The organism is Aliiglaciecola sp. NS0011-25 (genome assembly GCF_040370605.1).
GTDB classification, from domain to species: Bacteria; Pseudomonadota; Gammaproteobacteria; order Enterobacterales; family Alteromonadaceae; genus Aliiglaciecola; species Aliiglaciecola lipolytica_A.
The window spans coordinates 1-57,671 of the sequence record NZ_BAABWR010000019.1; the positions used below are offsets into that span (position 1 = coordinate 1).

The following is a 57,671-nucleotide window of genomic DNA, read 5'->3' on the forward strand; positions in this document are numbered from 1 at the left end:
CAGCACTCTGTTGTTTAAGCTCTTAACCTTTTGTGTTGGTTATTCTGTTCATATATTTCGACTTTATTAAGTTCGCTTAACATATCACTTGTTACCAACACAACTCCTCCCTGACTTATTCGAAATCCTCTGGCTTTGTCTAACTTAGTGTCAATGCCTATTTCAAAACCATCAGGTATCTCACAATCTGCGTCGATAACAGCTCTGTGAATTTTAACATTTTTACCAATTTTCACATGGGGAAGAATTACCGAATCTTCCACAAAGCTGTTATTTTCTATGTGCACATCAGAAAACAATAGAGATTGTTTGACAATAGCGCCCGATATTATGCATCCACCTGAAACATTGGAATTAACGGCATAACCACTTTGTTTTTCTTCATCGTAAATAAATTTAGCAGGGGGAGATTGTTTCTGATAAGTCCATATTGGCCAATCTTTATCGTATAAATCAATATCTGGCGTTGCTGTAACTAAATCCATATTTGCCTGCCAAAATGAATCTAAAGTGCCCACATCTCGCCAATAAGTTGCCTCATTTGGGTTTTCTGAGCGGAATACAAACGCTTCTACGTGATTATTTTTTATCACATTCGGTATAATATCATGACCAAAGTCGTGCTGAGACTCGTTATTTTTTGCATCTTCAATTAGCTTTTCAATCAAAAACTCAGTGCTAAATACGTAATTTCCCATAGAGGCTAAAGTTGAACCTGGTTTATTTTTCATAACCCAAGGATTAATTGGTTTTTCTTGAAACTCAGTAATTCTGCTATTTTGATCAACGGACATTACGCCGAATTTACCTGCGGCTTCTTCAATTGGCATTTCAATACAAGATATGGTCATATCTGCTCCACTTTGTGCGTGTTGAGCAAGCATGTCTCCGTAATCCATTTTGTAAATATGATCACCAGATAATACAACCACATATTTTGGGGCGTTTTCACGGATAAACCGAATATTTTGATAAAGTGCATCAGCGGTACCGGCATACCAACTTGATGAGTATTGTTGAGACGCAGGAAGTAATTCTACAAATTCCCCCAACTCTCTATTCAAATGTCCCCAACCTCTGGCCAGATGTCGTAATAAGCTATAGGCCTTATATTGTGTCATTACACCTATTTTTCTAATTCCTGAATTAACACAATTCGACAACGGGAAATCTATAATTCTAAACTTACCGCCAAAATGAACAGCCGGTTTTGCCTGATGTTGTGTCAATTCACATAAACGACTTCCCTTCCCTCCAGCTAAAACCAGAGCTAACGTATCCCGTGTTAAATGACTTACATACCGACTATTTGAAATTACCATCTGCCTTCCTTTATTTCTAAAAATATAGTTAACGCTCGGATTTTGAAAAATGTTGTTAACATCTGTAGAAGATATAGTGTTAATTTTTTAAGGGTGTGTCGTAACGCCAATAAAACTAAGTTTACGGTTCACATCAGGATTGGGTTATTGGAGATTTCTCGTAATTAATTGTGGGAAATACGTACTTTTGAATCATGTTTTTGTGGGTATTATTTTTTACCAACCGTTTTTTGTCAAAAAACGGCTTATTAAAGCCAAAACATCCGAAAATTAAAGACAATTTGCGCAATTGGGAATTTATCTAATGTAATCATGTAATTAAAAACGACAGCTAAATAGTTGATTTAGTTTTACGATATCTATTAGGGATTTCCACAGGTTAGTCTCGCGCATTTAGCGGTAACCCCCAATATTCTGATTAAGCGATAGTAGTTAAGCTATTCCTGTGTAGACATATACACAGCAACTACCTGAAACAAAGGTTTCAGTTCCTCTTTGGAGTTCATCACATCCAACCATAGATGGACTCCATTTTTTTATTTACTGTTCCGACAGTATTTTTATTCGCACTAGTTGCGCCAAGGTTTTTGCGCCAAGTTTTTCCATAACGTGGGAGCGATGAACCTCAACGGTTCGCTCACTGATATTTAACTCAGACGCAATCATTTTATTCATTGCCCCTTCGGTAACTAAATTGAATACTTCCTTTTCCCGATTAGACAGAAGACTGATTTTTCTGACTTCCTTCTGCTTATTATCAATACAGGCATTTTGTTTGGAGTTTAACGCTAGGGCTTCATTGATTCGGTCAATTAAATTTTGATCATTGAAGGGTTTTCGGATGAAGTCAATAGCACCGTTTCGCATAGCTTCAACTGCCATCGGTATATCACCATGGCCTGTGATAAAAATGATAGGTAACAAACTATTTAGTTCTTTAAGCTTTAATTGTAATTCTAAACCACTCATTTTCGGCATTCTAATATCGAGTACGATGCACCCTTTCATGTCGTCATTGAACTCTTTCAAAAACTCCTGGCCATTCACAAAGCTTTTAGCATTAAGTCCAATCGATGCAAGCAACATTTCCATTCCATCACGGATAGCTTCGTCATCGTCGATGATATATACCGTTTGCTGATCAGTCATGTGTTTTTCCTCCTGAAATGGGTAGCGTAAAATAAAAAACGGTCCCGTATGGTTTATTATCTTTGAACATTAAGTGTCCACCATGTTCTTCAATAATTGATTTGGAAATTGACAACCCAATCCCCATTCCATTCTTTTTGGTTGTGCTAAATGGCGTATAAAGTTCGTCTTTTAACTTTTGAGATAAACCACAACCTGTATCTTCTATCGAAATCTGAAACGTGTTTGCTTCGCTTTGAGACGCTCTAATTGTTAATACATTACCATTTTTAAAGTCAATTGCTTGCATTGATTCCATGGCGTTTCGCAATAAATTCAGTATCACTTGTTGGATCTGTACTCGGTCAACAAAGACAGCTACATGCTGATCACCCGTTTCTACCTGAATCAATATTTCATGTAAGCGTGAAATAGGTTCAATTAATTTTATGACCTCTTCGATTAATATATCGCTATCAACCGCTTCTTTTTGACTATCGCCTTTTCTAGTCATTATTTGCACACGCTCCAAAACACTGCCAGCACGAAGTGATTGTTGAGTTAATTTATCTAATAACTCAGGGAGCATTTCGAAATTTTGTTTTTCGCACATATTTTTAGCAGTTGCTGAAAATAATGCTATTGCGGTCAGTGGTTGATTAATTTCATGGGCAACTGCAACGGCCATTTCCCCTAACGCATTTAAGCGATCAAAGTGAGCTAATTGTTCGGTTAATCGACGAGTTTTATTTTCTGAAGCTATTTGCTCGGTAATATCTCGAATTAAACCAACAAATACTCTGCCCTCGGGATTAACAATTTCACTGACCGATAAATGAATAGGAAACATTGAACCATCTTTGCGCTTGGCCGTTAACACACGTCCAGTTCCAATAATATGAGTTTCATTTGTTTCTAAGTACTTAGCTAAGTACTGATCATGTTGCTCACTTTGACGCTGAGGCATTAAAATTTTTACGTTTTTGTCTTTGATTTCTTTAAAAGAGTAGCCAAACATCTTGAGGGCAGCTTTGTTGAAACTTTTTATATTGCCCTTTTGGTCGATGGTAATAACCGCCTCAACCACTGAATTAACAATTGCCTCAGAAAATGCGTGGCTATGTATCAAGTCAGCTTGTGCTTGTTTAATAGAAGTTATATCGGTTATGAACCCCTCTAATATCAAGTCTTCAGTTAAATGGGAACGTACCGGCTCTCCTCTTTCCCAAACATACTTAATTTCATTGTTTTTTGTCACTATCCGATATTCAAATTCAAAGCGTCGTTGTTGCTTTACTGCCTTGTCGACTAATTTCACAATCCGTTCATAGTCATCGGGATGAATGATTTGTCCCCAAATAATGCTATCTCTTGCGAATTCATCTTTAGAATATCCAGTTAATTCTTCACATTCCTCGTTTACCAATATTATTGGCCATCCTTTTTCGTTAAAGGATTGATATGCCATCCCTGGTAACATCTTTAGAAAATGCTCTGTCTTTTTACGATCATCCTTTATGTATTTATCTTTTCTGCGTGACAGCAAAACAGCATAAAAAGCAAGTGCCACAAAAAAGCTGAGCAGTACACCGAGCAAGGTTAAAATTTTGATTATTCGATAATGTTTGTGGGCTAAAAACTCATTGGTAGGTGCAATATTGATTTGCCAATTTTGGCCTTCAAGTGTAAATGCTGCGTGTTTATTCCATCGAGTATCAATTAAATTACTAGTGAGTGTATTTGGATAGATACGTAGACCATCTACAGTCAACAGTATTTGATGGTCAGACAATAAATAAGAAGGCAGTACTTCTTTAAAATAGGTGTTAAAAAGAAACACGCTGCCGATAAAACCTTGTAATTGTTTTGTGCTGCCAAGACCTTTAAAAACCGGTGCGTATATTCCGAAACCGGATTTTCCATCCACTGAAGAAATAGGAATTGTGAATGCTGAATGAGTGCTATTTTGAGCATTAATGGCTGCAGATAACGACGCTGAAATAGCATTTAAATCAATATTTAATGCTATTTCGTTCTGTTCAACGGGCAACACTTTTTTTACTTGAAAAGCACTGTCAACCCAGCTAATTGCTTGATAACCTTGTTGCGAATCATACAAAGTTTGTGCAATTAAATTCCAATCGGCATCGGATAAATTATTCGATATTTTGGATAGTTGAGCAAATTCCGTCAATGACACAATTCGTGTGTTTATATCTTCCTCTAACAATATTTTAATTTTGTTAGCGGTAGTTTGAGTTACATTGTCGATATAAGCACGTTCTTGCGTCTCAATGTACAAAATTAGAAAAGCGATTAGTGCCGAAGTAACTGCGCCAGCGATAACCGCATAAATAAGAATAGCGATCTGTGGAGAAAAACTAATACGCCATTTGTTGGTGTTTATTTTCTTTTCCATTTAAACATTGGCCTATAAATACACTTACGAGTAAAAATTTAAAAACTTGTTATTGCTCCTTGCATGAGACCAGTTAAAGGAATGCAAATTAGCGTTTAGATATATTGATTGTAATACCTTGTGTTGAATATTTTTCTTAGCCTTAAATGAGCGTAAAGCAAATTGTATTTTATCACTAATCCATTAAAGTGTGTTTTTTTACCGATTCAGAACTAGGCACTTTCAACCCAAGATTTTCTAAATAAGACAAGGCATCGTTAAGATCATCAAATCGTTGCGGGGTAAATGATACGTCTTCGAAAAAGGGCATCAACTCTTGTCCTTGGGTTGAAGATTTAGTAACCCAACTTTCACCGATTTGATTTCTTCGTTTCAAGGATATTTTACTTTTAAATGGAGATTCAAACACTTCTTGTGGCATCGTCCAATTAGTCATGTCGACGCATATCCCCCAATCACGGCCTTTTTTCTTTCCTGTTAATAGTGACAATTCACTAATATAAGAAAGATCAGCCTGAACGGTCCAAAGCCCTTTTAAAACAATAAAAAGAATATCTCCCATGGGAGTGATTTTAAAAGCGGCTGCATCATCACTCATATAATTACCTTAAAAGTCGTAAACCATTTGTGCAAATGTATATCTAAGCAGATGCTTAGTTTGAATACATTATAACGCTAATTAAGGTAAGTGATTGAAGTTTTTATAAAACTTTCTAATAAATGTAAGATTTCACCTTAATCAAATTTGTGCTCTAATATATTCAACTTAAATGACGTGCACCTAAAGATGCCAAACAATAGCAAATAGTTGGGCCCAACTGGTATAACGAGCTTTTCGCCCAAAAAAAATAAACATTGGGATCACTACATTTATACAAAATCCATCTAAATAATGTATCCAATTTGATAGAGATAAAAATAGTTAAGGGTTAACACAAACATAACCCATCTGAACAATGTCTAAGTTATTACAATTAATTTATTTAATGCATCTTTATCTCTGAGTATATTATTTAATTAAATCTATCTATTACATATCTATTGTCGGAGTATTATGGAATTCGCTTTCATCCTAGTAGCATTTTTATGCGGTTTAATTATGAAAATCATAGGTTTACCGCCATTGATTGGATTTTTGGTTGCTGGATTTAGCTTAAATTTTATGGGTTATGAACCTGATGCATCTCTAGATACATTAGCAAGCCTTGGCATTACCCTAATGCTGTTTACTATAGGTCTTAAACTCAATATTAGAGATCTGATTAAATCAGAAGTATGGATGGGCAGCAGTTTACACATGATGCTTTGGGTACTCATCGTCGCTTCGAGTTTTGTTTTCCTCACCGCATTAGGAATTGGATATTTTGCGGATATAAATATTGTAACCGGTGCTCTCATTGCTTTTTCACTTAGTTTTAGCAGCACGGTTTGTATTGTAAAAATACTAGAAGAAAGTGGTGAAATTCGGACAAGGCATGGAAAAGTCGCGATTGGTATTTTGGTTATGCAGGATATTTTTGCGGTGATTTTCCTGGTAATTGCCACCGGTAAAATCCCTTCAATATGGGCAGTGTTATTGCTTCTATTATTATTAGCAAAACCAATTTGGTCATTGTTATTAGATAAAGCCGGTCACGGTGAGTTATTACCGTTAATGGGGTTTCTGATTGCAATTGGTGGTTATGAATTATTTGAATTAGTGGGACTTAAAGGCGATCTTGGTGCGCTTATTCTTGGTATGTTGTTAGCTAATCAAGCAAAAGCCTCTGAATTATCTAAATCACTAATGAGTTTCAAAGATCTTTTTCTTATCGGCTTTTTCTTGTCAATCGGTTTCACCGCGTTACCCACATTAGAAATGTTGCTTACTGCATTATTACTATGCTGCCTCATTCCACTTAAATTCGGACTATTCTTCAGTATATTTACTCGTTTACGTCTACGAGCAAGAACTTCGTATTTAGCGAGTTTGGTATTGGCCAATTACAGTGAATTTGGACTTATCGTTGTTGCCTTATTAGTAAATGAAAATTTAGTCGAAAAGCACTGGTTGGTTGTACTGGCTTTGGCGGTGTCTATCTCTTTCCTTTTCACCGGTTTTGGTTATCGTTCTTCGCATCAACAGTACAACCGAATCAAACACAAACTTAAAAATTATGAACATCCGCAACGCTTAAAAGAAGATATTTATAACTTACCAGATAATGCACGTGTGCTTATCATTGGAATGGGCCGAGTCGGTAAAGGTGCGTATAAGGCATTGGAAAGCGTTATGAAAGAACAAGTTTGGGGAATGGACGCTGATCCAAACCGAATACGCAAAATGCAAAAACAAGACATGCAAGTGTTTGTTGGTGACGGTGAAGATGTAGATTTTTGGGAAAATTTCGATTTACGTCAAACCGATATCGTCATGTTGGCGGTCCCATCAGTAGAAGATATTAGTAATATCACTCAACAACTTAGGAACGCTGATTATCAAGGAACAGTGGCATCCATTGCGCGCTATGAAGATGAAATCGAATTACTCCAAAAAGCGGGGGCAGACAAGGTATTCAACTTCTTCACAGAGGCAGGTACGGGTTTCGCTGAAGAGAGCTTACAAATGTTATCCCTTTCCAGTAAGTAATAAGGGAATCAAAAATGATAATTGTTAGCATTGGGTATCCATTTGTTTTTTAAGGAAAATATTACATTTCATGGATTGTTGGTCTATACTTGCCACATACTGTTTTAGGAGAATTTTGAAATGAAAGGTCAAGCCAATATATTAGCAGCTCTGAATGAGGTGCTAACCACTGAGCTTACGTCGATCAACCAATATTTTTTGCATGCGAGGATGTATAAAAATTGGGGATTAGAAAAACTGAATTCAGTTTGTTATAAAAAGTCTATAAAAGACATGAAACAAGCCGACGAGTTAATTGAACGTATTTTGTTTCTAGAAGGTCTGCCCAACTTGCAAATGCTTGGAAAGCTATATATTGGTGAAGAAACCGTTGAAATGTTGCAGTGCGACAGTAAGTTTCAATTAGAACAAATTCCCAAGCTGAAAAATGTGATTGCTCTTTGCGAATCTGAACAAGATTACGTATCTCGCGATTTATTAGAAGAAATATTGGAATATGAAGAAGCGCATTTGGATTGGTTGGAAACACAAGAATACCAAATTTCAGCGTTAGGTTTGGAAAATTACTTGCAAACGCAAGTGGGCTCGGGAGATTAAGTTATGAAAGGTAATCAAATAATAATAGATTCATTAAATGGCTTGCTAGCCTATGAATTGGCAGCAATGGATCAATACTTCATCCATTCTCAAATGTATGACGATTGGGGATTAACTAAACTTCATGAGCGTATTGCCCATGAATTTGATGATGAAAAGGGTCACGCCACTAAGCTAATTGAACGTATGTTATTTTTAGAAGGCACTCCCGACATGACAGTGCGTTCAGGATTCAAAGTCGGTAAAGACGTGCTTGAAATGTTGGAAAGTGATTTGCGCGTTGAATACACGGTTACAGACGAACTAAAGAAAACAATCGCCCTGTGTGAAGCGGAAAAAGATTATGTGACCAGAGATATGCTAATGGTCTTATTAGAAGACACCGAAATGGATCATGCACATTGGTTAGAACAACAAATAGGCCTAATCAAACGTCTTGGCTTACCTAACTACTTGCAGTCACAAATGTAATTAGATCTCTACTTAAGCATGGGTTTGGAAGAATACTGAAACCGTTTTTAAATCAGTGGTTTGTATATCTTCCAACTCTATGGTTAATTTCCATCTCATATTCGACTCACTACAAGCACCAATAAACAACTCTGCATCTAAGTTCACTTGATTATTTAACTTGTCTATTCGACTTGTTTTCAAAAACAATGGGGTTTTACCCATATACATATTAGTACCTTCAAGCCACCCTCGCCTAACCACGTAATGCGTATCGTAAATTATCGATAAATTAAGCATCTCTTCAATCTGAATAGGAAAGTCAGAAAAACTCACCTGCATTATTGAATCGTCTAATTCAATTCGACAGGACTGCGCTTCGAGATAACAAAGATTTTTAGTTAAAATTGAGTCTTTTTGATTATTTAATGAATAAACAACGGAAAGAATCAAAATCACAACTATAATAGGAAAGGTGCGTTTAATCAGAGTGTTGTGCCTATTAACTGTCTGTTTATGAGTTTTATTGAAAGTCAGTTTGAATGATCACTACTATAAAAACAAGAAATGCTGAAAATCTATTGATTAAGATCAAGCTAATGGTGTTTATGCTATCTTTTTCAAAGCAAAAACTTTATGATCCCGTCTGCAAAATCTAAGTTCCGAAGTGAATTCAGGGACTTAGTTAATGAAATGTAAAAACCGTGACAATAGTGTCACATACACATAACAAAACAATACAAAAATAGTTAATTATTTTTGTCATAAATAATGATGTGGAAGATCCATTGATATGAGCGTAGCCAGCCAAGTACATCCGGAATACAACTATAAAGTCGTTAGGCAGTTTGCCATAATGACTGTCGTATGGGGAATTATTGGGATGGCAGTAGGTGTGTTTATCGCAGCACAACTCTACTGGCCAGCCTTAAATTTTGACATTCCTTACCTCACCTTTTCTCGATTGCGTCCTTTACACACTAATGCAGTTATATTTGCATTTGGTGGATGTGCGCTGTTTGCCACTTCTTATTATGTAGTGCAGCGAACATCACAAGCTAGGATATTCAGTGATAAGTTGGCCTCATTTACGTTTTGGGGATGGCAAGCGGTTATTGTTTCAGCGGCAATCACTCTTCCACTAGGTTTAACGACTACCAAAGAATACGCAGAATTAGAGTGGCCAATCGATATTTTAATCACTTTGGTTTGGGTGGCGTACATTATCAACTTCTTCGGTACTATTGTTATCCGAAAAGTTTCGCATATATATGTAGCTAACTGGTTCTTCGGCGCATTCATGTTAACCGTTGCGGTATTGCACATCGGTAACAGTATGGCTATACCAGTATCACTGTTTAAATCCTACTCGATTTACGCTGGTGCTGTAGATGCTATGATGCAGTGGTGGTATGGACATAACGCCGTAGGTTTCTTCTTAACCGCAGGTTTCTTGGGTATGATGTACTACTTCGTACCGAAACAAGCCGGCAGACCAGTATACTCTTATCGTCTGTCTGTTGTTCACTTCTGGGCACTTACCTCACTTTATATTTGGGCCGGTCCTCACCACTTACACTACACAGCATTGCCAGACTGGACACAGTCTCTTGGAATGGTAATGTCAATCATCCTATTTGTACCTTCTTGGGGTGGCATGATCAACGGTATTATGACGTTGTCAGGCGCTTGGCATAAGTTGCGTACCGATCCAATTTTACGCTTCTTAATTGTTTCCCTTTCATTCTACGGCATGTCGACTTTCGAAGGTCCGATGATGGCTATTAAAACAGTTAATGCCCTATCACATTATACGGATTGGACAATAGGACATGTTCACTCTGGTGCGTTAGGCTGGGTAGCAATGGTTTCAATCGGTTCGATTTATCACCTTATCCCTGTGTTGTTTAATAAACCTGCTATGTATAGCGTTAAATGGATTAACGTGCATTTTTGGTTAGCAACAATTGGCGTGGTGTTATACATAGTCGCTATGTGGATGTCAGGCGTATTGCAAGGTTTGATGTGGCGCGCGGTAAACCCAGACGGCACTCTAACTTACAGTTTTGTTGAATCTCTACAAGCATCTAAGCCTTTCTATTTTGTTCGCTTTATTGGTGGTGTGTTCGTAGTAGCCGGTATGTTATTGATGGCATACAACGTTTACAAAACCGTACGTACACCTAATGAAGAGTTTTCTAAAGATCCTGAAAACTCACCTCAACCTCAAGCAGCATAAGGAGATTTGAGATGAAGAACGTTCACGAGCTGGTTGAGAAGAATATTGGATTGATGGCGATATTTATTCTAATCGCGATTAGTTTTGGTGCCATGGTTGAAATTACACCACTAATGTTCCAACAACAAACAATGGAAAAAGTAGAAGGTCTTAAGCCTTACACTGCTTTGCAAATGGAAGGGCGAGATATTTATATTCGCGAGGGTTGTGTTGGTTGTCATAGCCAGATGATTCGTCCATTTAGAGCAGAAACAGAACGCTACGGACACTACTCTGTCGCAGGTGAATCAGTTTGGGAACACCCATTTTTATGGGGTTCAAAACGAACTGGTCCTGACTTGGCAAGAGTCGGCGGTCGTTACAGTGATGATTGGCACCGCGTTCACCTTCTTAATCCTAGAGACGTAGTACCTGAATCCAATATGCCTGGTTTCCCTTGGTTAGCTGAAAATACACTTGACGGCAAATTAATTGAGAAAAAACTTCGTGTATTTAAAGACTTTGGTGTGCCTTATAGCGAGGAAGAAATCGCTGGCGCAAAAGAAGCAGTACAAGGTAAAACAGAGATGGAGGCTTTAATTGCCTACCTACAATCTCTTGGAACGGCGCTGAAATAGTATGGATTACGGTGCAGCGGGTAGCATATTTACAGTTGTGGTTTTTGTTTGCTTTATCGGCATAGTGGTATGGGCTTTTAGCAGCCGCGCTAAAAAACGCTTTGATGAAGCAGAAAATTTGGTTTTTGATGATGAGCCAACCCAACAATCAGAAAAAAAAGAGCGGGAGTCTTCGATAAATGAGTAGCTTTTGGAGTATTTGGGTCTCAGTAATCTCATTGGGAACAATTCTAGGGTGTTACCTAATCTTACGCTGGTGTCTGTTGAATAAAACAGGCGTTGAAGAAGGTGACGATATGCATCATTCGTTTGATGGTATTATCGAAATCAATAACCCTCTACCTAAATGGTGGACAATCATGTTCTACATGACCATGATTTGGGGGATTTTGTATTTATTACTTTATCCGGGTTTAGGGAATTGGAAAGGTTTGTTAGGTTGGAAAAGTTCAAACCAAGATATTCAAACCCTGCAAGAATCGAAAGATGCAGTTTTAGCGTCTCGAGAAGAAGCGAAAAACGCCCTCTTCGGTTTAGGTGGTGTTGGTGTTGAATATGATCGTGAACTTGAAAAGGCCGAAGAAAAATTTGCGCCAATTTTCAACCAATACGCCGAACAGCCAATTGAAGTGTTAGTTAATAACGAAGAAGCCCTAAAAATTGGTCAGCGTTTGTTTATGCAAAACTGTTCTCAGTGTCACGGTTCTGATGCTCGTGGTCAACGAGGCTTCCCTAACCTGACTGACCATGACTGGTTATACGGTGGAACACCAGAGAAGATTGTTGAAACCTTAACAAATGGTCGCCAAGCCAATATGGCCGCATGGTTACCTTCTTTTGGTGAGCAAGGTGTTAAAGAAGTCGTTGCATATGCGCTTAGCTTAAGTGGCAGACAAGTTGACCCTGACTTAAAAGAAGCAGGTAAAGTACGCTTTGCAGTATGCTCTGCTTGTCACGGAGCAGATGGTAAAGGTAATCAAGCGCTAGGCGCTCCGAACTTAACAGATAATATTTGGTTATATGGTGGCAGCACCGACGTAGTCACTGAAACTGTTAACTACGGACGAGCTGGTGTTATGCCCTCTTTCAAAAACACTTTGGGAGAGAAGAAGATACACCTAGTGGCTACCTATGTTTATAGTTTATCTAAAGATAAATAAACATTGAGTTGTTACCTAACAAAGCCTCGTTTAACGAGGCTTTGTGTTCTTAAATAAGAAGTAAATATTAATGAATCGCTCAGATAAAACACCTTGGTACAAACAATTTTGGCCTTGGTTTTTAATCACCATACCCGTTGTTTCCATATGTCTTAGTGTCACCATGTTAAATCTTGCCTTAAATACTGAGGATAGTCTGGTCATAGATGACTATTACAAGGAAGGCAAAGGCATCAATTTAGAACTAACTAAAATTCAAGAAGCCAAAGCTCAAGGTATCACCACACTTTTGACAATTGATGGTAGTCGAGTACAACTTGAGTTTTTATCAGGCAAACCCACTTCTGGTGAAGCGTTAAAACTGCATTTTTATCATGCAACGCTCCAAGATAATGATTTTTCGTTATTGTTGACCCAAGATGCAAATGGCAATTACAAAGCTAATGCAGAGAAACCTATTACTGGTAAATGGAAGTTAACTCTTTCACCTTTGAATGAGCAATGGAAGATAATGCAGGATACAGGTTTACCACAAAAAGCCCCTTTCAACTTTAATCCTTAATGCAAAATAGTAACTCACAAAATTGCTATCATTGTGGGCTTCCAATAATAAATGGAGAAGTCTTCTGGGCAGATATCTTAGGTGAGCCTCGCAAAATGTGTTGCCCTGGCTGCCAAGCTGTGGCTGAAGCAATTGTCAGCAACGGACTAGAAGATTATTACCGCTTCAGAACCGAATTTGCCGATAAGGGAGATGAATTACTAACCGAAACACTCGATACCTTAAAAGCATACGATCATGAAGAGATTCAGCAAGAATTTGTGGTCGATGACGGCAGCCAAAAACAAATCCAATTAACCATCGAAGGAATAAGCTGCGCTGCCTGTGGTTGGCTGATTGAAAAACAACTTTTAAAAACGCCCGGAATTAAACGAATTGCAGTCAACGTATCTGCACGTCGAGCAACGATTAATTGGATAGATTCAGAACTAAAACTTAGTGAAATCATCGGACAACTAGAATCTATCGGCTATCACGCACTTCCCTTCCAAGCAGACGAACATGAAGCCTCTTATCAGAAAGAATCCAAGAACTATTTAAAACGAATTGGATTGGCTGGCTTAATGAGCATGCAAGTTATGATGTTAGCCATTGGTCTTTATTTCGGCATTTTCGGTTCAATAGATGATGCGACCAAAGAGTTTCTTCATTGGGTTAGTTTTTTATTGACCACCCCGGTTGTGCTGTATTCTGGATTTACTTTTTATAAAAGTGCTTTTAGTTCGCTGCGGATGGGATCTGTAAATATGGATTTTTCGGTTTCAATCGCAATTATTGGCACTTTTGTGGCTAGTGCCTGGGCAACCATTTCCCATACGGGGGAAATCTATTTTGAATCCGTATGTATGTTTATCTTTTTATTACTGATTAGCCGATTTTTGGAACATCGTTCACGACATCAGGCCAGCCTAATATCGGCAAATATGTTTAAGTATATTCCATTAACGGCGATGCAAATTGATGATGATAATAAGCAAACTTCGGTATTAGCCAAACATCTTAAAAAAGGACAAAAAATAGTAGTCCGTCCTGGAGAAACTTTTCCAGTAGACGGGGTAATAATCAACGGAAATGGCAACGTGGATGAATCTATGTTGACCGGTGAATCAGAAAAAATCAGAAAAAGCACCGGCGCTCATGTCTATGGCGGAACCATTAATTTATCAGGTTCTTTTGAAATTGAAGTTGAAAACGAGCTTAAATTGTCCCTGGTGAACAAAATTTTACGCCTTCAAGAGTTAGCTCTTTCAGATAAACCCAAGGCAGCTGTATATGCAGATATTGCCTCCAAGTACTTTATTGTAATTGTTCTAGGTATCACCTTAATAAGTTACGTTGGCTGGCTGGCTTATCAACCAGAACGCGCTTTTTGGGTTGCCATATCAATCCTAGTTGCGACCTGCCCTTGCGCCCTTAGCTTGGCAACGCCGACGGCTTTAACCAGTGCAATAGCAAAATTAAATCAATATGGCTTATTAGTTAAAAGAGCAAATATTATCGATGTTATGCCTGATGTCGACACCGTGATTTTTGATAAAACAGGCACGCTAACCAATGGACATTTCAGTGTAAGTGACGTCGAGCTCTTTAACGCAGCAGATGAAACTTTTGTTTATAATTTAGCTGCTGGATTAGAACTCTATTCAAAACATCCGATATCTCACGCGTTTCAATCTCAGACCCCCTGCGCAGTTTCCCAAGTAGTTACTGTGGCGGGAAAAGGTTTACAAGGAACCTACCAATCTCAAGTCGTTAAGATAGGTAACATAAGTATTCTTGATAACAGTGATGGTTTACGACCCACTGAGGATGACTCTCGAGTTTATCTGCAATTGGGCAATCAGTTAATTGCTGCATTTAGCGTAAAAGATGTAGTTAAAAAAGACGCAAAACAACTCGTCGATGACTTACGCAGCAAACAATTGGTGATGTTAAGTGGTGACTCAGAAATAAACGCGTCTTTGGTCGCTGATTCTTTAGGTATCCCAAACGTTTATTTTAGACAAACGCCAATACAAAAACTGACATACATTCAAAACTTACAAGCCAAAGGACACAAAGTTTTGATGATTGGTGATGGCATCAATGACGCCCCAGTTTTGGCCGCTGCTGATGTATCAATTGCGGTAGGTGACGCCAGTGACATGGCGAAACGTTCTGCCGATATCATTTTATTAAATTCAAAATTAAGTAATGTTAAGTTTGCTGTTAGTATGGCGATTAAAGTGCGTACCAAAATCAAACAGAACATGGTTTGGGCCATTGGCTATAACGCGTTAATTCTTCCCCTAGCAGTAGCCGGATATTTAAGCCCGTGGATGGCCGTAATTGGCATGTCGTTAAGTTCAATTATTGTGGTCGCAAACTCTATTCGTTTACTACGTTAACCAGCGCTAATAGGAAATTAAAGTGAGTATCATTTATGTGCTAATCCCCATCGCTATTGTGCTAGTACTGTTAGCCATAGGGATCTTTTTTTGGGCGGTCAAATCCAATCAGTTTGAAGATTTAGAGCGTCAAGGATACAACATTCTATTCGATGATGACGTGGATAAAAAAGTACAAGTAAAAAAGCCAAAAACTAACGACAAATGAACGACTTAAGCTGGTTTTCTGCAATATTAATCGGACTTGCTGGAAGTGTGCATTGCGCTGGGATGTGCGGTGGAATTGTGACCTCATTTACCTTTGCATTACCAAAGAATAAGTCACAATGGCCGTATTTAATTGCCTATAATTCAGGCCGCATTTTATCTTATAGTTTCGCTGGCGCAATCGCTGGGCTGTTGGGTCAGATCGTCACCACAAAATCCTTTATCAATCCTCAAGCACTGACCCTTTTTGGCGGAGTATTTATGGTTCTGCTTGGATTATATGTGGGACAGTGGTCAAAACTACTGGTTAAAGTAGAAAAAGTTGGCGCTATTTTTTGGCGTAAAATTAGTCCCATATCAAAGCGTTTCATTCCCTTTAAACACCCAATCTATGCTGTACCCTATGGCCTAATCTGGGGCTGGTTGCCCTGTGGATTGGTTTATTCGACGTTAACATGGAGTGTTTCCACCGGCAGTGTGGTACAAGGTGCTATCACCATGTTTTGCTTTGGCTTGGGCACTTTGCCCATCATGTTAGCAATGGGAGCCAGCGCCAGCCAAATAAGAGGATGGTTGACCCAACCAGTGGTAAAACGAAGCGTTGCAGTCTTATTATGCTTATTTGGCTTGATTTTATGTTACCAAGGGATTCATAATTGGTAACTAATGAATTAATTGGAATTAACTAATGTCAGATCCGAACAAGTTCAGTATTCGCTGCCAAAACTGCAGTTTTAATCACCTATGTATACCGGTGGCTCTGAATCAGACTGAAATGGAGAGTTTGGACGAAATCATAGAACGCAAGCGCCCTTTGCATAAAAATGATCAATTAACTATTCCTGGGCAAAAATTTACGTCGCTGTTTGCAGTAAGAACGGGCTCATTTAAATCTTACATAACCTCTCCCGATGGCGAACAACAAATTACAGGGTTTCATTTTCCCGGTGATATTGTCGGCTTTGATGGACTATTTTCTGAAAAATATCAAAGTTATAATCAAGCGATGGAAACCTCCATGGTTTGTGAGTTACCTTACGACAAGTTAGATATTATGAGCGCACAACTTCCTACACTGCGCAAAGAAATGCTTAAAATTATGAGCACAGAAATAAACCAAGATCACAGTCTCATGATGTTATTAAACAAGCGCACAGCAGAAGAACGTCTTGCCCACTTCCTAATTAATCTATCAGATCGTTTTCGCTCCCGCGGTTTTTCTGAATTAGAATTTAATTTAACCATGACCCGAAACGAAATTGGTAATCACCTTGGTTTAACTGTTGAAACCGTGAGTCGTTTACTCACCCGTTTTCAAAAAGAAAATATCATCAAAGTTGATGGGAAATTTATACAAATTCTCAATTTGGCGGTACTTAGAGAAAAACTTGGTGAACACGTTTTAAATAAACAAGCCTGCGGTTAAGTCTTTTAATTTAAATTGATTCAGGTCAAAACAATTAGTCTGTTAATTGGCAAACTAGCTAAAGTAGCCATACACTTAATATACGTAGTGTAAACGTTTGAAGGGAATTAATTTATGTCCGTATTTAACAAAATACTAGCTGTTGTAGACCCAACTACAGAAGATCAAAAAGCGTTTAAAAGAGCGCTTTTATTGGCAGAAAAGACCGGCGCCAGTATTACTGCGTTTCTGTCCATATATGATTTCTCTTATGAAATGACCACTATGCTCACCGTGGATGAAAGAGAAACGATGCGCCAAGCTGTGGTGGATGACAAAACCGATTGGCTTGCCAATATAGTTGAACCCCTAGCGGCTAACTCATCTATTTCAGTAGATATAAAAGTGGTCTGGCATAATCGGCCATATGAAAGTGTATTGTTCGAAGTGATTGATCACAGCTATGATTTAATCGTCAAAGGAACCCACGAGCATGACACCCTAAAGTCAGTGATATTCACCCCTACTGATTGGCATATCCTACGTAAATCACCGGTTCCAGTTTTACTTGTCAAAGAACATGATTGGCCTATTAATGGCAATATTTTAGCTGCGGTAGATGTGGGCAGTGAAGATGAAGAACATCATAGCTTAAACAAGTTAATCACTAAAACCGCTGGATTGATGGCTGATTTACTGGAAGGACATGTAAACTTGGTTAATTCTTACCCAGGTACACCGGTTAATATTGCCATCGAAATACCAGAGTTCGATCCGGTTGGCTATACAGAGTCAGTTAAACAACACCACGCCAAATGTATGCTTGAGCACGCTCAAGAATTCAATATCCCACAAGAAAATCAGCATCTTAGTGAAGGTTTGCCTGAGGATGTCATTCCTTCAGTGGCAAAAGCTATCGACGCAGAGTTAGTGGTTATCGGTACTGTAGGTCGCACCGGTATTACAGCCGCCCTTATCGGTAACACGGCTGAACATACAATAGATTCACTCAATTGTGACGTTTTAGCAATTAAACCAGAAGGCTTTGAGTGTCCTCTTAAACATTAACCTTACATAACCTTGTGATTCTTAGAAAATGACTGCAAACATTTAAATTTAGGGTGTTTATGTCCTTTATGAGGACAGGTATAATCCGCGCTGATAGCAATGTTTTTCTAGGAATAAGATGAGTAAGGTCGAGTCTCTGTCTGAGAGTAAAAAATACAGTTTTAATAAACTTCAAAAGCGCCTAAGACGAAATGTAGGCAAAGCAATTGCCGATTTTAATATGATCGAAGATGGCGATAAGGTAATGGTCTGCCTGTCTGGCGGAAAAGACAGTTACACCATGCTTGATATTTTAATGTTTCTGCAAAAGATTGCGCCAATTAAATTTGAAATTATTGCGGTTAATTTAGATCAGAAGCAACCAGGCTTCCCCGCTCAGATACTGCCTAATTACTTACAAGAATTGCAAGTTGCATTTGAAATCGTCACAGAAGACACCTATTCGATTGTAAAAGATAAAATTCCAGAGGGAAAAACAACTTGTTCACTATGCTCTAGATTACGCAGAGGGATACTTTACAAGACGGCAACCCGACTAGGCGCAACTAAAATCGCGTTGGGGCACCACCGTGACGACATGTTAGAGACACTATTCTTAAACATGTTTTATGGCGGACGCTTAAAATCTATGCCTCCCAAGTTAGTCAGCGATGATGGCAAACAAATGGTCATTCGTCCCCTAGCCTATTGTGCTGAAAAAGAAATTACCCAATATTCTGATTTAATTGAGTTCCCGATTATTCCTTGTAATTTATGTGGCTCGCAAGAGAACCTACAACGCAAAGTTATTAAAAACATGCTAGTAGACTGGAACAAGCGTTTTCCGGGTAGGATTGAAAGTATGTTTAGGGCAATGCAGAATGTCGTGCCTTCGCATCTTGCCGATAGTGAACTTTTCGACTTTAAAACCTTAGAGACGCAACAAACACCGTTTGTTAACGGTGATATTGGATTTGATCAAGAAGATTTTTCTACACCTTCAACAAGTGCTGATGACACTGTCAAAATAATCAATATTAGTTAAGGATCATTTTAGTAAATGAAAATTGGATTAGCACTAGGAAGCGGCGCTGCTCGAGGTTGGGCGCATATAGGTATAATACAGGCGTTAGAAGAACTAGGCATCAAGGTTGACGTGGTCGCTGGTTGTTCCATTGGTGCCTATGTAGGAGCCGCGTATGCAAGCAATAAACTGGATCCACTCGCAGAATGGGCAAGCTCTCTAACTGAGTGGCAAGTTTTAGGACTGTTAGGGGTTGGATTTCGTAAAGGTGGACTGGCTAGCGGAATTAAAGTGTTTAAAGCCCTCGAAGACAATTTTTGCGAACGAGACTTTGAACACTTATCCAAACCCTTAGGTGTTGTGGCGACCGATTTATATAGTGGTAAAGAGGTTTCATTTACTCAAGGTCCTATTGCGGATGCGGTTAGAGCATCCTGTGCAATACCTGCCCTGTTTCCACCCATTGCGCACAAAGGCCGTTGGCTAGTGGATGGTGCTGTGGTCAACCCAGTGCCGGTAAATCTTTGTCGGCAACTAGGTGCTGACTTTGTTTTTGCGGTTAATCTAAGTGCAGATTTTAGGCCTGAAGTTCAAGCTCAATATCAAATGGAACATGAAAATAATCAAAAACGAACCAATGATTTTTTTAATAAAAGTCAGTCGTTTATGCAGCGTCTTTTCAGTGGCAAGTTCAAAAAAGACAATGATATGGACGATGATGAGCTTGAATCTTTAGAAGATCTAGAAAACATGGCACTGGATTCTGACTTTGACGCCAATAGTGAAGAGCAAATAACCACCTCAGAAACTCAGGTAGAAACGCCGGAGCAAGTAACGGCGACGCAAAAATCATCAAATGTTAAATTAACTGACAATACCCCTAGTATGTTAGGTGTCATGTCCAGTTCGTTAGATATCCTTCAGGCAAGAGTCACCCGCTCGCGATTAGCTGGCGATCCCCCCGATATACTAATTGAACCCCAGTTACGCGACTTTGGCATTATGGAGTTTCATCGCGCGGCTGAGTTAATTGAAGAGGGGCGTCAAAGCGTCAACCGTGTTGCTGCGCAGATTAAATATCAATTGCGTCTCGACTAATTCACTCAACGGATATCGTTATTTGGTTATTGCTGTCACGCGATATGGGGCTTCAGAAAACTGGATCTGATTGCCCTGCTCTAGCCAGTCTCCGGTAATTACTGCATGATGTTCATCGAGATAAATTTCGGCAGGAATAGAGTCTCTGTCAACATTATCGAAATAAAACTGCAAGCCGGTAACTGACGGCATTAGGAACGACAAAAAGCTGCCCATATCATCAAAAAACACTGTGTATTGCTGATACAAATCTTGTAACTCTTGATGTGTATATTGCTGTTTTAAATAAGAAGGTTTAGTTTCCAACTGAACTGACATGTCACATTGATTATTATTTTCTACTAGTTCAAATTCGACAATTGCTTTAGCTTGGCTTAATGCTTTTTCGGTGGGTAACAAAAACCGGTTTTCAGGCGTTACTATAACAGGTAGTGTGACTTTTTGAGTGACTATGTTAGCGGTTTTAATTTCACATAAATCGCCATTTCTGACGTTTTTAAAACCAAATGCAAATTGCAATGCAGGTGTTTCTTCATTATCGATTTTTTTAAGGTGACTGTAAAAACTTGAGTATTCAACTGAAAGTGTATCAGCAAAAGCCAAACCACAAAAACTAAACAACACTAAGGTAAAACTTAAGATTTTCATACTGGTAAAAACTTCCTATTGAAACGTATCATATTGATTAACTCTTCGATATATTCATCACCCCGCTGGGAGTAACTTTTCAACCCTTTGGCTAGCTTTTCTGCTGTAATTTGTTTGTCGTTTTCACGCAAAGATAGACGAATCGCCCTTAACTCTTTATACGCATCATGTCGATTTAAATTGCGGAAATAGGTACTCACTGCGTGATCCAAACTTTTAAACTTAGCCACCTCATGAGCGGCATCTTCATTTCGCCGTTTTGGTACAAAACCGCACCCTTTTCGGAAACACCAAAGTCCAAAAAAATTATAACCTTTTTGAGCAAATCGAGAGGTTCCCCAAGCTGACTCGTTCGCTGCTTGCATAAGCACCAACTCAACAGGAATAATGTCTATTCGACGCATTAATCGGTCCACGATTGAATTCAAATCGTCGTCAGGGTCAACGCGATATTCTTTCACTAGTGAATCGAGTCTCTTTTGCTGCAAATAACTAAAAGGCAATTGTTGTTCAATTGCGTTTTTTATTTCATTCAGAAAATCCCGTTTTTGAATAATCACTTTATTGTGATGATGAATTGCAGGTAACAAATAGTCGAAAAATGCTTTTTTCCGTTCCGTAATTGATTGTATCTTAGCGAAGTTAGGCATTTTTTGTTCTACATAAGGAGCGATATTTTGCTCATCAAAAGGATCTAACTCCTTTGGTGGAAATAAAAATGGGTAACTTAACACTACAGCGCCAAACACCCAGATTATTCCCAAATAGAGAATCCGTCTAGGGCCTGGAAAGTCAACGTTATGCATCAAATGTAGTATCTCCATCAGACCCTTGTTGTTGGGTCTCATCGTTTAAATTGTTATTGTCTGTACTGTTACCGTAACCAAAAAGTTCACAATACAATAAACCATTAATATTATAGTAATAGGGTAAAAACAGTAGCAAACCAATCCCAAAAGAAACTATCGAAAGTAGCAACAACAATAAAAATACGACATATAAAATAGTGAACGGGAATAAATAACGGTTTACCATCTTAATAGAAAGTAATAATGCATCTATTGGTGTGAACTTTTTATCTGCTACCAATAATACTGCAAAACTCGTAGCGATCATTAAATATAAACCAGGCAAGATAAATAACGTCATCCCAGCTTTAGTTATTATGATTATAAATGCGGTTACCAAACATATAGGGATTGCTTGTGGAATGGTTGAGAATAAAAACTTAACAGAACCCACTCGCTTCAGATGAGACCGAGCTCCTTGTAACATCAATGCTGCAGTGACAGGCGCTAAAACCATTTGAATAATTAAATCCAATGTCATCAGATGACTTTGAGTTACTTGTTCCATGGTCTGTATATCATTAAATTTGAAAAATGCCGTTGCAATTAACAAACTTAGTCCAAAAACCACCAGTAACATTTGCAAGAAAATTAAAATACTACCAGTAGTATTTTTAAATCCCTTGGCCAATATATTCTTCAAGTTAAAGTTATATTCACCATTTAAGTTCTGTTTAATAAGTTCTGAATAGTTTTTTTGTATGAGTTTAAACATCAATATTTCATTCGTTAAATTAAGTGGACAAAAGGAGGTTAATGGCTAATACAATTAGAATAACGCCCATGATTCGATCAAAAATATAACCATTTTTCAGTAATGAAGAGCGAATTTTAGAGCCACTCATTATGTACGACAAAAAACAAAACCATATGCCCGTCGCAAAAGCTAAATAAATGCCGTAGCTAAATTTTATTAGCATTGGAGTTTGTGGGGCTACAGCAACTGCAAATACGGTTAGAAAAAACAAAGTAGCTTTAGGGTTTAATCCATTTGTCATAAAGCCAATTAAGAAAGACTTTTTATCAGAAGTAACCTGTTTCTCAATTGGTTGTGCTTGCAATGATACATCATTTTCTAATCTATTTGGCACACTGCGGACAGCCCCCCAGCCCAAATACAGCAAGTAAGCTGCCGCCAAATAGGCAAATACTTGAAATAGCCATGGTGTGGTTTTAATTAAGATACCAATGCCCAATAAAGAGTAAGCAACATGGATCAAAATTCCCGCGCCGACACCCACACTGGTATACATAGCAGAACGCCTTCCACTACTTATACTTTGTTTTAAAACCACAGCAAAATCAGGACCAGGACTGGCAACCGCAAAAAAATGTAAGCTAGCAATAGCAGCGAACTCTAACCAATATGGGGATAAATCAGGAAAAATCATGGCTTTATTAGCGAATCTATATAATCAGGAATAACTTCTGTAGCAGGTCCATAGTGACTCTCTGAAAACGCACTAAAACCGTTACTTGGTTCTAAATTTAGCTCAACACAATGGGCACCATAAAGACTCGCCTGTTGAACAAACCCAGCAGCAGGATACACGTTTCCGGAAGTCCCTACAGATATAAAAAGATCGGCTTTTGCTAATGCTTCAGATATTTCGTCCATATACATTGGCATTTCACCAAACCACACAATATTCGGTCGAACCATATTCGGTTGATGGCAACAATCACATTGACTATTTTGATCGTAAGAATCAAAAGTTTCTGTTACTTTTTGACTTCCTAAACAGCGGTAACTTAATAAGTCGCCGTGCATATGTAAAAGTCGTTTTGAGCCTGCTCTTTCATGCAAATTATCAACATTCTGGGTAATTAAAAGAAAGTTGTCTGCTAAATACTCCTCTAATTCAGCCAATGCTAAATGACCTTTATTAGGGGCGATTTCTGGCGACTGTAATTGCGCTCTGCGCTGATTGTAAAAACGATAGACCAAGTCGGGATTACGTTCAAATGCTTCAGGAGTTGCAACATCTTCAACACGGTGCTTTTCCCATAAACCATCATTATCTCTAAACGTTTTCAAACCTGACTCGGCGGAAATGCCAGCGCCAGTTAACACCACCACCTTGGATGATTTTGTAAACCCTTTAAACATGATTTGTACTATATTCCTTGATTTTGAAGCGTTTAAACTTTGTAGATGACGCGCTTTTGGTTACACTAGATCTGGATTAACTCATTATCTTGGAAAATGGTTTGCCAAAATCAAAATTTGTAGCGCTTATCTCTCAATCTTACCAGCAGCTGTCACCAAATGGGCGTAAAATTGCTAATTATCTGCAACAAAACCCAACTGATGTTTTAAATTTATCTGTAGCTGAAATAGCGCAAATCACCCTCACCTCTAAAGCAACCGTAAGTCGTTTCTTTCGGCAGTTAGGTTATGACAACCTTCAACAAGTAAAAGATCAAATGCGCCAAGCTCGTAATGCTGGTATGCCGTTAGGCACGGCGCATAAGAACAACGATTATATCACTCAAGAATTAGATCGAATAAGACAAACTTGGGATAATGTAAAACCTGAAGATATTACTCAACTAGTAGAGTCGATAACACTTGCTTCTAGAATAACCTTAATTGGCTTTAGAAATAGCTACCCGGTGGCGATGCATTTTCGCCAACAGCTTCTGCAAGTACGAGGAAAAGTAAGGCTTTTACCCCTTCCTGGTCAAACCCTTGGTGAAGAAATTGAAGATATCTCTAACGACGAATTAGTCATTATTATTGCCTTTCGTCGACGCCCCAAAATTGTTGAAAAATTGATAGATCTTATCCCTAAAAAACAACTTGTATTAATGGCCGACCCCTCGGCACAAATATACAAAGAAAAGGTAAACCAATTATTTATATGTCAACTAGGACAAGAATTACCCTTAGACAGCTACTCTGCTCCTATGAGTGTAATTTCAGTTATATGCAATCAAGTTCTCAATTCCGATAGGTACGCTGAACAAAATCGTATTGATGCAATTTCCAATTTATTCAAACAATTAGACGAATTAGAGTAAAAACCACCATTTAATCAACTGTTTCTCTTGACTAATTGGTGAAACAGTTGTTTCATAAGGCTATGTTTAATTAAGTTTGGTTTCATGAAGTCTTCATTTCACTCGCCATTTGTACTGCCCGTTAACTTAGATATAAACAAAACTAGTCATCGTTCGAAATCACAGCCCTTAAAAGGTTGGACTTTGGCGGTTAAAGATTTGTTTGATATTGACGGCATTGTCACAACCGCCGGCAACCCAGATTGGGCAGCTACACATCCGGTTCCAACGCAAACGTCGGAGACTGTCGCCTGTTTATTAGAAGCCGGTGCCGAATTTGTGGGTAAAACTATCACTGACGAATTAGCTTACAGTCTTAACGGTCAGAATATACATTATCCTGAACTGGTTAATTGCTTGGACGAAGAACGTATTAGTGGTGGTTCATCAAGTGGCTCTGTTGTTGCTGTTGGGCGTAATCTAGCCCGAATTGGTTTAGGCACAGATACCGGTGGATCTATTCGTGTACCAGCGAGTTATAATAATTTAGTCGGCTTTAGACCTACCCACGGAGTAATATCATTAAAAGGGGTTGTGCCGCTCGCGCCCTCTTTCGATACCGCTGGTTTTATAACCAATACGATTCAAGATGCGTTAGCTATCGCTAAATGTCTGATACCAGATCAACAAGAAGACAGTAAATCTCTTAATACTCCGGTTGTACTCAGTGAACTTGTGGAACTTAGTCAGCATAGGCAAGAAATTTTTAATTGGCTTCAAAGCAAATTTAATGGTTGCTGGGTAAAAGACAAAGAGATATCCGCGGAAACTGTAGAACAAGCCGCTAACGCATTTAGAGTTTTACAAGGAAGAGAAATCTGGCAAACTCATGGTGATTGGATAATAAACTCACGACCCAAGTTTGCCGAAGATATTCAACAACGCTTTGAATGGTGTGAAACGTTAACAAAAGAAGATGAATTGTCGGCAATTCAGCAACAGCAAAAATTGCAAACAGACATTTCTTCACTGTTAAAACAAGACCGGTATTTAATACTACCCACTACACCGGGTCCTGCGCCAAGATTAGATACCTCCGCATCAGAAATTGCAGAATATCGAAAAAAGCTAATGCAATTCACCTGTATAGCCGGTTTAACGGGTTGTCCACAATTACATATGCCGTTATTTAAAAATGATAATACAGCCTATGGTTTGTCGATTTTAGGTCCTAAAAATAGCGACTTAGCATTGCTAAGTTTAGGTCAGAAGCTTATGGAAACTGCTGAATGAAACATAAAATACAAAATCTGGAACATACATCGACCACAACAGGGTTTACTGCTCCGCATTATGCAGCAGCTCAGGCCGGTCAACATATTTTAGACACAGGTGGTACAGCCATTGAAGCCATGGTTGCAGCTGCAGCATCTATAGCAGTAGTTTACCCACATATGAATGGTTTAGGCGGAGACGGATTTTGGTTAATTAGCGAACCTGGTAAAGCGCCAATCGGCATTGACGCCAGCGGATGTGCTGCGGCCCTTGCGACCTCAGAGTTCTACCAAGATCTTAGCGAAATACCATCGAGAGGTGGAAAGGCTGCATTGACAATGGCTGGTGCGGTTTCGGGTTGGCAAAAAGCGCTTGAAATTAGCCAACAATGGCAAGCTAATAAACCTTTAGAAGAACTATTATCCACCGCAATTGGACAAGCTGAATGGGGCTTAGAAGTTACTCAAAGTTTAACGGATGCAAGTTTTAAGACCTTTGATGATTTGCATCAAAGCCCGCCTTTTGAGCAATTTTTAATTAAAGGAAAAGCCCTTAAAAAGGGAAAAATAGTAAAATTACCCAAATTGGCAAAAACCCTTTCTCAACTAGCTGAAAGAGGTTTGGACGATTTTTACCGTGGAGAAATTGGCCAAAAATTAGCAGCTGATTTAACGGCCTCAGGGTCACCACTTCGTGAACAAGACTTCATTGACTATCAAGCAAAGTTAGTTACCCCACTTAGTGTTGATGTTTCCCTTGGTAAACTCTACAACCTTGGCGCACCCACACAGGGCGTAGCCTCTTTATTAATTTTAGCTTTGTTTGACAAGGTTAAACATTTGGCCGCTGGAGAACACGAATATCCGCATCTATTAGTGGAATGCACCAAACAGGCATTCCTAATACGCAATCAATTTGTGACTGATGAGAGCCGATTAGAACGCCCATTATCGGACATGCTTGAACAATCTATTATTGATGAATTAGCAACCAAAATCAGCGCAACTAAAGCCTTAGATTGGCCAAACGAAGCCAAACTAGGTGACACGGTTTGGATGGGTGCATGTGATAGCTCTGGCAGAATGGTGAGCTACATTCAAAGTTTATACTGGGAATATGGAAGTGGCGTTGTTTCCGATTCTACAGGGATTGTTTGGAACAACCGAGGTACATCATTTAGCTTAGATGTTAATTCGAACCAATATTTAAAACCTGGTTTAAAACCATTTCATACCCTTAACCCTGCATTTGCAGAATTACATGATGGTCGACGAATTAGCTACGGCACTATGGGTGGCGAAGGTCAACCGCAAACACAAGCTGCGATTTTTAGTCGTCATGTTTTTCAAAACTTGCCCATGGATAAAGCAATTGAATCCCCTCGTTGGCTACTAGGTCGAACTTGGGGGGATCAATCACACAATTTGAAAATTGAGGAAGACCTTGATCCCTTAGTGATCGAATCTTTGCAGGCGAAAGGCCATGATATAGCAATAGTACCTCCAAACAATGAAATGATGGGGCATGCTGGGATGATTGTGCATAATCCTGATGGCAAAGTGAGCGCAGCTACCGATCCACGTAGCGACGGTAAAGCATTTCCTTACTAAACAAGAGAAGTAAAAGTACATGGATTTAATAATCGAAAATTACCCTACTATACTGGCGTTGATGGCGACTGGTGTGTTCGCAGGTATATTAGCGGGTTTACTGGGTGTCGGTGGCGGAATCGTGATAGTGCCAGTGCTGTATTTCTTGTTTCAACATTTTGGTGTTGATCCCAGCTCTGCCATGTTAATTGCCACTGCGACGTCATTGGCCACTATTGTACCCACATCCGTTAGTTCGATTCGCTCCCATCGCAAAAAAGGCAATGTTGATTTCGAATTATTAAAATTTTGGTGGATGTTTGTGTTACTAGGTGTCCTAGTCGGTAGCTTCTTGGTGACCATTGTAAATGGTTATTGGTTAACGCTGATGTTTGCGATTATTGCCACCCTTGCGGCGTTAAACATGCTATTTAGAGCATCCAAACCTCCAATTTTTAACCAACTTCCTAACCGAGCGGGCCAAAGCCTAATTGCCAGTATCATTGGCATGCTGAGCTCCATGGTTGGTATCGGTGGCGGAACCCTATCCGTGCCAATTTTAACCAGTTTTAATTATCCGGCACACAAAGCGGTAGGAACGGCAGCAGCGATTGGATTATTAATCTCGTTGCCAGGTGCGCTAACTATGTTGATTTTTGGTCAAACACCGGTAGATGCCCCTATTTTTACCTATGGATTAGTCAATTTAGTCGGCTTTGTTTGCATCGTTCCTCTTACCGTACTTTTTGCTCCAGTGGGCGCATCACTTGGCGCTAAACTTGATGGCAATTTACTGAAAAGAGTGTTTGCTGTTGCACTATTAATTACGGGCGGTCGAATGCTTGCTCAAGTTCTACTTTAAGGAGAATCATGTCTTTACTTAGTCCTCCACCGCGCCTTTTAATGGGGCCTGGTCCAATAAATTGTTATCCACGAGTACTGAATGCCATGTCGACCCAGTTGGTAGGTCAATACGATCCCGTTATGACAGGCTATATGAACGAAGTTATGTCGTTATACCGAGGTGTTTTTAACACCGACAATGAAGCGACATTGTTAATCGACGGGACATCCAGAGCGGGTATAGAAGCTGTTTTGGTTTCATGCATTGAACCCGGCGACGATGTTTTAGTACCCGTATTTGGACGTTTTGGGCATTTATTAGCTGAAATTAGTGAACGTGCAGGTGCAAAGGTTCATATTATTGAAGCTCCTTGGGGGGAAGTTTTCAAGCCCGAACAAATTGAACAAGCAATCAAAAAGATACGCCCTAAAGTCTTGGCTTTAGTTCAAGGTGACACCTCTACAACCATGCTTCAGCCATTAGAAAATATTGGTGAAATTTGTGAAAAGTATGACGTGTTATTTTACAGCGATGCCACAGCATCTATTGGTGGTAATCCGTTTAAAACTGATGAATGGAAATTAGATGCCGTTTCAGTCGGGTTACAAAAATGTCTTGGCGGCCCGTCCGGCAGTGCACCTATAACCTTAAGTGAAAAATACGTGCAAAGGGTTAGGCGCAGACAACACGTTGAAGCAGGAATTCGAAACGAACAACATGCTGATGGATTAGGTTTACGTATTCGTTCTAACTATTTCGATATTCCGATGATTTTGGATTATTGGGGAGAAGAACGCCTTAATCATCATACTGAAGCAACATCAATGTTATACGCAGCCAGAGAGTGCGCCCTCCAATTATTGGACGAAGGCATAGAAAACAGTATTAAGCGGCACAAATTACATGGTGACGCTATGCTCGCCGGTGTTAAAGGTTTGAACTTAAAACCCTTTGGCGATTTAACTCATAAAATGAACAATGTTGTAGGAGTTTATATTCCAGACAATGTGAATGGCGAGCAAATTCGTGAACAACTTCTACACCAATATAACATTGAGATAGGTACTTCATTCGGCCCGTTACACGGCAAAATTTGGCGCATTGGAACCATGGGTTATAACGCCAGAAAAGACACGGTTTTACATACTTTACAAGCACTTGAAAACACCTTAAGGCGTGCTGGTCATCAATTGCAGTCTGGACTAGCCACTGATATGGCGTTTGATGTTTACACTAATGAGGAGAACTAAAGATGTTTACTTCCTATGTTCAAACTGTCCTCAAACGATGTGACGAATTGGCTTTGATTAGTCAAAGTCCTGAATACATAGATCGTCGCTATTTGACGAATGAACATAAACTCGCAAATCAATTAGTAGCAAGTTGGATGGAACAGGCCAACATGCAAACATGGCAAGATGAGGCCGGCAATCAATGGGGATGCTATAAAAGCCCTTGCCCTGATGCCGAAACGTTAATAGTAGGTAGTCATTTAGACACTGTTCCTAACAGTGGTAAATACGATGGCATCCTTGGTGTACTTTTACCATTAGGATTGGTGCAATGGTTTGCTGATAATTCCATTACGTTACCCTTTAACTTAGAAATTGTTGGCTTTGCCGATGAAGAAGGCACCCGTTTCGGTACGACTTTATTAGGCAGCAGAGCTGTGGCTGGTACTTGGCAAGATAGATGGGCCAGTTTACTGGACAAAGACGGATTAACCGTAGCCACCGCACTGAGAGATTTTGGGCTGAATATTAACAATATTCACAATGCGAGCAGAGCGCAAAGTAATTTGTTGGGTTTTGTTGAAGTGCATATTGAGCAAGGCCCTGTACTTGAAAGTCAAAATCTACCGGTGGGAATTGTCAGCGGAATTGCTGGCGCAAAACGTTACAAAATAGAGATAGAGGGTCACGCAGGTCATGCGGGAACCGTGCCTATGGCCTTACGTCAAGACGCGATTGCAGGTGCTGCTGAAATGATTTTGGCAATAGAACAAGCCGCAATTGAGCATGAAGTTGTTGCCACTGTAGGACAGATTCAATCGCTAACAAATGCCGTTAACGTAATTAGTGGTAAAGTAGATATTAGCTTAGATGTACGAAGTTTAGATAATAGCAAACGTGACCTATGCATCGAACAGATCAAACAAAAAGTTGAGTATATAGCGCAAATAAGGGGCCTTACTGTAACCGAACATCTGACCCATGAAGCCGATGCGACACTCTGCCACCCAGACATCATGTCGCAGCTTGAATCAGCCTGCGCAATGAACAGAATAAAACCCTTTGTGTTGAGTTCGGGAGCTGGTCACGATGCCATGGCAATGGCCGAACTGTGTCCTACTGGTATGTTATTTGTGAGATGCGCGAAAGGGATTAGCCATAACCCTGCAGAATCAGTTAACTTCGAAGACGTTAATGATACTTTATTAGTGCTAAAGTCATATGTTGACCAATTAGCAAAGCAATATGGTGAAAGTAGCGAGCTTGTAGCCTAGAGCAAACTAATTTCACCATTAATTTCGATATTTATTCGATGGGACAAAGTGGATCAGCCCCCCACTCGCTCCAAGACCCATCATAGACACTCCAGTTTTCTATGCCTATTTGGTAAGCCGCTAGGGCGAGTATACAAGCGGTGACACCTGAACCACAGGAAAAGTGAATCTGGACATTTGCAGCATTAGTAAAAGGTTTAAAAAGTCGCCTAATACTCGCTGTGTCAATGAACTTACCGTCATTAAGTAGTTGGGCATAATGCAAATTATGTGAATGTGGTATATGCCCACTTCTTACTCCTTTCCTAGGTTCAGCCTCTGTACCATTGAATCTAGCAGGACTTCGAGCATCAACAACCGTGAAATCAGGGTTACTCAAGTTGTCCATAATGTGTTGTTTATTCACCAACAAATCAGAGTTGAATTTTACTTGGTAATTGGTTTTTTGCGGATTTTGAAGGAGTGTTGGTTGCACTTTGAAACCGGCATCAACCCAAGCTTGAAGTCCTCCATCCAAAACAAATACTCGTTTATGCCCCATAATTTTTAACATCCACCATGCCCTTGGTGCACTAAAGCTGCCTTGGTCATCATAAATAACCAAAGTAGCATTATTACTAATACCAAGCTTAGACATCTGCTGTGCAAAGTAAGTCGGCGTGGGTAGTGAATGAGGTAGACCACTGTCTTTATCTACAAAAACGGAATCAAAATCGAATAGTTTGGAGTCAGGTATATAACACTTTTCACTTTGTTTACTAACGTAATTCACCGGAAAGGCAACATCAGTAAACAGCATTTGTACCGATTCAGTGTTTAATAACAACTGCAATTGTTCTGGGTTAATAAGCGCCCTATTTGTTTGACTCTGCTCAGAATTCATAATCTCTCTCTACTTTAGCTATTCTTACTGAATACGATCGGTACCATTTTTGTTTTCCCAATGCCTGGGCAGCCAGATGGTCTTGTTGTTTCTTCCAATTTTGAATAGATTTTAGATCACGCCAATAGGATACCGTAATGCCTAATTCTTCCCTCGCTGATTCCACCCCTAAATAACCATCAATTTGCTGCGCTAACCCAAGCATTTTGATTGACGTGGCAGCATAATCCTCGTCAACCTCAGTGCGCAACGACGTAAAAATAACCGCATAATATGGCGGTGAAGGTGTTTTAGCCAATTGCGTCATTCTTAAACTCCTTGATATAGTAAGTAACCTAATTAAACCGACTCAAAGCATATTAATGAAGTTACCCATATATTATCTCACTGCAAGTTTTTTAGCGTTATCCTTAGGTGCTTGTGCACAACAAAGTATTCAGCAAGTCAATATGGCAGAACATAAGCAAAATCCAACAATTAAACAATTAGTCGAAAAATTAGCTCTGGAACCACATGTCGAAGGTGGATACTTCAAACAAACATTTAAAGCAGACAGTCAACCTCTAGTCAACACGCCAAAGGGCTCTAGGGTGACGATGACGTCAATATATTACCTACTCACTGCGGATAGTCCCATAGGGCACTTTCATCGCAATACGTCAGACATCATGCATTATTTTCATGCCGGTGATCCAATCACTTATTATCTTATACACCCTGATGGGAGTTTAGAAACGAAAGTGTTGGGTCCTGACGTACTTGCCGGACATGAGTACCAGTTTGTTGTAAAAGGCGGTGTGTGGAAAGCCTCAACCATTTCGGTAACAGGTGAAAACGGATATGGATTGATTGGTGAGGCCGTAGCTCCTGGATTTGAGTATGAAGATATGCAATTAGCGGAAAGACAAACATTGATAAAAGATTTTCCACAGCATAAAACACTGATTAAACGCTTAACTCGCCAACACTAGTTTAGCGGTAGTGATGTTAAATTCGGGTTTGGATTAGTTTGTCTATTTCCTGCACCCATTGCTGTTTTTCTTGCGCTGAAAGGAAACTTCCTGTGAAGCCGTTTTTAACTAAGGTTATAAGTTGTTCTTGGTTTAAATTGAGCGCCTGGTGTAACGCTAGGTAGTTCTCATTTAAGTAGCCACCAAAATAACTAGGATCATCTGAATTCACAGTGACTAGAATATCTTTTTCTAATAGCTCGAGAATATTGTGCTCTGACATATCATCGAACACGCAAAGTTTAGTGTTTGATAAAGGACACACAGTTAACGGCATTTGCAACTCTGCCAGTGTTTTTATCAATTTAGGATCATCACTGCTTCTAACGCCGTGATCGATTCTATCTACTTTCAGTAAATTGAGGGCTTGCCAAATATAATCCGCCGGTCCTTCTTCTCCGGCATGGGCGACACACGGCAAACCAAGGGTTCTGGCTTGTTCGAATACCTGCGCAAATTTTTCAGGTGGATTACCTAATTCTGAACTATCCAATCCTACTGCATCGATATGCTCAAAATAAGGAATAGCGGATTGTAAAGTATCGATGGCTTCTTGCTCACTTAAATGCCGTAAAAATGACATTATCAACAAACTAGATTGACCCCATTGTTGCTTCGCATCCTCAATGGCGCGAATAAACCCAGACATAAACGTTTCGAAAGCAATCCCTCTTTGCGTATGGGTTTGAGGATCGAACATCATTTCAGTGTGAACAATATTTTGTTCTTTGCACTTCAGCAAATAACGCCACATCAACTGATAAAAATCATCTTCGTCAACCAACACAGATGCGCCTAAATAATACAGATCTAAAAAGCTTTGTAGATCTTCAAAATTGTACGCCTTATGAATTTCGTCGATGCTTTGATAAGGTAATTTAAGCTTGTGTTTTTTACTCAGCTCAAGTAATAAATCAGGCTCTAAAGTACCTTCGATATGAAGATGCAATTCCGTTTTTGGTAATAGTTGAATTAAGTTGTTCATATCTGCTCTTTATTATCGCTTTGATTGTTCCACGGGAAAGTGAGTTAGCCAATGCTGGGCTATTTGCTCTCTGGTACACATCCACACATCTTCAAAGCTCTGCACATATTCAATAAAACGACGCAGCGCTGCTATTCTTGCAGGACGACCTATAATTCGACAATGCAAACCAATCGACAACATTTTAGGGCTATGTTCCCCTTCCAAATATAAAGTATCAAATGCGTCTTTTAAATATTGATAGAACATCTCGCCATTATTAAACCCTTGGGGTGTAGCAAAACGCATGTCATTGGTATCAAGGGTATAAGGAACAATCAAAAGCGGTTTACTATAGTGATGGTCGTAATAAGGCAAATCATCGGCGTAGCTGTCTGCACAGTAAACAATATCATCTCGTTCTGCGATTAACTTAAGGGTGTTCGGACTGGTTCTGCCGGTATACCAGCCGCTAGGGTTAGTGCCGGTTATTTTCTCGTGTAAATGGATTGACGCATCAATCAACTTACGCTCCTTTTCAATTGGCATATTTTGATAGTCAATCCAACGCATGGCATGACTAGCAATTTCCCAATTCGACGCTAACATCGCCTCTACAGCTTCTGGATTTCGCTGCAACGCCATGGTGACACCAAAAACGGTTACCGGGACATTCAACTCGTTGAGTAAACGATAAATCCGCCAAAAACCGGCTCGACTACCATATTCATATAAGGTTTCCATGCTTTGGTGTCTATCTGCATAGGCTTTGGCACCTATGATTTCAGACAGGAATATTTCTGAGAATTCATCTCCATGTAATACGCAGTTTTCACCACCTTCTTCGTAATTCAACACAAACTGAATGGCAATTTTAGCTTTATTAGGCCATTTAGGCTTTGGTGGGAATTGCCCGTACCCTTTGAGATCACGAGGATAGGATTGCATATTTCTATTCCTTCTTATCGATATTGCTCAGGTATGTCTAAACTACAACCCTTCAAAATTAAACTTATAATCGACTTAGTCGCATTTTCAAATTCCGCTCTATCCATTTCTTTACCCTCAAGGTGAGTAATTTGTGCTGCAAAATCTGCATAGTGCTGACAACACGCCCAGATGTGGTAAAGCAAATAATGGGCATTGGAAACTTGAATTTTACCTTCATCCATCCAATGCTTAATAACTTCAACTCTCCCCTTCATCCAAGCTGCATGTTGGTCTTTGTAAAAACCGTAAAGATTTGGAGCACCGTTGATGATCTCTAATGCGAATATCCGAGAAGCTTCTGGTCTAACTAATGAAAATTCCATTTTATCTTTTATGTATCTGGCTAACACTTCCGCTGGATCATCATCTTTAGTAGCTTCATCAAAAACCGAGTTCCATAATTCTAAGATTTGCTGTAAAACTGCAAGATATAGGTTTTCTTTACTCTTAAAATAATAAAGAACATTGGTTTTAGGTAATTGCGCTCTATCAGCAACTTGCTGAATGCGAGTGCCTTTAAATCCATGTTTTGCGAACTCATGTTCTGCTGCATTTAATATTAATTGTTTGTTTGCTGCGCCTATTCGGCCTTCTTTATTGATTTTATTATCAGTCATGGTCCATTATTTCTGTTATTGAAGGTTGAAGCCTTTTAAGGCATGCATCTATCTTCCTTTTGACAATGTATCATTAGTTCTTGGCATTTCTAAGTCGCCATGCAAACTATTTTAAATAAAATCATCAATTACATTCAATATAAGTTGACCAGCTGGTCAGGTTTTATATTATATGTATAAAGGTAATCAAGCAAAACAAAAATTCGCAATATTAGTTTGTTCAAATAATCTAGAACATTGATATATAAGATAATGGATAACCAATCGGTAGTCGGGAAAAACTATGGTTCAATTTTTACTTAACAATGTGAAGACTGATATTGACTCAGTGGAAACAGATTTAACGGTTTTAGACTACCTTCGTGAACATCAAGGGTTGTGTGGTACTAAAGAAGGATGTGCTTCAGGTGATTGCGGTGCTTGTACTGTAGTATTAGCGCAATTGAATGAGCAACAAGATGGTATTGAATACAAGTCAATCAATAGCTGCGTTACTTTTACCAGTGCTTTGCAGGGTAAACAACTTATCACTGTAGAACATTTGTCTGATGGCAAGCAATTGCACCCGGTGCAATCGGCAATGGTAGAACAGCATGGCTCTCAATGTGGTTTTTGCACACCTGGTTTTGTGATGTCGCTTTTTGCTTTATATCATCAAGACAAGCCAAACAGCCGACACAATGTGGAGTTGGCATTATCGGGCAACCTATGCCGTTGCACAGGATACCGCCCTATTATCGATGCAGCGCTAAATAGTTGCCAATCTAAAACCGCCGACAAATTTGATCAGGTTGAACAGCAAACAATAGAAAGTTTAAAGGCCATCAAAAATCAGAATGCGGGATTAGATGGGCTATATGTACCGACTACACGACAAGCATTAGCGGACCTGGTCAAAACCTACCCTGAAGCTCGTTATGTTGCAGGCAGCACTGATCTGGCATTAGAGGTGACCCAACAATTAAACAATTTGGACTGTTTGATTGACCTTAAATCTGTTCCAGAACTAAACAAATTAACAGTCACAGATACCCATTTACAGATTGGGGCAGCACTACCATTTAACCAAATCGAACCCACACTACTGAGTCACTTCCCAAGCTTAGACGAATTATTGTGGCGATTTGCTTCTGTGCCTATTCGGAATCAAGCAACCCTTGGTGGAAATGTAGCTAACGCCTCTCCCATTGGTGATATGCCGCCGGTTCTGTTGGCATTAAATGCGCAAATATTGTTAGACAATGGCAATGCCACCAGACAAGTGCCCGCCAGATCGTTTTTTCTAGATTATCGTAAAACAGCGCTACAAAACGGGGAATGGATTGATTCTGTTCATCTCCCCCTGTTGCAAACAAACGCAGTTTTAAAAGCCTACAAGGTTTCAAAACGCATGGAGGATGACATTTCCGCTGTTTGCGCCGTTTTTCATGTTGTTATAAAAGACAATAAAATTGAAAATATAAGTACCGGATTTGGAGGTGTTGCTGCGACTCCGGTAACTGCGAACGAATTTGCACAAGCAATGCAAGGCGCAACATGGAACGCCTCTGAAACCCTAGAATTGGGTAAGCAGCTTTTGCAAAATGCATTTAAACCAATGGACGATGTGCGCGCTTCGGCCCAATATCGCACTGATTTAGTGGTGAATTTATGGCATCGATTCTGGTTAGAGAACACCCAACAAAATAATATAATTGAAACACGGGTGGTAAATCATGCGTAAATTAATTGATCTGGCAATCGACAAAACACCTAGTGGCAAGATTGGAACATCCAGTAAACATGATAGTGCTAATCGTCACGTTACAGGTAAAGCCATTTATGTTGATGATAAAAATTTACCAGCCAATACCTTATTCGCTGCTATCGGAACGAGCAAGATCGCTTGTGGGCAGATTCAAAAACTGGACTTATCAAAAGTCTGGGCTAGCCCTGGCGTAGTCGATGTAATTACAGTTGAGGATGTTCCAGGGCACACAGACATTGGGCCTGTATTTAAAGGCGATCCCATACTCACCAGCGATCAAATTTCGTTTAATGGTCAGGCTATTTTCGCAGTTTTAGCCACATCTACTCGATTAGCTAGACAAGCTGTTCTAAACGCCGAGATTGAATATAGCCCATCATCGGCAACCTTGAGCACTGAAGAAGCTCATCAAAAACAGGAATTTGTGCGTCCTGCGCACAAAATGCAACAGACCCTCCCATCTCAAATTAAGAACAACAATATTGAGCAAATTGAATCCTGTTTAGAGGTAGGTGGCCAAGAACATTTATACCTCGAAGGTCAAGTTTCAGTTGCTATTCCCCAAGAAGAAGATCGAATGATGATCTATACATCTAGTCAACATCCAAGCGAAGTGCAAAAATTGGTTGCTGAAGTGCTAGATGTATCAATCAACAAAGTCACCGTTGATATGCGTCGCATGGGTGGCGGATTTGGTGGTAAAGAGACACAAGCAGCACAATGGGCATGCATAGCCGCGATTTTGGCCCATCGTCAATCAGTGCCAGTAAAAATACGCCTACCGAGAATGCAGGATATGCAGGTGACAGGGAAACGTCACCCATTTACTAACAAATATAAAGTGAACATTGATCAAAACGGACTCATTCAATCCAGTGAATTTGAAATTAATGGTGATTGCGGACACTCCCCTGATTTATCTGATGCAATAGTTGACCGTGCAATGTTTCACGTTGACAACGGCTACTACCTCGGTCAAACCGAAGTGGTTGGACATAGATGCAGAACCAATAAAGTATCTCATACCGCTTTCAGAGGATTTGGTGGCCCCCAAGGAATGATAGTTGCTGAAGACATGCTAGATAAGATTGCTCGGCATAGAAAAATAGACCCGCTCACTGCTAGAAAACGCAACTTGTACCAAAACGTTGGGGTAAATGAAACCCATTATGGAATGCCAATCGGGCAAAATGTTCTGCCTGATTTGCTCGAAAAATTGGAACACAGCAGTGATTATTGGAATCGCAGAAAACAAATCCAAGAATTCAATCAATCCAGCCCTATTATTAAAAAAGGTTTGGCATTAACTCCGGTAAAATTTGGTATTTCATTTACCGCTAAACACCTTAATCAAGCGGGTGCGCTGTTGCATGTTTACACTGACGGTAGTATTCAAGTAAACCATGGCGGCACCGAAATGGGTCAAGGGTTACATACTAAAGTGGCGCAAGTGGTAGCGAACGAGTTTGGCTTGCCAATTGATAAAATAGAGGTAACAGCAACACGCACCGATAAAGTGCCCAATACCTCTCCCACCGCTGCATCTAGTGGTACAGATATGAATGGTAAAGCCGCGCAAAATGCGTGTATTGAAATTAAACAACGTTTAGCGCCATTAATGCTCGCGCTATTCGCAAGACAATCGGCGCAACAACAAAATACAAACCAACAATCTGTAAGCGTCAATGATGTAGAGTTTGTCGATCAGCATGTTTGTATTCAGGATTTTAAAATCCCCTTTGCCGAATTGATCCAAGCAGCCTATTTTGAGCGCATATCACTTTCAACTACCGGCTTCTACCAAACCCCAAAAATTCATTACGATCGGGAAACAGGCAAAGGGCGTCCTTTTTTCTATTTTGCTTACGGCGCCTCGTGTAGCGAAGTGCTAATTGATACCCTAACCGGTGAAATGCGAGTAGAACGTGTGGATATTCTCCATGATGTCGGTAACAGCCTCAATCCAGCCATCGACATTGGCCAAATTGAAGGAGGATTTATACAAGGCATGGGTTGGTTGACCAGCGAAGAATTATTGTGGGATAAAACCGGTAAACTAATTAGTAATAATCCCGCAACTTATAAGATTCCAGCAATTGGTGATACCCCTAGGGAATTTAATGTCGAACTTTATCCCCACGCCAACACTGAAAATACCATATACAACTCTAAAGCGGTGGGCGAACCACCTTTGATGTTGGCGATATCCGTTTGGTGTGCAATTAAGGATGCAATTTCCAGTGTTTCTAACTATGCATTAGATCCACAATTAAATACCCCGGCCACCCCTGAGAAAATTCTAAAAGCTTGTCAAAACATCCGTACTTCGATGGACACTCCAGCATGATGAAGAACCAGTGGTTTGATGGTGTAATGCACTGCCAAAATAACGCAAAAGCTTATGTTGTGTTGACCGTAATGGGGTCTGTAGGATCAACGCCTCGAGCGCAAGGTACCAAAATGGTGGTAACCGAAGATCGGATTTTTGACACCATTGGCGGTGGTCAACTTGAACATTTATCGATTAAAAAAGCCCGCGAATTACTCACCCTAAAAAGCCAAAGTCAACATGTAGAGTATTTTCCTTTAGGTGCTAAATTAGCCCAATGCTGTGGCGGTGCGACTCATGTATTATTTGAAGTATTCTGCCAGCACGTTAATCAGTTAATGCTTTTCGGCGCAGGTCACGTCGCTCAGGCGCTAGTGCCGATAATATCGCAACTTCCTTTGAATATTGTCTGGGTTGATTCACGCCAAGAGATGTTTGATGAAGTAGATAAATCAGAACTTCAGTTACCCACCAATGTAAGCGCCTTAATTGCAGAAGATTGCACCGACGCTTTGGATGAATACCCAGTCAATTACGTATTGGTTATGACCCATGATCACCAATTGGATTTTGAACTGGTCCACAAAGCGTTAAATATCGATAGTGTTGAATATTTAGGTTTGATTGGTTCTGCAACAAAAGCCAAACGTTTTCGAACACGCTTAGCTATTCATGGGATTAGCGCCCCAATGCTAGAAAAATTAGTCTGTCCTGTTGGTATTACTGATATTCCAGGTAAACGCCCTATTGAAGTTGCCGTCTCTATTGCCGGTCAACTCATTGGCTTACTCAATAAACATGAATCAAATGAATCGCAAAATAGCCAAGCTGCTTGGTTACAAACCAAAGAAATAGCGAAATTATTATGACCTTAGATGAACTCAATAAATTACCAGACCACGAAGCTTACACATGGTTTAAAAGTTGCTGTGAATCCTCTGTTTGGTCTACATTCATGGTGCAGTCTCGACCTTTCACATCAATTGAACAAATTAACGAGGTCGCTAGTCATAAATGGCCTTCACTCACTGAGGAAGACTATTTAGAAGCCTTTAAAGCCCATCCAATGATCGGAGATATTGCAACCTTAGAAGCTAAGTTTGCTAATACTTCCGCTTTAGCGGAACAAGAACAAGCCAGTGCCATAGGCGCAGCTCCAAAAGTGTTACAGGAACTTCACCGCTTAAATCAGCAGTACCTTGAAAAAAATCAGTTTATTTTCATTATTTGTGCCACCGGACAAAGCGCTGAGAACATGTTAGCTGCGATTCAGAAGCGCATTCATAACGATCGTAAAACTGAAATTGGGTTAGCAGCAGAGCAACAGCTAAAAATTGCACTATTAAGAATCAAAAAAGGCTTAACCGCCTAAACAGAGAAGAAATCTATGAATAGCTTATCTAGTCACGTACTTGATACGGCAGCGGGAAAACCTGTGCCAGATTTAGCCCTACAACTCACGACTCCTGATGGCAAAATTATTGACGCTCAAACGGATAATGATGGACGTTGTAATCAATGGAGCGACGTTAATTTTATTGCTGGTCAATATCAATTGCGCTTTTATGTAGAAAACTATTTAATCGAAAAACACGGTGAGAGTTTCTACCCATTCGTTGATGTCAGCTTTAATTTACCTGAAGACGGCGGCCATTATCATGTCCCTTTATTGATATCGCCGTACGGTTTCAGTAGTTACCGAGGCAGCTAATACTATATGAAATCAGATTTACAAATATTTCGCAGTAGTATTTTGCACTTCCCTTTGACAACAAGCTCTCCAGATGAGGGTTACGCGTTCTATAAGGACGGCTATTTGGTTACGCGTAACGGTAAAATCGAAGCAATTGGCCACTATTCAGCGTTGCCCGACGAGTATGTGTCTTTAGCGGTTGAAGACTACCGAGGTAAGTTGTTAGTTCCAGGCTTCATTGATAGCCATTTACATTTCCCACAGACCGAGATGATAGCTAGCTATGGTGAACAGTTACTGCAATGGTTACAAAACTTTACTTTCCCGACAGAAACTAAGTTTCAGAACCATGACTATGCCCATGCCATGGCTGAGTTATTTTTAAGCCAGTTATTTTGTAACGGAACCACTACTGCAATGGTGTATTCCAGCGTGCATAAGCAAGCTACGGATGCACTTTTTAGCGCCGCGACTGCACATCAAATGGCGCTGATTGCTGGTAAAGTCTGCATGGACCGAAACTGTCCTGAAGATTTACAAGACTGTCCAACGTCAGCGCAAAAAGACAGCGCTGAACTGATTGAAAAATGGCATAACAAAAATCGCACTAAATACGCATTAACACCAAGATTCGCACCAACAAGCACTGAAGCGCAGTTAGCGTCTTTAGGCGAATTAGCGCAACAATACCAAGATGTATATATTCAAACTCACCTATCTGAGAATATGCATGAAATTGCGTGGGTAAAAGAACTTTATCCACAACATCAACACTATTTAGATGTATATGATCATCATCACCTAGTCAGAAAAGGCAGTGTGTTTGGTCATTGTATTCATTTACAGCAAGCTGAATGGGATTTATTGGCGCAAACACAAGCAACTATTGCCTTTTGCCCCTCTTCTAATTTGTTCTTAGGCAGCGGCTTATTTAACCTAGACAAAGCAAGGCAATCATCTGTAAATGTCGCGTTGGCGACCGATGTTGGTGCCGGCACTTCGTTTAATATGCTAAGGACCATGGGGGATGCTTATAAAGTTTGCCAACTTAATCATTGTAAGCTGTCTGCATTAAGTGGCCTTTATATGATGACCCAAGGTACCGCAGCGTCATTAGATCTGGAACATAGTATTGGTAATTTAAATCCAGGTAGTCATGCAGATTTTGTCGTACTGGATCCTAAATTTAGTCAGCTTAGTGAAATAAGAACAGATTCTTTAATAACAGAAGGGACTGTCAACTTACCCTCTGATGTGTTATTTGCATTGAGCATGTTGGCAGATGAAAGAACCACTGAAGCCACTTACATCGCCGGAAAAGCGGTGTTTAAACAACCCACGAGGAGCAATTAAATGGTTTGGATGGACTGGGTATCGTTGTTTATTCGTTGGTTTCACGTTATCGCGGGTGTGGCTTGGATTGGCGCATCATTTTACTTTATTTGGTTAGATAACAACTTACAGCAACCACCGGAATGGAAAAAGAACAAAGGCATTAAAGGCGATTTGTGGGCGGTTCATGGAGGTGGCTTTTACGAAGTCGCTAAATATCAATACGGCCCTGAAAAAATCCCAGAAACCTTACATTGGTTTAAATGGGAAGCCTATACCACTTGGATAAGTGGATTTAGTTTACTTATTTTAGTTTATTACTTTGGAGCGTCTGCTTTTTTAATCGATCCTAATATTATGGAGTTAACCCAAAGCCAAGCTGTATTAATGGGTTTAGGGTTAATATTTGGCGGCATGTTGATATATGAAGTAGCCTGCCGCAGTCCGTTAGCAAAAAGCCCATTGTTATTCGCGATCTTTCTATTAATACTGTTAACTGTTGCGGCTTGGTTGGCAACCCAATGGTTTAGCGGGCGTGGCGCTTACATACATATCGGAGCGCTGATTGGAACTATCATGGTGGCAAACGTCTTCTTGCAAATCATGCCGTCACAAAGAGCCATGGTTGATGCCGTAAAGAACAAACAAGAGGTCGACCCAAGCTGGGGAGAGAAAGCTAAGTTACGCTCAGTACACAACAACTACCTCACCCTACCTATCTTGTTCATCATGATTAGCAATCATTATCCCATGACTTATTTACACGAGCAGAACTGGCTAGTGTTGATAGCACTATGTGTGGTTTCGGCATGGATAAGACACTTTTTCAATTTAAAACATCTCGGTGTATTTAAACCTTCAATCTTAATTAGTGGTGCTGTGGCTATGCTGGCAATTGCAATTTGGGTTTCTGCTCCGAATATATTAACCACATCAGAGCCACAAACTAAGCAAGGCACGGAATTAGTCTCTCAAAGCCAAGTGAAACAAGTGTTAGATAGCCACTGCGTTTCTTGTCATTCAAAAACACCAACAGACCCCATGTTTCCGTCGCCTCCACTGGGCTTAGTTATGGATGATTGGAAAGATGTGGAAAACAAATTAAGCGTCATTTATCAACGGGTATTCGTGACTCGTGATATGCCCTTTTTAAATAAAACTCAAATGACAAATGAAGAGCGAAAACTAGTAGCAGATTGGTACCTGCAAAATTTAAATTAAACGCTATTGTCGATACTCTCTGCTTTTGCATGAACTGATTCAAACAAAATACGAGCCGCTAACTTAGCGGTTCGAGAATCAATATCGAATACTGGATTCAGTTCTGCAATATCCATTAACCTCCATTTAAAATTCATTTGTACTTGCTGGGTGCTCAACCATCGAATGATGGATATAACAAAAGGCAGCGAAATACCGAAAGAGCTTGGCGCGCTAACACCAGGAGCAAGGGACGCAGAAAAAGCGTCTAAACAAACAGTAACATAAAGTTCGTCAACCTCTTGCAGCATAGGTGTAAGCAACGATTTCGCCGCATCTAACTGACAATCTTCATCTAATAAATAGCCTACCTTTAGTGTTTGCGCGCATTGAAACAATGCTTGCGTATTAGCCGGTTTAGCAACGCCCAAACAGGTATAATGAAATGCGTCAGTGTATTGTTTACAAGCTTGCGCTATTTGGTAAAAAGCGGTACCAGAACTTGCATTAGGCGACGGTATGCGCAAGTCAAAATGCGCGTCGAAATTGATAATGCCTATTTTAGGTTTTGTTTTAGCCTGCACATTTTTGCGTAAGCCAGAGTAACTGGCCAAGGCAATTTCGTGTCCGCCGCCCAAACCAATTACAAACGCTGATGAATTTAACGCAGCATTAATTTGTTGAGAATAATTGTGTTGCGCTTCTTCCAGGTTATGCTGGGAGTCCACGTTTCCCAGATCTTTAATTGATTTGTCTAAATGCCAAGCCAAACTACACAGACTAGCGCGAATCGCGTTAGGACCGGCTTTCGCCCCTACTCGGCCTTTATTGACTGCCACACCAAGATCACAACTAAATCCCAATAAAGCGATATCCGTTTGCGACGTGGTTTGTTCCATGACTTGATGCCAGCGACGGCTGTTAATTCCGCCTTCATTGTCGACTCGTCCAGTCCAATGAAAATGAGAATTTTGACTAAACAAGCTTGCCTCCAAACCATTTACTAACGGGTTTGTATTGATTTACTGTATAAACGAGTTGCGCTGGATGGGAAATATCCCATAAACACAAATCGGCTCGGCACCCAGCTTTTATTTCTCCCCGGTCTTTTAAGCCTAACGCTTTGGCAGCGTTTACGGTAATGCCTCGCAATGCTTCTTCAGGGGTTAGTGCGAATAACACACAAGCCATGTTGGCACAGGTGAGAATTGATGCGATAGGAGAACTTCCGGGGTTTAAATCGGTGGCTATAGCCATTGGTACTTGTTGCTTTCGTAATGCTTCAATGGGCGGCTTCTGTGTTTCATTTAGAAAGTAAAACGCGCCAGGAAGCAAAACTGCAACAGTATCGGATAGCTTTAAATTAAATACATCAGATGCAGGCAGATATTCAATGTGATCAACGGATAAAGCATGATAATCACATGCTAACTTCGCACCTTTTAAATCACTAAGTTGTTCTACATGAGCTTTAATCGTTAGCCCAAACTGTTGAGCAGCTTTAAATACTCGCTCACATTGAGCTGGACTAAAACCGATACTTTCACAAAACACATCCACACTGTCAGCTAACTTTAATTCGCTTATTTTAGGCATGACCTCCTCACAAACGAAATCAATATAAGCATCCGCGTCCTGAGCGAATTCGGCTGGCAACGCATGGGCACCCAAGTAAGTTGCAAGAATCTTAACGGGTAATTCGTCACTTAATTTTTTCGCAACTTGTAGCATTTTTATTTCAGTGTCTAAGTCCAAACCGTAACCTGATTTGACTTCCAACGTTGTGACACCTTCATTGACTAACGCAGTAGCCCTTAATATTGCAGACGCTAATAACTCATCTGCTGTCGCTTTACGGGTAGCGCTTACGGTACTTTTTATGCCACCACCTTTAGCAGCAATACTTTGATAACTTTCACCGTTGAGTCGCCTTTCAAATTCATTGGCACGGTCACCGCCATACACTAGATGAGTATGACAATCGATAAAGCCGGGTAATATCCACTTTCCACCGCCATCAAATTTGCTTTTCGCATTTCCAGAAAAATTAGACAATTCACCAACATAAACGATGCGCTCGCCGTCTATTGCGATGCAGCCATTTTTTATTTCGCCATAGGGGGCAGAGCCAGTCAACATAGTAGCTATTTGAACGTTGTAAATAAGGTAATCGCAGGGATTTGACATAAGATCTCTATAGTACCGTTGCACGAGTAATCAGTGTACTTGCGGTAACTTGTATATACAAGTAAGATGCATTTTATTTACAATTAAATAACAAGTTAATGGCCTCACATTTTGTCAAAATAAAATCCCATCTATTGGTACAAATAGCCAATGGCACAATGCAGCATGGGGATAAGGTTCCTTCTGAAAATAAACTAGCTGAGCAATTTAGTGTTAGCCGGATGACGGCACGAAGAGCGCTGACAGATTTAGTTAACGAAGGGATCTTATTACGTTCGCAAGGTTTAGGAACCTTTGTGAATGATCAGCGACCTATGAGTTCAATGTTAGAAATTAATAGTATTGATGACGAAGTTTTAAAACGGGGTCATAGTTATTCGAATCAGGTGATATGCCAACAAAAAATATTCGCCAATACACATCAAGCAAATTTGTTAGGGATGGCTGTCGGGTCTATTGTTTACAATACTAAAATAATTCACCTAGAAAACGATACGCCTATTCAATTAGAAGACCGTTTAGTAAATCCTCATTATGCACAAGATTACATCGAGCAGGATTTTAACAATACAACGGCTAATCGCTATCTTAATCAGGTTGCCCCACTAACCGAAGCAGACCATGTAATAGAAGCTTTATTACCTACACCAGACATTGCAGCGGCACTATCTGTTGCTATAGAACAACCTTGTTTATTGATTTCACGTCGTACCTTTTCAGCTAAAGGCATAGTGAGTTTTGCCAGCCTTTACCATCCAGGCAATCGATATCGATTGGGTGGCCACCTAGACTTTCAGGCTCTTTAACAAGAGTCCTCTAATTGAGAGACATTCAAGCATGAACAAACGTTACTCCAAACGCATAGTAAAAGCGCCAACAGGCAGCAATATAACCGCTAAAAGTTGGTTAACTGAAGCACCAATGCGGATGTTAATGAACAACTTAGATCCTGAGGTCGCAGAACATCCTCATGAGTTAGTAGTATATGGCGGCATTGGTCGCGCAGCACGAAACTGGCCGTGTTTTGATAAAATCGTAGAAGTGCTAAAACGGCTTAACGATGACGAAACTCTATTGGTGCAAAGTGGTAAACCTGTAGGCGTGTTTCCGACCCATAAAAATGCCCCTAGAGTACTCATCGCCAACTCAAATTTAGTACCTCACTGGGCGACTTGGGAACATTTCAATGAGTTAGATAAACAAGGTCTAATGATGTACGGGCAAATGACTGCTGGTTCTTGGATTTACATAGGTTCACAAGGCATAGTTCAAGGAACCTATGAAACATTTGTAAGTATCGCCAAGGCACACTTTAATGGACAAGCAGCAGGCAAATGGATTTTAACCGGTGGTTTAGGAGGAATGGGTGGAGCTCAACCTTTAGCGGCGACTATGGCAGGCTTTTCAATGTTAGCGGTAGACGTTGATGAAAGCCGCATAGATTTCCGCTTAAAAACCGGATACCTAGACAAAAAAGCCAAAAATTTGAATCATGGCTTAGCATTACTTCAGCAAGCGAAACAAAATGGTGAAGCCATCTCAATAGGATTATTGGGAAATGCCGCTGACGTATTTAGTGAAATTGCTGAATCAGACAATATTCCCGATGTAGTCACCGATCAAACCAGTGCCCATGATCCTCTAAACGGTTACCTTCCACAGGGCTGGACACTTGATCAAGCTGCTAAAATACGTAAAAAAGATGAAAATAGAGTTGTTCTAGCTGCTAAAAAGTCAATGGCGGTACAAGTCAACGCAATGTTACGCTTACAAGCTAAGGGAGCAGCAACGCTAGATTATGGTAACAATATTCGTCAAATGGCATTGGAAACGGGAGTTGATAATGCATTTGATTTCCCAGGTTTTGTGCCCGCTTATATTCGACCACTATTTTGCCAAGGTATAGGTCCATTTCGGTGGGTCGCACTCTCTGGTGATCCTGAGGATATTTATAAAACTGACACCAAAGTAAAAGAACTGATCAGTGATGATCCTCACCTACATAATTGGTTAGATATGGCCAAACAGCGAATTCAATTTCAAGGTCTGCCCGCTAGAATTTGTTGGGTAGGTTTAGGACAACGACAAAAACTTGGTCTAGCTTTTAATCAAATGGTTCGCTCAGGTGCACTTTCCGCTCCCATTGTAATTGGCCGAGATCATTTGGACTCTGGTTCTGTCGCATCCCCTAACCGTGAAACAGAAAGTATGTTAGACGGTTCAGACGCAGTATCAGATTGGCCCCTATTGAATGCAATGTTAAACACGGCTAGTGGCGCGACTTGGGTAAGTTTGCATCATGGCGGCGGCGTTGGTATGGGATTTAGCCAGCATTCTGGGGTAGTCATAGTCTGTGACGGAACATCCGAGGCAGATGAGCGCATAGCAAGAGTATTGCATAATGATCCAGCCACAGGAGTCATGCGCCATGCTGATGCCGGTTATGATATTGCAATTCAATGTGCAAAACAAAAAGGCTTAGATTTGCCTATGATAGAAGAGGCTAACCATGGCTAAAATCATCTTAAAACCAGGTCAGGTTAGTCTTGAACAATTAGCTAAGATTCATCGCAAGCATGTTCCATTGGAGTTACATGAGTCTGCCATTGAAGGCATTAATGCCGCTGAAGAAACAGTGTTAAATACCATCGAAAAAGGCAAAACAGTTTACGGTATTAATACTGGATTCGGCTTACTTGCAAACACCAAAATTCCGCAACATGAATTAGAGGCATTACAACGCAGTATTGTCTTATCCCACGCTGCTGGTACAGGTAACTTCATGCCTGATAATACCGTTCGGTTAATGATGTTTCTAAAAATTAACTCATTAGCAAGGGGATTTTCAGGTATTCGATTAAGTGTCATTAATGCCCTTATCACTCTATTTAATGCGCAAGTTTATCCAGCCATTCCAGAAAAAGGATCAGTTGGAGCGTCTGGCGATTTAGCACCATTAGCACATATGAGTGCAGTGCTGCTTGGTGAAGGTGAAGCCTTTTTTCAAGGTCAAAAATACCCAGCTAAAAAGGCATTAAAAATCGCCAAGTTATCGAAGATTGCATTGGCACCAAAAGAAGGGCTTGCGCTGTTAAACGGAACACAAGCGTCAACCGCTTTTGCCCTGCAAGGTTTGTTTTATGCCGAAAACGCATTAAACAGTGCCATTGCAATCGGCAGTTTAAGCGTGGAAGCCGCGTTGGGCTCGAGAGTGCCTTTTGACGAACGTATTCATGTTGTCCGTGGACATCAAGCGCAAACGGATATCGCAGCGGCTTATAGACAACTATTGGCATCTTCCACTATAGGCAATTCCCACCAAGGCTGTAACAAAGTACAAGACCCCTACTCTTTGCGCTGTCAGCCTCAAGTAATGGGTGCCTGTTTAGCGCAAATACGATTTGCCGCGCAAACCCTGCTTGTTGAAGCGAATGGCGTATCAGACAACCCACTGGTGTTTGCAGATAGCGGAGATATTTTATCTGGCGGCAATTTTCATGCTGAAACGGTTGCTATGACCGCTGATATGTTAGCCATTGCATTGTGTGAAATAGGATCTTTGGCAGAACGCAGAATGGCATTACTGATCGACAATAATCTTAGCGGTTTACCCCCATTTTTAGTTGAAAATGGCGGGGTCAATTCCGGCTTTATGATCGCCCAAGTCACCTGTGCAGCGCTAGCTAGCGAAAATAAAACCTATGCTCATCCGGCGTCTATAGATTCACTGCCAACCTCTGCAAATCAAGAAGATCATGTATCCATGGCTACTTTTGCTGCCCGTCGATTGAGAGATATCTATGATAATGTGGCGGGAATATTAGCCATTGAGTGGCTTGCAGCAAGCCAAGGCGTGGACTTTAGAGCGCCTTTGACATCCAGTACTCAACTCGAAAAAGTTAAGCGTTTACTCCGTTCAAAAGTACCTTTTTACGATAAAGATAGATATTTTTCACCTGATATTGAGAATGCCAAAACCCTAATAACAAGCCATAAACTCTCTGATCTCACTCAGTTAAAATTAATCTAACACGGTCAGCATGATTTAACTGAGTCATTATTTATAAATGCCAAACCAAGGATCAAAAGGAGCAAGTGAGAACTTGGTCTTTTTGATTTTGTCTATTGAATTAGTGACGACGTCCAAATCTCGTCATGCTTAACCCGCTTAATAATAAAATGGTACCCAATGCTTTATCTACATCTGTACTAGGATGATTATTCATCCCGCCATCGTTATCAGTATAAATTCCAGCTAATTTAAATCGTTAAATAGAAGTGGGATAAGAGAAGATAGAAAAACGAATGATTAGTAGAGAGGGTTGTCTATGTCTGCCATAAGCAACAGACATAGATACATATGCGAGCAATTAACCCATACGTTTTAAGGCACAGAGTTTATTTCCTGCAGGATCACGTAAATAGGCTAAATACATGTCACCAGAAGGTGCTTGACGGATCCCAGGAGGATCTTCACAATCCGTTCCACCATTAGCTAAGCCAGCTGCGTGCCACGCATTTCCTTGCTCTGGACTCTCTACTGTAAATCCTATAGTGGTACCATTACCATGACTTGCAGGCTCACCATTAATTGGTTTAGTAATTGCGAAAATACCAGTATCAGTTATATAAAAACAGCGACCTTTAGGGTCAATGACACCAGGTTTGCAACCTAACTCAGCGAAAGTAGCATCATAAAACGCTTTCGACTCTTCTATGCTATTTGCACCTAACATAATGTGACTAAACATAACTTTACTCCGTTAAATCATTTTCTGAACGAATAGATTACCGTGAAAAACACCAATAATCTATTCGTAATCTCAGCTTTAATTTGCGCTATACGTTTTTATTTAAACTTAGTCATTGTTAAACGTATTTTATTCGTCTGCTTCAGAATTGACCTTCTTTTTGTCATCCTGTTGTGGTTCAAACTGTTCATTCGCACTAGAGCGAACCGTTAATAACATACTCAGAGCAGACACAATAAATGCTGTGGTTTTTTGTGGTGATAGAGTGTAAAAATAATCCCATGCCTGACTCTTATAATCGGTATAACTATCTACTCTATCGGGATATTTGTCGATATAAGCTAGTTTGACAGCGTGACCGATAGTAGCATCAACAATAATCGGCTCATCGATTTTCAAACTTGAATTTTGTTCAAAAAAGCTTGCCATTGCATTTAATGATTCAATGGTTAATTGGCGATATTCTGCGGCATGAATATTATTCAACAGGTGTTCTGTTATCAGCGCAAAGGCTGTTTCTCCAGGAGTCATATCACTCAATACAATACCGCTATCAATGCGATTCCTGCGGTCCATCTTATTACCAATCACTAGCCCTGGCGTATGGTGTAAAATTTGCCAAATCTGTTGATTGAAAGATGCAGAACGACGGTCAATAATCCCCTGATGTTGTCGCCACACTAACCAGCCATCTTTGGGCGTAGAAAGTTGTTCAAGCCCTAAGTTTTGCTGCCAGTTTAGTTTTTCGGAAATACCTTTAGCATGCAATTTTTCCATTTTTTGCGGTAAATCAGAGAGCGATTGATAATCTTCTAATACCGCTTCCAAGCGTTCCTGAATGACTGACGGTGCCATGGCCATCAAACTTTCGTACGCTTCATCGGTAGCTAACTTCTGTGAACGCGCAATTTGGCTGGTAAGCAATATAATTAGGTGACTGACACGGATCGTCATTAATTCTCTGAATAATTCGGGACGTGCTTTAATTAACAATCCAAGGCATAACAACACTTCTTGGGTTAAAATTTGGTCGCGCACATCATCACGGCAATAATGATGAATTTTTGCTAATAACTCGTCATCAGTTAAAGGCCTAGATATAAGCGATTCGTCGGTATAAGAACGCCCAACTTGAATGTTTTTCTGGGCAACCAGGATTGCGCTTACCACTAAGCCAAGATCACCATCTACTTTTTCTAATAAGCCTGCTGCATGGCGCAATACAGACCAAAGCCGTAAGCGCCCTGCTTCACTATAAACCTCTTCAAGCGCGTCTGTTAATCGATAACAGGTATCACTGTAGGTAATGGTTGAATCCAACCCTTGAAGTTTTACCAATACCGATAAAATTTCGACTTGTTCAAATAAATTATCTGAGGCGGCCAATCTATCTGCTAGCAATTGCGTATCAGTGATAAAGGAGATTTCAACTTCTTCACTTTGTGTTAAAGGTGCATTGGAGCCGCTAGAGATTAATGTAGTTCTAAATGGCGTAACACTAATGGATATTTCATTTGGTAACGCATAGCCATTCAAATCATCAAAACGCTCAATTGCCGCTGTAGGAGTGAGTTGCGCCATTTTGCCCATTTTCACAGGAATACCGTCTACGTAACCGGAATCAATCTTTTTTATCAGTTCGAAAAAGGAAGTTCTGTCAGCATCTAACATTTGACGAGTTAACATAACGGTCACGGTAGGTCTGCCTGTTTCCGTCCAATTTCGATGCAAATAACTCAACTCACTTTTGAAGCGTCGAACCATAAAATCGATGTCATAGCTTAAAAAGAACGCTTGTTGAATAAAAGATGGGGTTAAGCAAACAAAACGTGATTTGCCTAATACATACACTCGGCTTGTGGTTAAACTTTTGGGGATCCTAAAAGAGCGCCCAGTTAATCCTAACGACTGATTCGCACCGACTTGCGAATACATAGTTGCAATGTCTTCTGGTCGACAAACCTTAACCGGTGAAATATCGCTGATCGTTTCCGTCATTAGTCCACTGCCTGCCAATTCAGATTGCAGTGCTTCGTCTTCAGCCAAAAATACTAGTTGAACAACTGGTTGTTTGACAGGTTTAACATGTCGACGTCCGATCGGATCTAAGTCACCCGGACGCAACAGTCCATCTTCCAACATCGCGCCTAATAAGAATAAACTCTGAGCCCAAACAAGAGGCACGTTCTCGTTTGGCAAACGATCTTGCGAATGTGGAGTTTCTCGCTCTTTATCAATGGATTCTAAAGGTACATAATACAATTCGGGAAGCAGTAGATGACCTTCTTGCTCAACCATCACCGAGTCTAAACGATTTCGATAATGCTCCACTTGCTCTCTGTCATCTCTAAAAATGGCGTCTAAATACAAATAGGCATAAAACAAAGGCCACTCTGACTCAATGTTTTCAAATTGTTTTAGCTCTTGTTCTTCATAGTGAAGACGACCTTCATCTTCTAATACGGTTTGGTGGCCGTCACGTAGGAAACGTTTTAACCCATATCTACCTTCAAGTTTACCAATGATATCGTTCCGTACCTTATCCGAAAGCGTTTGATTTGGAACCGCAAACGCCGGAAAGCCGACAACACTCAACAAAGCTGCATCTATTTCTTTGGTAATGGACTCCCTTGGTAACATAGCACTTAGCGTAATATTGGCTTGAGCGATATTATCCGGTACAACGTGAATAACAGAATTTTGTGAGCCCTTAGCGCCAAATAAATTAAATCCTGATAATGCTTCCAACGCGGCTTTGGCCATGCCTAACGAACTTGCGTTGAGCTCAACATGTCCGCTGTTAGATTTAGCCCCACGCTCCCAAATACCAAAATCTGGTGTGCGATAAGCCCGTTCAATGTAGAACACCAAGTTCTGAATGAAATCAACTTCTTCATCGCTCCAAATTAACTCTAATCCAGATGCGATCATTTGCGTTAGTGTCAGCAAAAATACAGAGGTCGCATCAATTTGCAAATGTCCCCATTCATGGTCTGCCACTACATTGTCGCCGGTCGCGGTATCATATTTTGCATGCAGGGAATCATCTGGACTACGGCTTTTTTTGAAGGCTTCGACTTTAGCTGACTGACTCATCATTGACCGTAACAAACCACGCATTAATTTTACCGTGCGCTGTTGAAGCTCAAATCCACGCCCTCCATCATCATCCAATTGGCGATATGCTAACGCTAGTCCCCAAACCGCTAAAATACTGTAAACATTATCCCTTACCCACGCATCTTGATAATTACCATGATTTGTTATCGCAGTACTAGCCGGCAATAACCCCGATATAGGGTGCTGTTTGTCAATTATGACCGCCTTAATTTGCTGATAATATTTATCTAGGCTAATTCTTAAGTTAATGTCTTGCATAGTCGTTCCTATCACTGTGGAAAAGAGATGCTGAAAATGTGCATCTTGAAAAAGTTAATCACATTATGCTTTTAGTACGATCGATAAATTACCACCGTGATTTCAAAAATGAGTTACGTCTTTAACTACTTGTTTTACTACTTAGGGCCATATCTGTACTTAGCTTAATATAAAGTTAGCGAGCAAGGTTCACGCCAATCATAGCTGCACAAGTTATTTAGCATCCAAGATTCAATTCAATTAAGCGCAAAACTTCAGATAACCTAATTTGCCTACGCTTAAGTTAGTCATTTGCATGCTTAATTCAAACTAAATCGATTAAGTAAAGCATATAATAAGGCTCAGATAAACAGCTATCAATAGTTTAATGCACACATTGTGTGCATTAAACTTATACAACTCATTACATCTTAAGATCTAAAAAGATGGTTTTATCCGTCTTGGGAACCGCTGTGAAAACACCATTTGAAGGTTTCATTGTACATATGATTTTTAGGCGTTCTGTTTGTACCGCCTAATCCGACTGTCTGTGCCCTCTTATCCTGCGCTTACACGAAACAGAAAACCTACGACATTATTCGTTTATCGATTCGTACTGCAGTATTACGCGGCACTATAGATTTGCCTCTAGCCTCCAAATGAACACGGGTAAATGCAGCCCCGAATAGCAAGATTAGCGACGAATAATAAACCCAAAGTAAAATTATCACCACTGAACCAGCCGCACCATAGGCAGACGCGGTTGCGGTATAAGCCAGATAAGCTGCAATCCCATAACGGCCTAATGAAAACAATATCGCGGTGACCAGAGCACCCGCCATAACATCTTTCCAACTGAGTTTGACATCTGGCAGTACTTTAAAAATAGTCGCAAACAACAGTGCGATCATCGCCAATGAAACGATAAACTCAGCGCTTCCGAGTAACATTTCAACGAATGGTAGAAACTCAGCGGTGTAATTAAGCACGGCTCGCAAAGCTACACCAAGTAGCAAAGACACAAGCAATACAAAACCGATTGATAGCACCACCATTAATGAAAATAATCGTTTTTTGGCTAGCAAAAACAAACCGTTGCGATCAGGACTCGCGGTTACCCCCCATATTGAATTTAGAGAATACTGCATTTGACCAAATACCGTGGTTGCACCTAACATCAATGCTCCAACCCCAAGTAAAGTTGGTAATATTCCTGAAGCTTCTATTCGAGATTGGCTTACCGCACGTTCAACTACAGCAGCGGCCTCTTTGCCCATGATGTCAGCAAACTGAGCGACTATTTGCCCTTGAGCGGCGTCTTCCCCTAAAACTAGGCCAATCACAGTGACTGCAATAATGACAATAGGCGCTAACGAAAACAGTGTGTAAAAAGCTAGAGCCCCAGCATAACTGAAGGCGTTTTCATCCAACCACAGCTTACCTGTATCCCGTAAAATATTTTTCCAATAGTGCACAAAGTGCATCGTAATCCTACTCCATAAATGAGGTCGAACAGATAACAGGTTATTCAGTTATCGTTACGTCTGAAATAAAAGAAAGCAGAGTAAAACACATCCCTGATCTAATCAATTAACAATCGCGGGGCTAAAGCCACCACCGACAAAACCAACTGATATGGCTAACTGTTGAACTGGAAATTTTAATACACACAGCGACTGTTAAAGTCCGCGCAAATTGAAGTATGAAATAAATGAAGAAGTATTGCTGAATTCTCTAAAAAGAGAATGGTGCCCGGGGCCGGACTTGAACCGGCACGATCTTACGATCGAGGGATTTTAAATCCCTTGTGTCTACCAATTTCACCACCCGGGCATCGGATGAACTCACATAACCTGTGAGAGGGTTTTCCAAGCCTCATACTAAATGAGGAGGCGTTATGGAGGCGGAACCCGGAGTCGAACCGAGATCCACGGATTTGCAATCCGCTGCATAGCCATTCTGCCATTCCGCCAATTTGGAGCGGGAAACGAGACTCGAACTCGCGACCCCGACCTTGGCAAGGTCGTGCTCTACCAACTGAGCTATTCCCGCATTTAACTGCTTTTAAATCTTTTCAGTTAATTACATTTGGCTCTCGCTAAATGATGGCGTGCATTTTACATTCAAAGAGATAACTGTCAACAACAAAAATGATGATTTTGTACTGTTTGCACGAAAAATGACTTAAACGCATCAATTTCGAGCAAACCGTGTTTATTTTATACTAGATTGCTCATTACTGGTTAAGCTTTTCCAAGCTGCGACTGTATAAGAAACCATCGACCAAGCCGACAACACCGCAGAAATATATAATAATACGTAACCCAGTTTCACCCAATAGATGGGGAATCCCATGAAATAATCCATTTCAGACAATAAACCGATCAACGCAAGCATTTGCGCCATGGTTTTTGCTTTACCAATAAATGAAACCGCAACGATGTCACTTTTACCATGTTGCCCCATCCATTCGCGCAGCGCTGAAATATACACTTCCCTCGACATTAACAAAATCGCAGGAATAGTGATCCACACAGTATTATAACTATGGGTAATCATTAACAATGCGGCAGCTACAATCAGTTTATCTGCCACTGGGTCTAAAAATGCCCCAAATGCAGAAGACTGCTTTAATTTCCGTGCTAAGTAACCATCAAACCAATCAGTTAACGCTGCAAACCAGAATATAAATGCTCCAGCTTGTCTGGCCCACTCCCAATCGAGATAGTACACCACCACAAATACAGGGATGAGTACGACTCTTAACATGGTAATAATATTTGGAATTGTCCACATACTTCTATCTAACCTTTGCTTAATTTTCCAGTATTTGAGTCTTGGTTAAGAATGCAGATGCTCATAAATAATATCAGCAAGCTCTTCACTAATTCCAGGCACTCGGGATATTTCGTCTCGGCTAGCTTGCAAGACGCCGTGGATTCCCCCCATGTACTTTAATAAACTTTGTCGCCGCTTAGCACCCACTCCGGGAACTGACTCTAATACGGAGGTGCGCTTAGCTTTTTGACGCTGTTGTCGGTGACCGGTGATAGCAAAACGATGGGATTCATCTCGAATATGTTGAATCAAATGTAGTGCTGGGGAATCGGCGGACAAGGGTATAGTATCATGATTCCCAGCAAGAATAAGCGTCTCTAACCCAGGTTTTCGACTCGTTCCTTTAGCCACACCAATTAACAATGGTTTTTTAGGGGCTTTCCAATTTTCAAAATGCGCTTCTGCTTGGGCTAATTGGCCTTTACCACCATCAATAAAAACGATATCTGGAATTTTAGATTCGTCAGTAGGTTGTTTATAGCGTCGGCTCAATGCCTGCGCCATAGCAGCGTAGTCATCCCCAGGGGTGATACCTTCAATATTATAGCGACGATAATCTGTTTTAAATGGTCCGTCACGATTAAACACTACACAAGAGGCAACAGTTTGCTGGCCAGATGTATGGCTGATATCGAAACATTCCATTCGTTGAATCGGTTGCTCGAACTCCAATACCTTTTCCAACTCCAAATAACGAGCAAACATAGATTTTTGTTGATTCTGTTTAGCTTCTAATGCGTTCTCAGCGTTGGTGATGGCCAGTTGTAAA

At 40.2% G+C, this 57,671-nt stretch carries 54 protein-coding genes and 3 tRNA genes (1 of these 57 running past the window's edge); 32 read left to right on the forward strand and 25 right to left on the reverse strand.

Going from position 1 to position 57,671, the window contains the following annotated elements; genetic code table 11:
* Positions 1-14: 14 nt before the first annotated feature.
* The 4 genes from glgC to ABWV72_RS15910 form a co-directional block, all read right to left on the reverse strand.
* On the reverse strand, positions 15-1,322 hold the full coding sequence (gene glgC / locus ABWV72_RS15895; RefSeq protein ID WP_342804377.1) for a glucose-1-phosphate adenylyltransferase: 1,308 nt from the start codon (positions 1,320-1,322) through the stop codon (positions 15-17).
* 540 nt (positions 1,323-1,862) lie between these two features.
* On the reverse strand, positions 1,863-2,471 hold the full coding sequence (locus ABWV72_RS15900) for a response regulator transcription factor (protein ID WP_342804378.1): 609 nt from the start codon (positions 2,469-2,471) through the stop codon (positions 1,863-1,865).
* Positions 2,464-4,869: a PAS domain S-box protein gene (locus tag ABWV72_RS15905; RefSeq protein WP_353371681.1), complete on the reverse strand. Its 2,406-nt coding sequence runs from the start codon at positions 4,867-4,869 to the stop codon at positions 2,464-2,466. The genes ABWV72_RS15900 and ABWV72_RS15905 overlap by 8 nt, the downstream gene beginning before the upstream one ends.
* 175 nt (positions 4,870-5,044) lie before the next feature.
* The gene (locus ABWV72_RS15910) at positions 5,045-5,467 is read right to left on the reverse strand and encodes a hypothetical protein (RefSeq protein ID WP_342804380.1); all 423 of its coding nucleotides are present in this window, start codon (positions 5,465-5,467) and stop codon (positions 5,045-5,047) included.
* A gap of 456 nt (positions 5,468-5,923) precedes the next feature.
* On the opposite strand from ABWV72_RS15910, the gene ABWV72_RS15915 reads away from it, so the two are divergent.
* The 3 genes from ABWV72_RS15915 to bfr (ABWV72_RS15925) all read left to right on the forward strand — a co-directional run bounded on the left by ABWV72_RS15915 (position 5,924) and on the right by bfr (ABWV72_RS15925) (position 8,566).
* Entirely contained in the window at positions 5,924-7,498 is a 1,575-nt protein-coding gene (locus ABWV72_RS15915) for a cation:proton antiporter domain-containing protein (RefSeq protein WP_216046628.1), read from the forward strand.
* A gap of 120 nt (positions 7,499-7,618) precedes the next feature.
* Positions 7,619-8,095, forward strand: a complete 477-nt coding sequence (gene bfr, locus ABWV72_RS15920) for a bacterioferritin (RefSeq protein ID WP_216046629.1) — start codon at positions 7,619-7,621, stop codon at positions 8,093-8,095.
* A gap of 3 nt (positions 8,096-8,098) precedes the next feature.
* On the forward strand, positions 8,099-8,566 hold the full coding sequence (gene bfr, locus ABWV72_RS15925; protein ID WP_216046630.1) for a bacterioferritin: 468 nt from the start codon (positions 8,099-8,101) through the stop codon (positions 8,564-8,566).
* Positions 8,567-8,578: 12 nt separating this feature from the next.
* Here bfr (ABWV72_RS15925) and ABWV72_RS15930 read toward each other — a convergent pair whose 3' ends face one another.
* Positions 8,579-8,887 (reverse strand): hypothetical protein, encoded by a 309-nt coding sequence (locus ABWV72_RS15930; protein ID WP_342804382.1) that lies wholly within the window; start codon positions 8,885-8,887, stop codon positions 8,579-8,581.
* Between the two features lie 451 nt (positions 8,888-9,338).
* Here ABWV72_RS15930 and ccoN point away from each other — a divergent pair, with 451 nt between their 5' ends.
* From ccoN to ABWV72_RS15990, 12 genes are all read left to right on the forward strand, one after another.
* Positions 9,339-10,784: a cytochrome-c oxidase, cbb3-type subunit I gene (ccoN, locus tag ABWV72_RS15935; protein ID WP_216046632.1), complete on the forward strand. Its 1,446-nt coding sequence runs from the start codon at positions 9,339-9,341 to the stop codon at positions 10,782-10,784.
* Between the two features lie 11 nt (positions 10,785-10,795).
* Positions 10,796-11,401, forward strand: coding sequence for a cytochrome-c oxidase, cbb3-type subunit II (gene ccoO, locus ABWV72_RS15940; protein ID WP_216046633.1), 606 nt, complete (start codon positions 10,796-10,798; stop codon positions 11,399-11,401).
* Between the two features lies 1 nt (position 11,402).
* The gene (locus tag ABWV72_RS15945) at positions 11,403-11,588 is read left to right on the forward strand and encodes a cbb3-type cytochrome oxidase subunit 3 (RefSeq protein ID WP_216046634.1); all 186 of its coding nucleotides are present in this window, start codon (positions 11,403-11,405) and stop codon (positions 11,586-11,588) included.
* Positions 11,581-12,561 (forward strand): cytochrome-c oxidase, cbb3-type subunit III, encoded by a 981-nt coding sequence (gene ccoP, locus ABWV72_RS15950; protein ID WP_216046635.1) that lies wholly within the window; start codon positions 11,581-11,583, stop codon positions 12,559-12,561. The genes ABWV72_RS15945 and ccoP overlap by 8 nt, the downstream gene beginning before the upstream one ends.
* Positions 12,562-12,631: 70 nt before the next feature.
* Complete coding sequence (locus ABWV72_RS15955) at positions 12,632-13,123, forward strand: FixH family protein (protein ID WP_216046636.1); 492 nt, start codon at positions 12,632-12,634, stop codon at positions 13,121-13,123.
* Positions 13,123-15,510, forward strand: a complete 2,388-nt coding sequence (locus ABWV72_RS15960) for a heavy metal translocating P-type ATPase (protein ID WP_342804383.1) — start codon at positions 13,123-13,125, stop codon at positions 15,508-15,510. Before ABWV72_RS15955 ends, ABWV72_RS15960 begins: the two co-directional genes overlap by 1 nt.
* 22 nt (positions 15,511-15,532) lie before the next feature.
* Complete coding sequence (gene ccoS / locus ABWV72_RS15965; RefSeq protein ID WP_216046638.1) at positions 15,533-15,718, forward strand: cbb3-type cytochrome oxidase assembly protein CcoS; 186 nt, start codon at positions 15,533-15,535, stop codon at positions 15,716-15,718.
* Positions 15,715-16,380: a sulfite exporter TauE/SafE family protein gene (locus ABWV72_RS15970; RefSeq protein ID WP_216046639.1), complete on the forward strand. Its 666-nt coding sequence runs from the start codon at positions 15,715-15,717 to the stop codon at positions 16,378-16,380. Before ccoS ends, ABWV72_RS15970 begins: the two co-directional genes overlap by 4 nt.
* A 25-nt stretch (positions 16,381-16,405) precedes the next feature.
* A complete protein-coding gene (fnr, locus tag ABWV72_RS15975) occupies positions 16,406-17,143 on the forward strand; it encodes a fumarate/nitrate reduction transcriptional regulator Fnr (RefSeq protein ID WP_216046640.1) in 738 nt (245 codons plus the stop codon).
* Between the two features lie 114 nt (positions 17,144-17,257).
* Positions 17,258-18,190, forward strand: a complete 933-nt coding sequence (gene uspE / locus ABWV72_RS15980; RefSeq protein ID WP_216046641.1) for a universal stress protein UspE — start codon at positions 17,258-17,260, stop codon at positions 18,188-18,190.
* Positions 18,191-18,326: 136 nt separating this feature from the next.
* Positions 18,327-19,214 carry a tRNA 2-thiocytidine(32) synthetase TtcA gene (gene ttcA, locus ABWV72_RS15985; protein WP_353371776.1) on the forward strand — a complete coding sequence of 296 codons (888 nt, stop codon included), beginning with the start codon at positions 18,327-18,329 and terminating at the stop codon, positions 19,212-19,214.
* Between the two features lie 15 nt (positions 19,215-19,229).
* On the forward strand, positions 19,230-20,291 hold the full coding sequence (locus ABWV72_RS15990) for a patatin-like phospholipase family protein (protein WP_216046642.1): 1,062 nt from the start codon (positions 19,230-19,232) through the stop codon (positions 20,289-20,291).
* Positions 20,292-20,309: 18 nt separating this feature from the next.
* Here the strand turns inward: ABWV72_RS15990 and ABWV72_RS15995 are convergent, their stop codons facing one another.
* Genes ABWV72_RS15995 through cobB form a run of 5 tightly spaced genes read right to left on the reverse strand, consistent with a single transcriptional unit; the run spans position 20,310 to position 23,897 of the window.
* Complete coding sequence (locus tag ABWV72_RS15995) at positions 20,310-20,939, reverse strand: DUF2987 domain-containing protein (RefSeq protein ID WP_353371689.1); 630 nt, start codon at positions 20,937-20,939, stop codon at positions 20,310-20,312.
* Positions 20,936-21,745: a glucosaminidase domain-containing protein gene (locus ABWV72_RS16000; RefSeq protein WP_216046760.1), complete on the reverse strand. Its 810-nt coding sequence runs from the start codon at positions 21,743-21,745 to the stop codon at positions 20,936-20,938. The genes ABWV72_RS15995 and ABWV72_RS16000 overlap by 4 nt, the downstream gene beginning before the upstream one ends.
* Positions 21,738-22,502, reverse strand: a complete 765-nt coding sequence (locus ABWV72_RS16005) for a DUF975 family protein (protein WP_216046644.1) — start codon at positions 22,500-22,502, stop codon at positions 21,738-21,740. The genes ABWV72_RS16000 and ABWV72_RS16005 overlap by 8 nt, the downstream gene beginning before the upstream one ends.
* A gap of 19 nt (positions 22,503-22,521) precedes the next feature.
* Entirely contained in the window at positions 22,522-23,178 is a 657-nt protein-coding gene (locus ABWV72_RS16010) for a LysE family translocator (protein WP_216046645.1), read from the reverse strand.
* Complete coding sequence (cobB, locus tag ABWV72_RS16015) at positions 23,175-23,897, reverse strand: Sir2 family NAD+-dependent deacetylase (protein ID WP_353371691.1); 723 nt, start codon at positions 23,895-23,897, stop codon at positions 23,175-23,177. Before cobB ends, ABWV72_RS16010 begins: the two co-directional genes overlap by 4 nt.
* 101 nt (positions 23,898-23,998) lie before the next feature.
* On the opposite strand from cobB, the gene ABWV72_RS16020 reads away from it, so the two are divergent.
* The 6 genes from ABWV72_RS16020 to ABWV72_RS16045 all read left to right on the forward strand — a co-directional run bounded on the left by ABWV72_RS16020 (position 23,999) and on the right by ABWV72_RS16045 (position 31,004).
* On the forward strand, positions 23,999-24,811 hold the full coding sequence (locus ABWV72_RS16020; RefSeq protein ID WP_353371693.1) for a MurR/RpiR family transcriptional regulator: 813 nt from the start codon (positions 23,999-24,001) through the stop codon (positions 24,809-24,811).
* An 84-nt stretch (positions 24,812-24,895) separates the two neighbouring features.
* Positions 24,896-26,083 carry an amidase gene (locus ABWV72_RS16025; protein WP_353371695.1) on the forward strand — a complete coding sequence of 396 codons (1,188 nt, stop codon included), beginning with the start codon at positions 24,896-24,898 and terminating at the stop codon, positions 26,081-26,083.
* On the forward strand, positions 26,080-27,675 hold the full coding sequence (locus tag ABWV72_RS16030; protein WP_353371697.1) for a gamma-glutamyltransferase family protein: 1,596 nt from the start codon (positions 26,080-26,082) through the stop codon (positions 27,673-27,675). Before ABWV72_RS16025 ends, ABWV72_RS16030 begins: the two co-directional genes overlap by 4 nt.
* Before the next feature lie 19 nt (positions 27,676-27,694).
* Complete coding sequence (locus ABWV72_RS16035; protein ID WP_216046650.1) at positions 27,695-28,516, forward strand: sulfite exporter TauE/SafE family protein; 822 nt, start codon at positions 27,695-27,697, stop codon at positions 28,514-28,516.
* Positions 28,517-28,524: 8 nt separating this feature from the next.
* Complete coding sequence (locus tag ABWV72_RS16040; protein WP_342804388.1) at positions 28,525-29,748, forward strand: pyridoxal-phosphate-dependent aminotransferase family protein; 1,224 nt, start codon at positions 28,525-28,527, stop codon at positions 29,746-29,748.
* Between the two features lie 2 nt (positions 29,749-29,750).
* Positions 29,751-31,004: an allantoate amidohydrolase gene (locus ABWV72_RS16045; protein WP_353371700.1), complete on the forward strand. Its 1,254-nt coding sequence runs from the start codon at positions 29,751-29,753 to the stop codon at positions 31,002-31,004.
* Between the two features lie 31 nt (positions 31,005-31,035).
* Here the strand turns inward: ABWV72_RS16045 and ABWV72_RS16050 are convergent, their stop codons facing one another.
* Together ABWV72_RS16050 and ABWV72_RS16055 are read right to left on the reverse strand one after the other, a co-directional pair.
* Positions 31,036-31,887, reverse strand: coding sequence for a sulfurtransferase (locus ABWV72_RS16050; protein WP_353371702.1), 852 nt, complete (start codon positions 31,885-31,887; stop codon positions 31,036-31,038).
* The gene (locus ABWV72_RS16055) at positions 31,877-32,194 is read right to left on the reverse strand and encodes an antibiotic biosynthesis monooxygenase family protein (RefSeq protein ID WP_216046654.1); all 318 of its coding nucleotides are present in this window, start codon (positions 32,192-32,194) and stop codon (positions 31,877-31,879) included. Before ABWV72_RS16055 ends, ABWV72_RS16050 begins: the two co-directional genes overlap by 11 nt.
* A 55-nt stretch (positions 32,195-32,249) precedes the next feature.
* Here ABWV72_RS16055 and ABWV72_RS16060 point away from each other — a divergent pair, with 55 nt between their 5' ends.
* Positions 32,250-32,858 carry a cupin domain-containing protein gene (locus ABWV72_RS16060; RefSeq protein WP_342804390.1) on the forward strand — a complete coding sequence of 203 codons (609 nt, stop codon included), beginning with the start codon at positions 32,250-32,252 and terminating at the stop codon, positions 32,856-32,858.
* 16 nt (positions 32,859-32,874) lie between these two features.
* Here ABWV72_RS16060 and ABWV72_RS16065 read toward each other — a convergent pair whose 3' ends face one another.
* The 3 genes from ABWV72_RS16065 to ABWV72_RS16075 are packed head-to-tail and all read right to left on the reverse strand — an operon-like array spanning position 32,875 to position 35,468.
* On the reverse strand, positions 32,875-33,882 hold the full coding sequence (locus ABWV72_RS16065) for an adenosine deaminase (protein ID WP_353371705.1): 1,008 nt from the start codon (positions 33,880-33,882) through the stop codon (positions 32,875-32,877).
* A gap of 12 nt (positions 33,883-33,894) precedes the next feature.
* Complete coding sequence (puuE, locus tag ABWV72_RS16070) at positions 33,895-34,809, reverse strand: allantoinase PuuE (protein ID WP_216046657.1); 915 nt, start codon at positions 34,807-34,809, stop codon at positions 33,895-33,897.
* A 14-nt stretch (positions 34,810-34,823) separates the two neighbouring features.
* On the reverse strand, positions 34,824-35,468 hold the full coding sequence (locus ABWV72_RS16075; protein ID WP_342804391.1) for a TetR family transcriptional regulator C-terminal domain-containing protein: 645 nt from the start codon (positions 35,466-35,468) through the stop codon (positions 34,824-34,826).
* A 283-nt stretch (positions 35,469-35,751) separates the two neighbouring features.
* Here ABWV72_RS16075 and xdhA point away from each other — a divergent pair, with 283 nt between their 5' ends.
* The 7 genes from xdhA to ABWV72_RS16110 are packed head-to-tail and all read left to right on the forward strand — an operon-like array spanning position 35,752 to position 43,790.
* Positions 35,752-37,191: a xanthine dehydrogenase small subunit gene (xdhA, locus tag ABWV72_RS16080; protein ID WP_353371708.1), complete on the forward strand. Its 1,440-nt coding sequence runs from the start codon at positions 35,752-35,754 to the stop codon at positions 37,189-37,191.
* Positions 37,184-39,562 (forward strand): xanthine dehydrogenase molybdopterin binding subunit, encoded by a 2,379-nt coding sequence (gene xdhB / locus ABWV72_RS16085; protein ID WP_342804393.1) that lies wholly within the window; start codon positions 37,184-37,186, stop codon positions 39,560-39,562. Before xdhA ends, xdhB begins: the two co-directional genes overlap by 8 nt.
* Positions 39,559-40,413, forward strand: a complete 855-nt coding sequence (gene xdhC / locus ABWV72_RS16090) for a xanthine dehydrogenase accessory protein XdhC (protein WP_353371710.1) — start codon at positions 39,559-39,561, stop codon at positions 40,411-40,413. Before xdhB ends, xdhC begins: the two co-directional genes overlap by 4 nt.
* Entirely contained in the window at positions 40,410-40,916 is a 507-nt protein-coding gene (gene uraD, locus ABWV72_RS16095; RefSeq protein WP_353371712.1) for a 2-oxo-4-hydroxy-4-carboxy-5-ureidoimidazoline decarboxylase, read from the forward strand. The genes xdhC and uraD overlap by 4 nt, the downstream gene beginning before the upstream one ends.
* A gap of 15 nt (positions 40,917-40,931) precedes the next feature.
* Positions 40,932-41,255: a hydroxyisourate hydrolase gene (uraH, locus tag ABWV72_RS16100; protein ID WP_353371714.1), complete on the forward strand. Its 324-nt coding sequence runs from the start codon at positions 40,932-40,934 to the stop codon at positions 41,253-41,255.
* Positions 41,256-41,261: 6 nt separating this feature from the next.
* A complete protein-coding gene (gene guaD, locus ABWV72_RS16105; protein WP_216046664.1) occupies positions 41,262-42,590 on the forward strand; it encodes a guanine deaminase in 1,329 nt (442 codons plus the stop codon).
* The gene (locus tag ABWV72_RS16110; RefSeq protein ID WP_303499982.1) at positions 42,591-43,790 is read left to right on the forward strand and encodes a urate hydroxylase PuuD; all 1,200 of its coding nucleotides are present in this window, start codon (positions 42,591-42,593) and stop codon (positions 43,788-43,790) included. It abuts the gene before it with no gap.
* Here ABWV72_RS16110 and hutG read toward each other — a convergent pair.
* Both hutG and hutI read right to left on the reverse strand, forming a co-directional pair.
* Positions 43,787-44,752 carry a formimidoylglutamase gene (gene hutG, locus ABWV72_RS16115; protein ID WP_342804396.1) on the reverse strand — a complete coding sequence of 322 codons (966 nt, stop codon included), beginning with the start codon at positions 44,750-44,752 and terminating at the stop codon, positions 43,787-43,789. The two genes, ABWV72_RS16110 and hutG, sit on opposite strands and share 4 nt — an antisense overlap.
* Positions 44,745-45,956, reverse strand: a complete 1,212-nt coding sequence (gene hutI, locus ABWV72_RS16120; protein ID WP_342804397.1) for an imidazolonepropionase — start codon at positions 45,954-45,956, stop codon at positions 44,745-44,747. Before hutI ends, hutG begins: the two co-directional genes overlap by 8 nt.
* Positions 45,957-46,054: 98 nt before the next feature.
* On the opposite strand from hutI, the gene hutC reads away from it, so the two are divergent.
* The 3 genes from hutC to hutH are packed head-to-tail and all read left to right on the forward strand — an operon-like array spanning position 46,055 to position 49,986.
* Positions 46,055-46,762: a histidine utilization transcriptional repressor HutC gene (gene hutC, locus ABWV72_RS16125; RefSeq protein WP_353371718.1), complete on the forward strand. Its 708-nt coding sequence runs from the start codon at positions 46,055-46,057 to the stop codon at positions 46,760-46,762.
* Between the two features lie 31 nt (positions 46,763-46,793).
* The gene (hutU, locus tag ABWV72_RS16130; RefSeq protein WP_353371720.1) at positions 46,794-48,473 is read left to right on the forward strand and encodes a urocanate hydratase; all 1,680 of its coding nucleotides are present in this window, start codon (positions 46,794-46,796) and stop codon (positions 48,471-48,473) included.
* Positions 48,466-49,986 carry a histidine ammonia-lyase gene (gene hutH / locus ABWV72_RS16135; protein ID WP_353371722.1) on the forward strand — a complete coding sequence of 507 codons (1,521 nt, stop codon included), beginning with the start codon at positions 48,466-48,468 and terminating at the stop codon, positions 49,984-49,986. The genes hutU and hutH overlap by 8 nt, the downstream gene beginning before the upstream one ends.
* 340 nt (positions 49,987-50,326) lie before the next feature.
* Here hutH and ABWV72_RS16140 read toward each other — a convergent pair whose 3' ends face one another.
* The 8 genes from ABWV72_RS16140 to uvrC form a co-directional block, all read right to left on the reverse strand.
* Positions 50,327-50,707: a VOC family protein gene (locus ABWV72_RS16140; protein ID WP_353371724.1), complete on the reverse strand. Its 381-nt coding sequence runs from the start codon at positions 50,705-50,707 to the stop codon at positions 50,327-50,329.
* 129 nt (positions 50,708-50,836) lie between these two features.
* Entirely contained in the window at positions 50,837-54,085 is a 3,249-nt protein-coding gene (locus tag ABWV72_RS16145) for a glycoside hydrolase family 15 protein (RefSeq protein WP_342804402.1), read from the reverse strand.
* A 566-nt stretch (positions 54,086-54,651) separates the two neighbouring features.
* The gene (locus tag ABWV72_RS16150) at positions 54,652-55,548 is read right to left on the reverse strand and encodes a YihY/virulence factor BrkB family protein (RefSeq protein WP_216046674.1); all 897 of its coding nucleotides are present in this window, start codon (positions 55,546-55,548) and stop codon (positions 54,652-54,654) included.
* 262 nt (positions 55,549-55,810) lie between these two features.
* Positions 55,811-55,897 (reverse strand) — tRNA-Leu (locus tag ABWV72_RS16155).
* A gap of 65 nt (positions 55,898-55,962) precedes the next feature.
* Positions 55,963-56,036, reverse strand: a tRNA-Cys gene (locus ABWV72_RS16160).
* Positions 56,037-56,040: 4 nt separating this feature from the next.
* Positions 56,041-56,116: transfer RNA gene (locus ABWV72_RS16165), tRNA-Gly, on the reverse strand.
* Between the two features lie 162 nt (positions 56,117-56,278).
* On the reverse strand, positions 56,279-56,860 hold the full coding sequence (gene pgsA, locus ABWV72_RS16170; protein ID WP_216046675.1) for a CDP-diacylglycerol--glycerol-3-phosphate 3-phosphatidyltransferase: 582 nt from the start codon (positions 56,858-56,860) through the stop codon (positions 56,279-56,281).
* Positions 56,861-56,905: 45 nt separating this feature from the next.
* Positions 56,906-57,671: the end of an excinuclease ABC subunit UvrC gene (uvrC, locus tag ABWV72_RS16175; protein WP_353371779.1), read on the reverse strand. 1,061 nt of this gene lie beyond the right edge of the window; the window shows 766 of its 1,827 coding nt (coding positions 1,062-1,827); the start codon falls outside the window, past its right edge; its stop codon occupies positions 56,906-56,908.

What these genes read in the sequence shown, in the direction of transcription:
- ABWV72_RS16110 (WP_303499982.1), top strand. Translation starts at nt 42,591, where the DNA reads ATGGTTTGGATGGACTGGGTATCGTTGTTTATTCGTTGGTTTCACGTT.
- ABWV72_RS15915 (WP_216046628.1), top strand. Translation starts at nt 5,924, where the DNA reads ATGGAATTCGCTTTCATCCTAGTAGCATTTTTATGCGGTTTAATTATG.
- puuE (WP_216046657.1), bottom strand. Translation starts at nt 34,809, where the DNA reads ATGCAATCCTATCCTCGTGATCTCAAAGGGTACGGGCAATTCCCACCA.
- ccoN (WP_216046632.1), top strand. Translation starts at nt 9,339, where the DNA reads ATGAGCGTAGCCAGCCAAGTACATCCGGAATACAACTATAAAGTCGTT.
- bfr (WP_216046629.1), top strand. Translation starts at nt 7,619, where the DNA reads ATGAAAGGTCAAGCCAATATATTAGCAGCTCTGAATGAGGTGCTAACC.
- ABWV72_RS15930 (WP_342804382.1), bottom strand. Translation starts at nt 8,887, where the DNA reads ATGCAGGTGAGTTTTTCTGACTTTCCTATTCAGATTGAAGAGATGCTT.
- xdhC (WP_353371710.1), top strand. Translation starts at nt 39,559, where the DNA reads ATGATGAAGAACCAGTGGTTTGATGGTGTAATGCACTGCCAAAATAAC.
- glgC (WP_342804377.1), bottom strand. Translation starts at nt 1,322, where the DNA reads ATGGTAATTTCAAATAGTCGGTATGTAAGTCATTTAACACGGGATACG.
- ccoP (WP_216046635.1), top strand. Translation starts at nt 11,581, where the DNA reads ATGAGTAGCTTTTGGAGTATTTGGGTCTCAGTAATCTCATTGGGAACA.
- hutH (WP_353371722.1), top strand. Translation starts at nt 48,466, where the DNA reads ATGGCTAAAATCATCTTAAAACCAGGTCAGGTTAGTCTTGAACAATTA.
- uspE (WP_216046641.1), top strand. Translation starts at nt 17,258, where the DNA reads ATGTCCGTATTTAACAAAATACTAGCTGTTGTAGACCCAACTACAGAA.
- ABWV72_RS16005 (WP_216046644.1), bottom strand. Translation starts at nt 22,502, where the DNA reads ATGTTTAAACTCATACAAAAAAACTATTCAGAACTTATTAAACAGAAC.
- pgsA (WP_216046675.1), bottom strand. Translation starts at nt 56,860, where the DNA reads ATGTGGACAATTCCAAATATTATTACCATGTTAAGAGTCGTACTCATC.
- guaD (WP_216046664.1), top strand. Translation starts at nt 41,262, where the DNA reads ATGAAATCAGATTTACAAATATTTCGCAGTAGTATTTTGCACTTCCCT.
- ABWV72_RS16040 (WP_342804388.1), top strand. Translation starts at nt 28,525, where the DNA reads ATGTCTTTACTTAGTCCTCCACCGCGCCTTTTAATGGGGCCTGGTCCA.
- ABWV72_RS15945 (WP_216046634.1), top strand. Translation starts at nt 11,403, where the DNA reads ATGGATTACGGTGCAGCGGGTAGCATATTTACAGTTGTGGTTTTTGTT.
- ABWV72_RS16065 (WP_353371705.1), bottom strand. Translation starts at nt 33,882, where the DNA reads ATGAACAACTTAATTCAACTATTACCAAAAACGGAATTGCATCTTCAT.
- cobB (WP_353371691.1), bottom strand. Translation starts at nt 23,897, where the DNA reads ATGTTTAAAGGGTTTACAAAATCATCCAAGGTGGTGGTGTTAACTGGC.
- ABWV72_RS16030 (WP_353371697.1), top strand. Translation starts at nt 26,080, where the DNA reads ATGAAACATAAAATACAAAATCTGGAACATACATCGACCACAACAGGG.
- ABWV72_RS16050 (WP_353371702.1), bottom strand. Translation starts at nt 31,887, where the DNA reads ATGAATTCTGAGCAGAGTCAAACAAATAGGGCGCTTATTAACCCAGAA.
- ABWV72_RS16075 (WP_342804391.1), bottom strand. Translation starts at nt 35,468, where the DNA reads ATGACTGATAATAAAATCAATAAAGAAGGCCGAATAGGCGCAGCAAAC.
- xdhA (WP_353371708.1), top strand. Translation starts at nt 35,752, where the DNA reads ATGGTTCAATTTTTACTTAACAATGTGAAGACTGATATTGACTCAGTG.
- ABWV72_RS16000 (WP_216046760.1), bottom strand. Translation starts at nt 21,745, where the DNA reads ATGCATAACGTTGACTTTCCAGGCCCTAGACGGATTCTCTATTTGGGA.
- ABWV72_RS16140 (WP_353371724.1), bottom strand. Translation starts at nt 50,707, where the DNA reads ATGTTTAGTCACATTATGTTAGGTGCAAATAGCATAGAAGAGTCGAAA.
- ABWV72_RS16150 (WP_216046674.1), bottom strand. Translation starts at nt 55,548, where the DNA reads ATGCACTTTGTGCACTATTGGAAAAATATTTTACGGGATACAGGTAAG.
- hutC (WP_353371718.1), top strand. Translation starts at nt 46,055, where the DNA reads ATGGCCTCACATTTTGTCAAAATAAAATCCCATCTATTGGTACAAATA.
- ABWV72_RS15910 (WP_342804380.1), bottom strand. Translation starts at nt 5,467, where the DNA reads ATGAGTGATGATGCAGCCGCTTTTAAAATCACTCCCATGGGAGATATT.
- ABWV72_RS16145 (WP_342804402.1), bottom strand. Translation starts at nt 54,085, where the DNA reads ATGCAAGACATTAACTTAAGAATTAGCCTAGATAAATATTATCAGCAA.
- ABWV72_RS16060 (WP_342804390.1), top strand. Translation starts at nt 32,250, where the DNA reads ATGAAGTTACCCATATATTATCTCACTGCAAGTTTTTTAGCGTTATCC.
- ccoO (WP_216046633.1), top strand. Translation starts at nt 10,796, where the DNA reads ATGAAGAACGTTCACGAGCTGGTTGAGAAGAATATTGGATTGATGGCG.
- ABWV72_RS16025 (WP_353371695.1), top strand. Translation starts at nt 24,896, where the DNA reads ATGAAGTCTTCATTTCACTCGCCATTTGTACTGCCCGTTAACTTAGAT.
- ABWV72_RS15960 (WP_342804383.1), top strand. Translation starts at nt 13,123, where the DNA reads ATGCAAAATAGTAACTCACAAAATTGCTATCATTGTGGGCTTCCAATA.
- ABWV72_RS16010 (WP_216046645.1), bottom strand. Translation starts at nt 23,178, where the DNA reads ATGATTTTTCCTGATTTATCCCCATATTGGTTAGAGTTCGCTGCTATT.
- hutI (WP_342804397.1), bottom strand. Translation starts at nt 45,956, where the DNA reads ATGTCAAATCCCTGCGATTACCTTATTTACAACGTTCAAATAGCTACT.
- xdhB (WP_342804393.1), top strand. Translation starts at nt 37,184, where the DNA reads ATGCGTAAATTAATTGATCTGGCAATCGACAAAACACCTAGTGGCAAG.
- uraH (WP_353371714.1), top strand. Translation starts at nt 40,932, where the DNA reads ATGAATAGCTTATCTAGTCACGTACTTGATACGGCAGCGGGAAAACCT.
- ABWV72_RS15955 (WP_216046636.1), top strand. Translation starts at nt 12,632, where the DNA reads ATGAATCGCTCAGATAAAACACCTTGGTACAAACAATTTTGGCCTTGG.
- ABWV72_RS16045 (WP_353371700.1), top strand. Translation starts at nt 29,751, where the DNA reads ATGTTTACTTCCTATGTTCAAACTGTCCTCAAACGATGTGACGAATTG.
- hutU (WP_353371720.1), top strand. Translation starts at nt 46,794, where the DNA reads ATGAACAAACGTTACTCCAAACGCATAGTAAAAGCGCCAACAGGCAGC.
- ABWV72_RS15905 (WP_353371681.1), bottom strand. Translation starts at nt 4,869, where the DNA reads ATGGAAAAGAAAATAAACACCAACAAATGGCGTATTAGTTTTTCTCCA.
- ABWV72_RS15995 (WP_353371689.1), bottom strand. Translation starts at nt 20,939, where the DNA reads ATGAAAATCTTAAGTTTTACCTTAGTGTTGTTTAGTTTTTGTGGTTTG.
- ABWV72_RS16035 (WP_216046650.1), top strand. Translation starts at nt 27,695, where the DNA reads ATGGATTTAATAATCGAAAATTACCCTACTATACTGGCGTTGATGGCG.
- ABWV72_RS15900 (WP_342804378.1), bottom strand. Translation starts at nt 2,471, where the DNA reads ATGACTGATCAGCAAACGGTATATATCATCGACGATGACGAAGCTATC.
- ABWV72_RS15970 (WP_216046639.1), top strand. Translation starts at nt 15,715, where the DNA reads ATGAACGACTTAAGCTGGTTTTCTGCAATATTAATCGGACTTGCTGGA.
- ABWV72_RS16055 (WP_216046654.1), bottom strand. Translation starts at nt 32,194, where the DNA reads ATGACGCAATTGGCTAAAACACCTTCACCGCCATATTATGCGGTTATT.
- uraD (WP_353371712.1), top strand. Translation starts at nt 40,410, where the DNA reads ATGACCTTAGATGAACTCAATAAATTACCAGACCACGAAGCTTACACA.
- fnr (WP_216046640.1), top strand. Translation starts at nt 16,406, where the DNA reads ATGTCAGATCCGAACAAGTTCAGTATTCGCTGCCAAAACTGCAGTTTT.
- bfr (WP_216046630.1), top strand. Translation starts at nt 8,099, where the DNA reads ATGAAAGGTAATCAAATAATAATAGATTCATTAAATGGCTTGCTAGCC.
- ABWV72_RS15990 (WP_216046642.1), top strand. Translation starts at nt 19,230, where the DNA reads ATGAAAATTGGATTAGCACTAGGAAGCGGCGCTGCTCGAGGTTGGGCG.